Below are 57029 nucleotides of genomic sequence, written 5' to 3'. Positions count from 1 at the left end.
CCGCTCTGGCGCTGGAGGCCACGGCCCGGAACCCGGCCATCTCGAGACTCGCTGTGTGGGAGCCTCCGTACCACGTTGACGACAGCGCACCCAGTCTGTCGTACGACTTCGCATCGCGACTGGAAATCCTGGTCAGACAAGGCCGGCGCGCGGAAGCGGCCGAGCTGTTCATGGTCGAGGCTGCCGAGGTCCCCGTCGAGACGGTGACCGCGATGCGCGCCCACTCCTCCTGGTCAGGAGTGGAAGCGATCGCTCACACCCTGGCGTACGAGGCTGCTCTCATGGGGCCGGGCAACGCCCTGCCCACCGAACTTCTCACCTCGATAACGCAGCCCACGCTCGTGCTGATCGGCGAGAACAGCCCTGCGTGGATGACCAACGCGGGAAAGTCGGTCGCTGCGACCGTCCCCCGAGCGGTGCACAGAATCCTGGAGGACGAGACGCATAACGTGGCCCCTCAGTCCCTCGCCCCAGAACTGCTGGAATTCTTCATCGCCATCTGAGTCAGCCTGGATGCGGTTCCGAATCTCATGGCGTCATCATCGCGTGCCCCGAAAGACCGTGACTTGAGGTCCACACTTCCGAACGGCCGATACGAGGTCTTGGGTCCATCTTCTTCGCGAGGCATAGGGGTTGCACCATCTCAGCCGCACCCAGGGGTAAGGATCCGCTGTAGTCACTCAGCCAGTCACCTAGAAGATCAGAAAGGCCGGTCCCGCTGGGCGCAACCGGCCTCTGACGTTGGTGGAGCTATGGGGATTTGAACCCCAGACCCCTTCGATGCGAACGCTGGTCGAGCGTGCTGCAGAATCAGTGGGTGCCAACAGGTGCCGTCAGGTGTAGGGACTATGCCGACCAGTGACCTTCACGACGGTCCTGCGTCAGCCAATCTGCCGACTTTTCGCTGACTCCGGCTTCCCCAGCGGGCGGGTCATCTGTCCATGATCTCCGGTCCAGGGCCGGTGGTCCGTGACTGCCGAAGCAGCCTCAGGGCGGTGACTTCAGGAGTGGAGCTTCTTCTGCTCGGCCAGCATCGCTACATACTTCTCAATCCGTCGCACCCTGGTCTCGGGCTTCTTGACGTCCTGGACGCGGTACAGGATCGCGTAGCGGTTCTGGCTGTCCAGCGTCGCGAAGAACTCCGCCGCGGCCGGGTTCGCCGCGAGGGCCTCGGCCAGATCGTCCGGCACCGAGGCGCTCTTCGCTCCGTCGTAGGCGGCGTCCCAACGGCCATCCGCCCTGGCGCGCTCGACCTCGGCCAACCCGGGCGGCTGCATGCGCCCCTGTTCGATTAGGGCCGCGACCCTGTCGCGATTTACCTTCGACCACTTGCTCTTCGGCCTGCGTGGCGTGAACCGCTGCAGCCAGTTCCAGTCGTCGAACTTGCCCTTCTGCCCGTCGATCCAGCCGTAGCAAAGTGCCACATCGAGGGCCTGCGCGTAGTCCAGAGCCACGACGCCGCGAACCTTCTTCGTGAGCTTCAGCCAGATCCCGGGAGAGGAGGAGTAGTGCTCACTCAGCCAGGACTCGAATGCCTCGGCGGATTCGAACGAAACGATTTCTAAGTCGTCAGCCACCTCAGCAGTGAACCACGCACCAGCTGATCGTCACGCCACATTCGCACGGGCCTGGAGCGAGGCCCCCGGTCCGGGCAGAGGTCCTGCAACACGCTCCGGTTCTGCCGTGTAGGCGCCTTCGACTGCTGTCCCCCGCCCACCCCAGAAGAAGATCAGCCCGAGACTTCCTGAACAGCCCCTGAGCAGCAAAAAGGCCCGTCAGGCGTTCCCCTGGCGGGCCTTTCGTCATGGTGGAGCTATGGGGATTTGAACCCCAGACCCCTTCGATGCGAAGCCAACTCAACGTCATCCTTACGTCGTCATATGCGGTGTTGCCCCTGCTGGAACCGTCCGCCGTTGTTCGCTGGCGTCCCCTACTGTTCTTGGCGGTTGTCACTCGTTTAGTCACTCACTCTTGCTCGCGTGAGCTGCTGGGACTTCTAGCGCCAGCGGCAGCCCCGCCCGGCCCCGTGACGGACCGGGGTCGTCCTCGGCGGCGCGGTAGTTCACGGCCGGGGACGTGGCGCGCGTACCAGGCCGGTCTGGTAGGCGAGCACGACGAGCTGCGCGCGGTCGCGTGCGCCGAGCTTGGTCATGGCGTGGTTGGCGTGGGTCTTGACGGTGAGCGGGCTGAGCGTGAGCTGGCGGGCGATGTCCGTGTTGGACATCCCGTCGGCGACCAGGGCTACCACCTCGCGCTCGCGGTCGGTGAGGGTGGCAAGCAACGGCGAAGGGCGGACCGGCTCTCTGTCGTGCAGCGTGAGGAACCTGGCGATGAGGCCCCGGGTGGCGGACGGCGAAAGCAGCGCGTCGCCGCGGGCGACCGTGCGGATCGCGTCGATCAGGGCGTCCGGGCGCGCGCTCTTGCCGAGAAACCCGCTGGCCCCCGACCGCAGCGCCTCGAAGACGTACTCGTCGATCTCGAACGTCGTCAGGATCAGCACCCGTACCCCAGCGAGGCTGTCGTCAGCGGCGATCCGCCGGGTAGCGGCCAGCCCGTCAAGGCCCGGCATCCGGATGTCCATCAAGACGACGTCGGCACGTGCCTCGCGGGCGACCCGGACCGCGTCGTGGCCGTTGGCCGCCTCGCCCACTACCGTCAGCCCTGGCGCCCGGTCGATCACCAGCCGCAGGCCCGCGCGGATAAGTTCCTGGTCGTCGGCGAGGACCACGCGGGTCGGCGCCGTGGCGGCGGACGCCGGCGAGGCAGGCATGGTCCCGGTCACGAACCCTCGATCCCGGCCGCGCGCAGCGGAAGCTCGGCGAAGACGCGGTAGCCTCCCTCGGGCCTTGGCCCTGCCGACAGCCGTCCGCCCACGGCAGCCACCCGCTCTCGCATGCCCACGATGCCGTGCCCTTCAGGCATGCGCCGGCCGCCCTGGGTGACCGCCTTGCCCTCGTCCTCGACCGTCAGCCTGAGCGCCCCAGGCGCGTACCCGAGCCGCACCACCGCAGTATCGCAGTCCGCGTGCTTGCGGATGTTGGTCAGCGACTCCTGTATGACCCGGTAGGCGGTCAGCTCCACCGCCTCGGGCAACGGTCTGGCCTGGCCGGTCACCTCGCGGGTGACCTGCAGGCCCGCGCCGGCGAATGAGCAGAGCAGCTCCTCGAGCTGGTCAAGTCCCGGCACCGGCTCCGTCGGCTCCAGGCCGGGCTCGCGCAGCAACCCGACGGTCAGCCGCAGGTCCTCGAGGGCTTCTTCGCTGGCCCGCTGGATGTGCGCGACCGACTCCCTGGCCTGCGACCGGTCCTCGTCGTCGAGCAGGCAGGCCAGCGCGCCGGCCTGCACGTTGATCAGGGCGACATGATGCCCGACGGCGTCGTGCAGTTCCCGGGCGATCCGTAGCCGTTCCTCGGCAACGCGGCGCTTCGCCTCGTCCTCCCTGGCCTGCTCGGCGCGCCTGGCGCGCTCGTCGGCTTCGGCGACGTAGGCATGGTGGCTACGGGCGGCGAAGCCGGTGGTCACCGCCAAGGCCGCCCACAGCAGCACGACGAAGCCTGTGATGCCGGGATGGGTGATCAGCGAGGCGGTGACCAGGACCACCTTGACGGCGACGCCGACCGCGAGCGTCCGCACCTGACCGGAACCCAGCGCAATCGAGTACAGCGCGTAGAAGACCGCTGGCAAGGTCAGCGGGTAGGCCATACCGTCCGCCATCAGCACAACCGACCCGATGACGGCGACCGCCACGATGGCGATCGGGAACCGCCGGCACGCCACCAAGACCGCGTAGACCACGACGGACACCGCCCAGTTCAGCGGCTGGTGAGAACTCAGCGCATGCCGGACGTCGGCGGGGATCGTCACCACCGCGAACAGCACCATCGACATGATCGCCGAAAACAGGAGCAGCTGCTGCCTGGACATCAGCCTGCTCCACACACTCGCCCACATACCAGGACTGTAAGCAACCGCCCTCGCCATCCGCGACTGAACTACTGCCGATGCAGTAGGCGAAGCCGAAGGCCGCACCGGATGGCGCGGTAACGCCCTGCGTAGTCGCTGCGGCTGGCCGACGACTGGGGCGGCTGAGACCCCGACGATGGGGAGCCGAACCGAAAGGAACGGAGAATCATGCCAGCCCTTGCACAACCCCTTGCACAACCACACCCGAGACGTGCGGCAAAGCGCCGACGCCGCATCATCGCCTTCGCGGTCCTCCTCGCCATCATCGGGCTGCTTCTGGGGAACGCGGTAATGGTGGATGGGCAGGACGCCGACGCCACCGGGAACTCGACCCTGCCCGTTGACGGCGGCGACATCTACGTGAGCCAGGACGGACCCCGCGACGCCCCCGCCCTCGTACTGATCCACGGGCTCGGCAGCTCACTCCGCTCGTGGGATCCGGTGGTGCCGATGTTGGCCACGTCCTATCGCGTCATCCGGATCGACCTGCTCGGGCACGGCCGGTCCGCCAAACCGGCCGGCGACGTCTACACGATGGAACAGCAAGGACACCGGGTCGGCCAGGCACTAGACCAGCTCGGCGTCAAGCACGCCATCGTCGTCGGCCATTCCACCGGGGGCTACGTCGCCACCGCCCTCGCCGAGCAACGAGGCGGCCTGGTGACCGCGATAGCACTCATCGACACCGGACCCAGCTTGGACGCATTCGTCTCCTCCGGGGCCGTCGGCAATCTCGTCTTCGCCCCCGTGCTGGGGCAACTACTGTGGCGACTTCGGACCGACGGGATCGTTCGCCGGGGTATGAGCTCCGCGTTCGCGCCAGGTTTCACGAACATCCCGCAGGGGCTTGTCGACGATACGCGCGGCATGACCTACCACGCGCTCACCGCGACATCGCAGGCGTCCGACGACTATCTGAACCAGCGTCCGCTCCCGGATCGGCTCACCGGCCTCGGCAAACCACTGCTGGTGATCTTCGGCGAGCAGGACCAGAGGTTTCCATCCTCATCCGCCGACCAATACCGCGCCGTCGCGGGCGCGAGAGTCGAGTTGGTGCCGGACGCTGGACACACACCCATGATCGAGGATCCGCCGCGGACCGCCGCACTTCTGCTCAGCTTCACTAGTTCCGTACCCAGCGCTCAGTAACGACGTGGCGCAGCGCATCTGCTTCCCCATGTCCGGCATGCCCCAATGCCTGCCAGCGCAGACGTGAGACTCCTGGGTAGGCGGACCGTTCTAAGCGACGCAAGACCTGGTGGTCCGTTGACGAGGCTCGGCAATTCCTAGAGTCTGCCCGCGAGGACGGTGATCCGCTCTATGCGGCATACGTGCTGGTCCTGGTGCTGGGTCTCAGACGAGGTGAGGTCCTCGGGCTGACCTGGGCTGACGTGAACTACGACTCAGCAGAGATCGCCGTCACGTGGCAGTTGCAACGAGTCGGGGGCAAGCTGCACCATCGCGAGACTAAGACACCGGGGCAGCCGCGGTGCCCCCCTGCCGGAGATCTGCCTGACGGCGATCAAAGATCGTGCCGAACGACAGGCTGTCGACAGATCTCAAGCCGGGGATGCCTGGACAGACTGCGGTCTGGTGATCACCACAACGCATGGCACACCATACGAACCGCGCAATTTCAACCGGCACTTTGCAGCTCGATGCGCCCGGGCCGGTGTTCGCTATAGCAAGGTCCACGACACCCGGCGTACCTGCGCCTCGCTGCTTGTGGCGCTCGACGTTCATCCTCAGGTGGCAATGCAGATCCTCAGACACAGCCAGATCGCGGTGACCATGGAGGTCTACAGCGAGGTTCCCTCGGCCACGACTCGCGAAGCGCTTAAGCGGCTCGAGGTCAGCCTGGATGGCTAGCTACTGCTGCACCGGTTGCTGCACAGAGATCAGAAAGGCCAGTTCCGGTGATCGGAACTGGCCTCTGACGTTGGTGGAGCTATGGGGATTTGAACCCCAGACCCCTTCGATGCGAACGAAGTGCGCTACCGGACTGCGCTATAGCCCCAATGACTCGACTAGATTAGCAAACTCTTGGAGCTCTTCGCGCCACCCGGATCAGTCTCCGACCGCACGGCGGCCATCGGCGTACTGATCGAAGACCTGGCTGCGCCTGCGGGCCTCGAGTTGGATGATCTCCGCCTCGCGTGCCATCTCCTCCATGGCACGGTGGTGCTCCCGCAGCCTGCGCAGATGTTCCGCCCGGGCCCGCGCGGCCCTGTCCCGCTGCTCGGCGTCCGCCTTGACGGCGACCCGGAGCACGGCGAGGTAGCCCACGAGCAGCAGGCCCGAGGGCGCGACCCCCCACCAGGGCATCACTCGGACGGCCGCCGTCACCACGGACGCCAGCACGAGCAGCAGGCTCCACAGCAGGCGCCTGCGGCGCCGGGCGACGATGCTCGCGCGCCGCTGCCCCTCCGTACGGCGTTGCCGTACCGGAGCGGGAGCCTCGGCGGCGTCGGCCTCCACCGCATCACCGGAAGCCTCAGAAGACATGGAAGGCACGGACGGCGCGGACGTCTCGGAAACCGGAGCCGGCTCGTCATTGGAGCGGTCCTGATTCGGCGCCTCGACGATCGTGTCGGCTTCGGCCTGCGGGTCGTCGTAGATCTCGACGTGCCGGTCCCTGCGCAGCCACATGGGCAGCAGGACGCTGAGCCACATCACGACGATGGCGAGGTAGAGGAGGGCGCTACCCATCCGTCCACCTCCAGGCATGGCGAACACATCCGGGGACTCGAGTCGTCGGAGATGTGCTCACGTCACGCACCGTAAGACGGTGTGTCACTGATTGACGAGCATTCGGTCCGGTGTGTCGCGAGATCGTCAAAGCTGTTCATGTAATTCGATCCCGAGCGCACCTTCCCGGAGATCGTTTGAGCTAACCCGGGCTGGGCTCGCTCCGCCGGGCGTTGGATGCCTCCATCGTCCGGCGCCACTGGACCAGAAGGCCGCGTGGCGCGTCCTCCACCGTCAGTGCGTAGCAGATGTGATCGCGCCACGCACCGTCGATGTGGAGCTGGCGCTTGCGGACCCCCTCCTCCCGGAAGCCAAGTTTCTCCACCACCCTTCGGCTGGCGTGGTTCTCTGGCCGAATGTTTGCCTCCAGGCGATGCAACCCTGTGGTGAAGAAGCAGTGGTCCACGGCCATGGCCAGCGCGGTGGGGATGATGCCCCGGCCGGCGAGGGCGCCGTCGATCCAGTACCCCACCTGGGCCGAGCGGGCGGAGCCCCAGACGACCGCGCCGACGGTGAGTTGCCCGGCGAACTTGCCCTCGTAGGTGACCACCCACGGCAGCGCGAGGCCCTGGCGAGCCTCACGGCGAAGGGTCCCGACCATCGAGACGTACGGCCCAAGGCCCGTCCTGAACAGGGGCGTTTCGGGGTTGCTCGGCTCCCACGGGCGCAGCCAGTCGGCGTTGCGCAGCCGCGTCTCCCGCCAGTCTCTGACGTCACGCATACGCAACGGCCGGAGCTCGATGGGCCCCTCCGCCAGGATGGCCGGCCAGCCGCGAAGTCGATCCATTAGTCAATCATCCACCTGAGGACGGTCAACGCGCCAACGCGAGGCTCAGTCTCCCTCACGCCCCATGGTCACCGCCGTGAATCTGGTCGACGATGTGGCCGAGAATCGGGCCGAGGATCGCCATGCCGTCCCGGACTCCGCCCGTCGAGCCGGGAAGGTTGACGATCAACGTCGAGCCCGCCTGGCCGGCGAGCCCCCGGGAGAGGATCGAGGTCGGGACCTTCTCCCTGTTCGCCTGCCGTACGGCTTCGGCGATCCCGGGGATCTCCCGGTCGAGGACGGGGCGGGTGAACTCGGGAGTGAGGTCCTGCGGGGTGACGCCGGTTCCGCCCGTCGAGACGATCACGTCGTACCCCTCGGCGACGCCCGTCCGCAGCGCCGTTTCAACGAGTTCGCCGTCGGGCACGACGCGCGGCCCGTCGACGGGCTCGCATCCGGCCTCGGCGAGCAGGGCGGCCAGCAGGGTGCCGGAATTGTCCTGGTAGACCCCTGCGGCGACCCGGTTGGAAACTGTGATCACCAAAGCGCGCAAAGCCGTGTCCCTCTCACGTTCGGTCAGTCCCGGGTCCATACCCCGGTCTTGCCGCCGGTCTTCTCCTCGACCCGGACGTCGCTGATGACGGCCGCCGGATCGACCGCCTTGACCATGTCGACCAGCGCGAGCGCGGCGACCGTGACGGAGGTCAGCGCCTCCATCTCGACGCCGGTCCGGTCCGCCGTGCGGACACGAGCGGTGATCTCCACACCGGAGTCGACGACGGACAGCTCCACCTCGACACCGTGGAGGGCGATCGGGTGGCACAGCGGCACCAGGTCGGGCGTGCGCTTGGCGCCCATGATCCCCGCGATCCTGGCCACGCCCAGCGCGTCGCCCTTCGGGACGTTCCCCGAGCGCAGTGCGGACACCGCCTCGGGCGACAGGACGACCCGTCCGGTCGCGGTGGCCGTACGGACGCTGACGTCCTTGGCCGAGACGTCGACCATGCGGGCGGCGCCGGATTCGTCGATGTGCGTCAGACCGTTCACAGCGGGATCACCTCCACCTCGGCTCCCGCGGGGAGCTCCGTCACATCTTCGGGCACGACGACGAGCGCGTTCGCGGAGGCCAGCGCCGCCAACTGGTGCGAGCCCTGGCCGCGGACGGTGTCGACCGTCGTGCCGGACAACACGCCTCTCAGGTAGGACCGCCTGCCCGCCGGCGAGCGCAACGCGGCGGTGGTGGTCGCGCGCACGGTCTCCGGCGCGCCCGCGGGGAGCCCCTGCATCCTGCGCAGCGCGGGCCGCACGAACAGGATGAAGGACACGAACGACGAGACCGGGTTCCCGGGCAGCGCGAAGATCGGCACGTCGTCCGGCCCGATCACGCCGAAGCCCTGGGGCATGCCGGGCTGCATCGCCACCTTCTCGAACGCGACGGTCCCGAGCGGCGACAGAGCCTCCTTGACGGGCTCGTAGGCGCCCATCGAGACGCCGCCGCTGGTGATCACCGCGTCGGCGCGCACGAGCTGGGCGTCGAGCCTGTCGAGGAAGACCTGCGGGTCGTCGGTCACGGCGCCCGCCCGGAAGCCCTCCGCCCCGGCCTCTCGCACGGCCGCCGCCAGCATGAAGCTGTTGGATTCCCAGATCTGCCCGGGACCCAGCTGCGAGCCCGGCTCGGCCAGCTCTGTCCCGGTGGACAGCACGACGACGCGTGGCTGGGGCCGTACCATCACGCGCCGACGTCCGACGCCGGCCAGGATGCCCAGCTGGGCCGCGCCGATCCTGGTCCCCTCGCCGAGCACGAGGTCTCCGCCCTTCACGTCCTCGCCGGCGCGCCGGACCGCGTGGCCCGCGCCCGCCGGCTTGTGGATCGTGACCCGGGTGGTGCCCCCGTCGGTCCACTCCACCGGGACGACGGCGTCCGCGCCCGCGGGGAGCGGCGCGCCGGTCATGATCCTGGTGACCAGTCCCGGCCCGATGGCCCGCAGCTCGGCGTCGCCCGCCGGGATGTCCTCGATCACCGGAAGCGACACCGGCGCGGCGGCGACGTCCTCGGCCCGTACGGCGTAGCCGTCCATGGCGGAGTTGTCGAACGGCGGCAGCGGAACCGGCGAGGAGACGTCCTCGGCCAGCACGCAGCCGAGCGCCCGCTCCAGTTCGACCTCCAGCGGCACGAGAGGCCGGACGGTGGTGAGGATGTCGGCGAGGTGACGGTCGACGGGCTTCATGACTCTAGGATCCGGCCTGGTCGAGGAACTCCCGCAGCCAGGGCAGGAACTCGGGGGCAAGGTCGTCGCGGTTGGCGGCGAACTGGACGACGGTGCGGAGATAGTCGAGCTTGTTCCCCGTGTCGTAGCGGCGGCCGCGGAACAGAACGCCGTGGACGGGACCGCCCTCGCCGGACGGTCGGGAGGCCAGCGTCCGCAGGGCGTCGGTCAACTGGATCTCCCCGCCGCGCCCGGGCGGCGTGTTCTCGAGCACCTCGAACACCGCGGGGTCGATCACATAACGACCGATGATCGCCCAGTTGGACGGGGCCTCGTCCGCGGGCGGCTTCTCCACGAGGTCGGTGACGCGCACGACGTCGTCCTCGCCCGTCGGCACGATCGCGGCCGCGCCGTACAGGGAGACCTGCTCTCTCGGGACCTCCATGAGGGCGATGACGCTGCCGCCGTAGGTGGCCCGGACCTCGATCATCCGCCTCAGCAGCGGGTCGCGCGGGTCGATGAGGTCGTCGCCGAGGAGGCAGGCGAACGGCTCGTCGCCGACGTGCTGCTTGGCGCACAGGACGGCGTGGCCGAGCCCCTTCGGCTCGCCCTGCCGTACGTAGTGCATGGTTGCGAGGTCAACGGGCTCCTGAACCTGGGACAGCCGCTCCTCGTCGCCTTTGGCGCGCAGGGCGTCCTCAAGCTCGTACGCTACGTCGAAATGATCCTCGATGGAGCGCTTGTTGCGGCCGGTCACCATCAGGACGTCGAGCAGTCCGGCGGAGACGGCCTCCTCAACGACATATTGGATGGCCGGTTTGTCGACGATCGGAAGCATTTCCTTGGGGGTCGCCTTGGTCGCGGGGAGGAACCGGGTTCCGAGGCCCGCGGCCGGCACAACGGCTTTGGTCACAGGATCGAAGTCAGCCATGGGTGAACACTAACGGAGCAGGCTATGGACAAGGCGAACCTGCGTCAGCGGATCCTGCGCAGCCGGGCCGAACTCAGCGAGGAGACACTCAGAAAGTCGTCGGGCGCGGTGCGCGAAGTGCTGCTCGACCAGCCATGGGTGCAGATGGCGGGCCTTGTCGCCTGCTACTGGTCGTTCGGCAGCGAACCGTCGACACACGGATTGATCTTCGCGTTGTGGAAGCACGGCACGACGGTGATCCTTCCGGTGCAACGCGGGGACGGCGATCTCAACTGGGCGGTCTACGACGGACCGGACTCCCTCGCGCCGGGCCCTCTCGGAATCATGGAGCCGGTGGACACCCGCCGCGGAGTGGACACGATCCGCACGGCGGGTCTCGTGCTGGTGCCGGCACTGGCGGTGGACAGGACGACAGGGGTACGGCTCGGCAGGGGCCGGGGGTACTACGACCGCGCGCTCGCCCGCGTGGGACCCAACGTGCCGACGGTCGCCCTGCTCCACGACGGCGAACTGGTCGACGGCGTCCCGGCCGAACCGCACGACCAGCGTGTACGGTTCTGCGCCCTCCCCGCTGGAATCATTGAGTTGGTGCAAATGTGAAAAGATCGGCCTGACGGGAGGGAGGGGGGCGGGTGGGTCTGAACGTCTGGCTTCTCCTGTCCGCCACCGTCGTCATCGCGGCGATCGCGTCCGTCCGGCTCGCCCATCGCACCGGCCTGCCCAGCCTGCTCGTCTACCTCGGCCTCGGCCTGCTCCTCGGGGAGTCGGGCCTGGTCGGCGTCCGCTTCGAGAACGCCGAACTCGCCCAGCAGCTCGGTCTCATCGCGCTCGCCGTCATCCTCGCCGAGGGCGGCCTGACCACCAACTGGAACCACGTCCGCACTGCGGTCCCCCTGGCGCTGATCCTCGCGACGGTCGGCATCGCGGTCAGCATCGTCGCGCTGGCGGTGGCCGTCCACGCGCTGCTCGGCATGGACTGGCGGTTCGCGCTGTTGCTCGGCGCGGTCCTCGCCTCGACCGACGCGGCGGCGGTGTTCTCCGTGCTGCGGCGTCTGCCTCTGCCTCCTCGCCTGGCGGGCGTCCTCGAGGCGGAGTCGGGCTTCAACGACGCGCCCACGGTCATCGTCGTGATGATGCTGAGCATCGCATCCAGGCCGCTCCCGCAGCTGTCGTCCGTGCTGGTCGAAACCGCCTACGAGCTCGCGGTCGGAGCGGCGGTGGGGCTCCTGGTCGGGCCCGCAGCGGCCTACGCCCTGCGCCGGGTGGCGCTGCCCGCCTCGGGTCTGTATCCCATCGCCGTGCTCGCCCTGGCGTTCGTGGCCTACAGCGGGGCGACGCTGCTGCACGCCAGCGGATTCCTCGCCGTGTACGTGGCGACGCTGATCCTCGGCAACTCCCGGCTGCCTCACCGGGCGGCGACCAGGGGTTTCGCCGAGGGGGCGGCCTGGCTGGCACAGATCGGGCTGTTCGTCATGCTGGGAATCCTCGTCAGCCCGACGGAGCTTCCCGGCGTGGCCTTCCCCGCGATCGTCTCTGGACTGGTGCTCGTGCTGATCGCCCGGCCGGTGTCGGTCATGGTGTGCGCCGCGCTCGCCAGGCTGGTGGGGATCGGCGGCGTCTCCTGGCGCGAGCAGGTCTTCCTGTCGTGGGCGGGGCTCCGCGGCGCCGTGCCCATCGTGCTGGCCACGATCCCCTGGGCTGCGGGGATGCCCAATGCCAAGGGGTTGTTCAACGACGTCTTCGTCATCGTCGTCGTCTTCACGGTGCTCCAGGGCCCGACGTTGCCCCATCTCGCGCGCATCCTCGACCTGGCGGCCGAGGGCGAGGCCCGCGATCTCGACGTGGAGGCCGCGCCTCTTGAGGAGCTCAACGCCGATCTGCTCCAGGTCCGCGTCCCGCCGGGGTCGATGATGCACGGTGTGGAGATCTTCGAGCTCCGCCTGCCCGCGAACACGCTCGTGACCATGATCGTGCGGGGCGACCGGTCGTTCGTGCCCACGGAGACCACTCGGTTGCGGGCGGGAGACCAGCTCCTGGTGGTGACGACGGCCGTGCAGCGTGAGGCGGTCGAGCGCCGGCTGCGCGCGGTCAGCCGCCGCGGCAAGCTGGCCGGCTGGTACGGCGAACGCGGCGCCTAACCGTTCTTGGGTGTGGGTGTGCTGATCGGCTTCAGAGGGGCGATGCGGGGCGGTGGAGTGCCATGTGACGGTACGGTGCGATGTGCGCGGCTTGATGCCAACGCAATAAACCGGGCTTGAGTGGCGTTTCAGCTCGTTGACTGCTTACCATTAGCAGTCGAACGGGTCGAGTGCCAGTTTCAGGAGGAGTGCGTGCCCACCTACCAGTACGCCTGTACCGTCTGCGGTGAGCAGCTGGAGGCCGTCCAGAAGTTCACCGACGACCCGCTCACGGAGTGCCCCCAGTGTCAGGGCAAGCTGCGCAAGGTCTTCTCCCCGGTCGGCATCGTGTTCAAGGGTTCGGGTTTCTACCGCACCGACAGCCGGTCGTCGAGCTCGTCCACGTCGCCCGCGTCGACCTCCACGTCCTCGAGCGACTCGAAGAAGACCACCGCCGACACGAGCACCACGTCGAGCGACACGGCCAAGAAGGAGCCCGCGGCCGCCTCCGGTTCCGCGACCTCCTCCACGTCCACGTCGAGCTCCACCACCTCCGCCGCGTGACCCCGGGCCCGGCGCCGACCGGGCCCGCACGAGTTTTCCACAGCTCGTAAATCTCGGCCGATGCGAATTCGTTAAGGTCAGCCGCATGACGAATCGCGCGGAGATCGGGGTCATCGGCGGCTCGGGTTTCTACTCCCTGCTCGACGACGCCGAAGAGATCAGCGTGGCGACGCCGTACGGCCCGCCGAGCGACACGATCACGCTGGGCCGGATCGGAGAGCGGTCCGTGGCCTTCATCCCACGCCACGGACGAGGTCACACCTTTCCCCCGCATCGCATCCCTTATCGGGCGAACCTGTGGGCGCTGCGCTCTCTCGGCGTCCGTCAGGTGATCGGCCCCAGTGCCGTCGGATCTTTGCGTCCCGAGATCGGCCCGGGCGTCCTGGTCGTCCCCGACCAACTGGTGGATCGCACGACCAGCCGCGTGCAGACCTACTACGACGCCGGCGGCGCCGTCCACGTGTCGTTCGCCGATCCCTACTGCTCTTCGGGCCGGACTGTTGCCGTGGCGAAGGCGCGGGAGACGGAGTGGAACACCGTCGACGGCGGCACGCTCGTCGTAATCGAGGGTCCCCGGTTCTCCACCCGGGCGGAGTCGAGGTGGTACTCCGGTGCCGGTTGGTCGATCATCGGCATGACCGCTCACCCCGAGGCGGTGCTCGCCCGCGAACTGGCCCTCTGTTACACGTCCCTGTGCCTGGTGACCGACCACGACGCCGGCGTCGAAGCCGGTGAGGGGGTCACGCACGAGGAGGTTCTCGCCTTCTTCGCCGCCAACGTCGAGCGGATGCGCACGCTGGTCGGCGAGGTCGTCGAAGGCCTTCCCCTAGAGCGGTCATGCTCGTGCGGGAACGCTCTGGACGGCTTCACGCTCCCCTTCGACCTTCCGTAGCCGGCCATGCGTGCGATCTTCGGGGGCGATCCCTCATGCGCGGAATGAGACGCGTCCTCGCTCGGCGCCGTCGGCTGATCGCGGCGCTGCTCGCGGGTCTGGCGGTGGCGTGCGTGCTGATGGCCGTCCGGCAACCCCAGGGCGTGGCGGTCCTCGCCGCCGCCCGCGATCTGAGTGGCGGCCGCCTGACCGCCGCCGACGTCATTTCCGTACGGCTCCCGCCGTACGCGGTCCCCGATGGCGCGTTTCCGGCAGGGTCGCCCCTGACGGGGCGGGTCGTGGCGGGGCCGGTGCGCAAGGGCGAGCCGCTCACGGACGCCCGGTTGCTCGGCCAGGGCCTGCTGGCGGCGCGGGAGCCGGGGATGGTGGCCGCTCCGGTGCGGATCGCCGACCCGGACGCGGCGAGGTTGCTCTCCCCCGGCGACGTGATCGACGTGCTGGCCGCATTCGAGGGCGACGCCCAGCAGGCGCTCGCCGTGGCACACGAGGTGCGGGTGCTGGCCCGCCCGGTGGAGGCCGCAGCGAATGGGTCGGAGGCAGGAGCACTGCTCGTGCTGGCGACGAGCCCGGCGGAGGCTGCTCAGCTCGCCCAGGCACAGGCTCAGGCCCGGCTTTCAGTCACCATCCATCCGCGCTGAGCCGTACCGTCTGGGCTTCGTGATGTCCCTTGATACTTGATCATCGGAGTCACGCGTCGCCGCCGCGTCAGACGCCGGCGCCGAGCTTGGGGTCGTACTCCCAGTGCCAGGGCTCAAAGGGGTTGCTGTAGGCCCACGGCGGATGGATGAACCCGTAGCGCTTGCTGTTGGCCTCCAGCCAGTTGAACTGGGCCGACCCGGAGTTCTGCACGCCGCCACAGAGATCGACGGCCAGGCCGAGACCATGGTTGCTCCGGCCGGGCACGGCCGCGAAGCCGGGGCGCGAATAGTAGACGGCCTGCTGCGAGGCGAGGCTGCGATAGCTGTCCGTCACGCACATCTGCTTGCCGAAATTCTTCTGGTAGGCCAGGTTGAGATCAGCGAAGGCGATCGCCGCGTCGGCGCGCAGTTCCCTCCCCGCCTGGGGCAGAGGGCAGAGGCTGCTCTTGGGAAGCAGGCCGTTTGGGTACTGCGCTGCGGTGGAGATCCGCGTGGGGTCGCAGGCGCCCGCCCCACGATGGCCCTGGTTCACCTTGACGCCCATCTTGCTGAGCGTCTGCGTCAGTGACTTGACCAGGTCGGCGGACTTCGTCCGCAGAGTGTCGACCTGGTGGTCGAGCTGGGCTTCTTCGAGGAGATTGGCCGATCGCAGGTCCTGAGCCTCGTTGGCGAGCTTCTCCTTGTCCTTCAGCAAGCGCACCGCATCATCGAGGATCTTGTTCCGACCGACGGCCAGGTGGTCGACGTCGCTCATCGCCCGGAGCATCGAAGTGCCGTCACCCTGGGCGAGAAGCGGGCCGAGTCCGGTGGCCGAGGGGTTCTGGTAGACCGACTCGACCAAGTCCGAGAGCGGCTTGCGCATCGCGGACAACTCCTGGTTGGCCTTCGCGAGCTGCCTCAGCTTGGACGCCAGTTTCTTCTGCGAGGAGTCGAACTGCTTCTTCCTGGCGTCCAGTTGCTTGGAGGCGTCGCCGATCGCCTTGTACGCCTCCTGGGCCTGCCGGCGGAGCGTCGTCAAGCTGGGACCACCGGCCGCCTCAGTCTCGGCCTTCGTCAGAGATGCGGCGGTCTGCGGTGAGGTCGCGCGAGTGATGGCTGTCTCAGAAGCCACGGTGACGAAGTGGGACGCGCCGGGCGAGACGCCTGCGGGGGACCTGCCGGATGAGACCGCGGCGACAGAGGTCATCGCCATGACGGCCACGATCAGACCAGCCGACCGAGGAGACGGCACGATCAACTCCTCTTTACGAACTCGTGACTTCGGTCAGGCACGCACGTTACTACAGCCGCCTGAGTCCTCGGGCCCGGTCGTCCAATGCGATAGGTGCCTATCACGGTCCAATTTGGAGACTTGTCCCATCCGTCGCTAATGGTGGTTTACGACTTCCCGCCGCGTTCCTTGCAGAGGTCCCACAGCCAGGTGTCCTGCCAGTCGAGGGCGCAGGTCAGCTCGCCCTGATCCTTCTTCTCGACCGGCGTCGCCTTGGTCACCGCGGCCGGCTGCGCTGTGCCGGCGGCAGGCTGCGGACCCGCTTCGGGCGTGCGGATGATGATGAGCTGGCCGTACATACGGGAGGGCCCGGAAGGCGGCGGCACGGCCGTCGGCTGCATGACCTGCCGACCCGGCGCAACGCCCTTGGCTGCTGCTGAGCCTTTGGCGGCGTCGGCAGGCGCGACACCGTTCGACAGCGCGCCGTTATTTGCAGGCGCCGCAGCGGCTGGTTGAGCGGCATCTGGGGGGCTGGCGGCTTCCGGCCGTTGTGCGTGCCTGCCCTCCGCAAGGACGCCAGCCTTCTGGTCGCCCGCGTTGTGGAGGCCCTTCGCCTCAGCGTCGTCGGGGCCGACCACCAGCCGGCTGTGAGGATGGCCGGTGGCGATACCGGGCATGACGACGTTCTGGAACGACCCGCTCGCCATGTCATTGGCGGACATCGCGTTCTGGGGGTGTAGAGATCCCACCTTGCCGGCCGCCTGAATGGGGCCGGTGGCTCCCCGAGCCGTCGCCTCGTAGCCGGTGATCTCGGCCATCAACATGCCCGAAGCGAGGACCGCTGGCGCGATCAACCCTACGACGAGCACCACGGGACGCAGCCCGCGCAAGTATTTGCGTCGCAATCCGGTCACGAACAGTGACGGTAGCCAGGTCCGACGAGGAGGAACTCGCCCACTTGCCAGGGCTTTACCGCAGTTCAGCCACGCGATGACCGATCAGGTTGTCGCCACACCCCTTCTGAGGCGCGCGCTGTGCCAACTCTTCGCTAGGCTTACAGAGCACATCACGCCTCCGTAGCTCAGGGGATAGAGCACCGCTCTCCTAAAGCGGGTGCCGCAGGTTCGAATCCTGCCGGGGGCACTTTCTTGACCTTGGGATCCAGCTCCGACCTGGGGTTCTTCTCCGAGACATCTCACACCTCGATGCAGCCGTAGGTCACCGGAGGCAGCCCCATGTCAGCTGTCACGGGATAGCTGCGGGATGAAAATCCGATGCGTAGCCCGAGGCCAAGGCTCAAAACTCAGTAGGCCGGAGTCCCCCGACAGGAGCAGCCATGTGGAATGTTGATCACATTCTGTCCTGCCTGGCGACCATCGCTGCAGCCGACCCAGAGCACGAAAGATTCGGCGCCAAGCGACATCGCTACGCCCTGGGGCCTATCCTCGCCGAGGCCGAGATCGACCCGTTCGAAGCGGAGCACGGGGTAACCCTGCCTGAGGCCTATAGGGAGTTCCTCACCGTCGTCGGCGATGGAGGAGCCGGCCCGCACCCCGGGATGTTCACCTTGGCGGAGTCCGAGATAAGGAACACCGCGAAAGAGGACCGACAGATCACGGGCTTCCCGAAAAATGGCAACGCATCGGCGCCATTCTTGGTGTCGACATCAGCGGCGACCCTGATGAGCAAGTGAGCGGCTTCTCGGATAACGAGGTGGCCGCGCGAATCCCGGCCCGTTCTCCAAAGACATGTACGCCGCTGCTCAGCGTGCCGCCACGCCCGATTTCACCCGTTGGCAAGAGATGGTTCGCGCAACGGGCGGCTGCGCTCAACCCATCCGGCTTGTAGGTCATCGGGTCACCTTCGATTCCAGCCTGGACGTGCTGGACGTCTATCGGACCGCTGATGAGCCCACCGGGTTTCTACTGACGGCGTGCGGCAATCGGCGCGCGTCTCGGTGCCCGGCGTGCTCGGAGGTCTATCGCGATGACACGTAGCACCTGATTCTTTCTGGGCTGCGTGGCGGTAAGGGCGTCCCTGAAGACGTGAGCGCCCATCCCCGTGTGTTCGCCACCTTCATCGGGGCTGTCCATGCTCAGCGACAGAAGGAAGACAAGGTGCTGCCGTGCCGTCCTCGCCGCGACGACCCGGTGTGCGAGCACGGCAGGCCGCAAAGGTGCAGGGCGCGCCATGAGGACGGCGACACCCAGATAGGTCAGCCGATCTGCATGAACTGCTACGACTACCGGGGCGCGGTGCTTTGGAACGCCCATGCGGGCGAGTTGTGGCGTCGCTTCACTCAGGGCACTTCCGGCCGTCCTCGCTCGCCATCTGGGGATCACTCGGGCGGAGCTGCGCCGGCGATTGCGCCTGTCGTATGCCAAGGTCGCCGAATATCCGGCTCGCGGTCAGGTCCACTTCCATGCGGTGATCCGCCTCGACGGACCGGACGGTCCTGCGGACTGTCCGGCTGACTGGGCCACGGTCCCCGTCCTCCGGGCGGCGATACAGGAAGCTGCGGGAGGGGTGGGTGTTTCCGTCCCGGACGATCAACCGTCGTTCGTAGGACGGTGGGGTACGCAGCTCGATGTGGAACCCATCTGTGTGGCGACGTCCGTAGAAGGGATCGCCGATCAGCGGGTTGCGTCCTACGTGGCGAAGTACGCGACCAAGGGGGCCGAGTCAGCGCGGACCGTTGACCGGCCGATACGCGAGATGTTCGCTGTCGCGCACCTCGACGTCACCGAACATGCGCGACGCATGATCTATGCCTGCTTCGTCCTGGCGGGCACCGCCGAATACCGGCTGATCCCGCTGCGGCAATGGGCGCACATGCTCGGTTATCGGCGCCACTTCTCGACGAAGAGTCGCTACTACTCGACCACGCTAGGGGCGCTGCGTGGGCTCCGTGCTGCGTTTCGGGCCGAGCAGTCTCGTCAGCGACGGGGCTACCTGACCTCGGAGAGCACGAGGTGCTGACGGCGGGCGAATGGCGCTACGCCGGCAGCGCCTACAGGCACGGCGAACACTTCTGGGCCGAGATCATTCGACAACGAATTTCCACCACGCGACGGATTGCCAGTCATCAGGAACAGCGGGATCACGACTGAACAAGCAGCAATCGTACGGAACGGTCTAGCCCCATCACGACAATCCGAGACAAACGAGGGCAATTATGCCTACTTATCCGGATCGTCCCAATTGAGGCACATTACCCGTTGCTTCACAGTAACGGTGAACGCGATATCATCATCGACTACACTTGATCACCCTCATGGAAACCAATGCGAGCAACATATGCGACTAACCAAGATCACCTTTAACGGGTATCGGCGTCTTGCTCAAACCTCCTGCAACGTCGATGGGCGCTTGATCGCTTTCCTCGGACCAAATGAAGCCGGAAAGAGCAGCGTCCTAAAAGGCTTGGAATGGCTGACGGAAGGGCGCGATAAACTTTCAATCCAGGATATCAGCAGAAATGAAAATGCCACGTCTGACACACATGCTGTCGTGGCCAGATATATTCTCGACGACGAGGATCGAGCCGCTCTTAGCGACATCGATTCAGACACCAGCATTGTGCCTAATGAGTTTGTTCTGGCTAAAGATCGAAGCGGCGCGCTACGGACTGGCGCATATCCGGAGCTGAAACGAAATCCGCATATCTTCAAGAAGGCGCAGGCCGCTTTACTCTCGGTCGCTGGTATCGTTACCGATGATGACGATCCAGACAGTTGGGCGAAACTACTCGCTGCATTAATTGTACTGCTGGAACAGCCGATCGAAAGTTGGAAGGAATCCGATGCTCAACAAGTTAATCAGGCCATAGCTGGACTCGAGGCTGCAACCGATACCTCGGAGGACGATGCTAATACAATATCGGACTCCATAGATACACTTAGGTCTTTGGTAAGTTACATGGAGTCCGACCACCCGAACAAGATCGCGCGCGGCCGACTACGTAAACGCTGTCCGAAATTCTATCTCTTTGATCACACTGATCGGACTATCGGCAGCACGTACGATCTCTCCAGTGAGGCTCTTCGAAGGAACGTGCCAAGCGCGCTAAGCAATCTATTATCGATTGCTGGGACCGATCTTGACGCCTTGTGGCAAGCTCTATCTACACAAAATCTCGCGCGACTCAAGACATTGCTACGAAGAGCAAATGAGCGCCTCTATAAAACCTTAACTCCAGCATGGCGCCAAGCCAAGTTGGCTGTTCGACTCGACACGGATGGAAACAAACTTCAAGTTCTCGTCGAAGAACTCGATGAAGACGGCGCCACAACTGCCATCTCCGAACGAAGTGAGGGCCTAAGGGTTTTCGTAGCTCTGCTGTGCTTCGTGCTCATCAAGGACCCAGACGTCCCGCCGATCCTCTTAATTGACGAAGCAGAAACACATCTCCATTACGATGCGCAAGCCGACCTAGTGGATGTGCTGCTGAAACAAGACAAAGTAAAACAAATATTCTATACAACACATTCACCCGGCTGCCTGCCGCCCGACCTTGGCACCGGAGTCCGCTTCGTGGCTCCAAACGGAAGAGATTCAAGCGTCCTCAGCAATTCGTTCTGGAGTAGCAACCAACCGGGATTTTCGCCATTGCTATTCGCGATGGGAGCGGGCGCAGCGGCCTTCTCTGTATGCCGACGTGCAGTATTAGCGGAAGGCCCGTCTGACATGATCCTTTTGCCATCGCTTATACGGCTGGCGACAGGCTTGCAGAGCCTTGGCTATCAGGTGGCTCCCGGTCTTTCTGGACTCCACAATCCTGAGTTCGAGATCGATGCAGTCGCATCTCGCATCGCTTTCCTGGTTGACGGCGATAAGGCAGGGCTCAACTACAAGAAGCAACTGATCAGCCTAGGCATACCTGAAGACAGGGTAGCGAACCTGCCGACCGGACAGGCAATTGAGGATCTTCTTGACCGCGAATCATATATTTCCGCTGTGGAAACTTTGCTTCGAGATGCGGGATTTCCCGATATAACAATACCCGCCGACGACCTCGATACAAATGACACGGTAGCTCACGCCGTGGCTAAATACTGCAGGTCCGCAGACCTACCCGTTCCAGGAAAGACCGCCATTGCCAGTCACCTGGTACAAGACGTCAATAGAATTAAGCTCAATACAGATGGAGAGCGTTCACTCAAAAATCTTCACGAGGAGTTTTTGCGGATTCTCGGATAGTCGTAAGAATCACGCCTCCTCAGGCAGCATCCCTCGTGTACTAAGTTACCTCTCAGTGCTCGGCGGATACGAGACAAAGGCCGCTCTGATCCGCCTGCGCTCAGGCGAGATGATCAACAGAGTGCGGTCAGATCTCACGCTCGGCCCACTCGACATGGAAGCTATCGCAAGCGAACTGCGTATAAGCCACCCATGGATCGCCGCCATAGCCTTCGGTCCCGATGACGACTGGCCGGACTGCCCGGGTGTCTCTCCGCATGCTGCGGCGCCGCAGGCACGACGTGTTGAGCTCCTGTGGTGCGACGACTCTCCTGGCGATGGGCGATCTGTGAAACACACTGCATATGCGTGATGACGGTCTACGAGCTGATGTCATACGGCGGGATCTACAGGCTCAGACGTACGACTGAGCGGCGCGACGGCCACGCGGTGTCGTATGCCGGCGGATGGCGGCGGTTTATAGAGGCCGGCTACTCGGCTGGCCTCACCCCATAACGACCGGGCCGCTAGTGGCACGGCTAGGGTCTTGCACTGTTCCCTCCCCTGCCCACCGATAGCTGCCGAACACGTAGCCCGACCGAGATGTCAATGCCCTCTGCGCCCCAGCACCGGCCGCACACGACTTAACATTGCGCATCACGGAGTGGCCTTCCCCTGCAATTTCCACAAGAAATACATGTCGGCTAGTTCAATATCTCGTTTCTCCTCTAGGTACTTCATGTAGTGGGCGGAAGGCAATAGAGCGGACGCAACCCCCGCGGGCAGTAGAAGGGGAATTCCGGCGATGGCTCCGATCATCGTCGCCGCCACACCGACACCAACGCTGAGGGCCGACTTTTTGGTAAGCACCTTCTGAGCCTTGTTGAGCTTAAGCGCTATCTCGTTAAGAGAAGGAAGGACTATATCCCGGCTGATCTCATTGGCGACTTCTGTCGGCCCACCTTCAGTCGCCGATGTAACCTTTTCTTTGATTGCCTTACGAAGTGAAGTTCGAAACTTTTCAAACGAGAGATACTCGTCGTTTCTGATCTGGATTAGATCCTTGACTGGTACTCCGTTAAGGAAAGGGAGTCCGAGTTCTAGGGCGATGGAATGCTCATCCGCTGCAGGCACCCGATATAGCGTCTCGCGATGCAGTCCCACTACGGCGGCAAGCGGCGCCTTCACAATCCTCGATGTGCGAATGTCGGCAACCATGTGCGCCGAATACAGCTTGAAGACATCCATTGCGATGGCCCGGGCAAGATCCTCCCCGACTAATCCTGCTCCTACAGCGCCGGACTGCACATGCTCCAATAGAGGATGCTCGAAAGTATAGTGTAAATGGTCATCACAACGCCTATCGATCGTGTAATGACCTGCCAGAGCTAATTCGTCTACAAGTGGGGCAGCCGCATCGACAAGATGGCTTAAACCCGACTCTCGCAGGTGCTCTTCGAAATGCTGCCTGCACGCTGGGGTCTTCTGGCGAAATATGAGATTCGCCTCGGCTCCTATATCTCGAAGATACAGCAATAGTCGAAGCTGTGACGCGAGGACCAATTTCCTGAACTGGGAATCGTAGGAGCTGTCCAACATCTGGCAAAAGCGCGTGGGGGTCAAGCCGGTGACCACGATTTTGTCGAAGTAATGCCAGGTCCGAGAGAAGAGGACATCGACTTGCTTCTTCTGGCAGTTCCACGCGTAACAGTCTAATTCGCCAGTCAGATCCATTCCTCTGCCTGCAAGAGCATACGGCCCCTCGTGGCTCACTTCTTCTGTTGTATAAGGGATGACCTCGGCAATACGCTCGAGTTCGCCAAAGGTGGCTCGCCTCTTGACTACTCTATCAATGTCCTTCTCTGACTTAATGGCCTTCTCGTCGATCCAGTTGTACAACCAAAAGCGATCATTCATGTGCCTCGATACCCACGTTTCGGTTGAGAGGATACTGTTCCCCCTGAGGCTACCTCGATCGTAGATATTAGAGGCGGCGCTACAACAAACTGATACATTTGGGCCCTCGCGTACCAAATGCCGCACCGTGTCGGGCGGCGCGGGCCGGGGCCGGCCGGAGAGCCGCATGCCCGGCCCGCTGGCCGGCCGGAGCGCCGCGAACCGCCGTAGGCGGGTCGCCTTGACCTTGTAGAGAAGGTTCTCGCCGCAAACATCTCGAACTGCCGGGCGTCGGCCTCTGCCCGGACTCACTACCAGCGGCAGCGCGACGTAAATGTCCAGGTCGCACCATCGGGCTAACTCGTTCTGGCCCGTGGTTGTGCGGATAACGGATCCCACATATGTCAGCATCGACATATTGCATTAAGGCAAGTAGTTGGGTTGGTACATGCCGCACCAGATCTAGCGAACGATGGAGGCGACTCCACTACGTTCATAAACCGTTAGCAGTCGAGAACATCATTGATCTTGTTGTTGATGGCGTCCTGCTGACCGTCCATGCACTTGGCGTAGACCCGAAGGAGGACATCCACGCTGTGCCCTGCGCGCTTGGCGACTTCAGTAGGCGAGACGCCCGCATTCAGCCATAGCGACACCGCAGCATGTCGAAGGTCGTATGGCCGGGCGGCCAAAGGCGACGCAGACTGTGCCGGCGTGAGGGCGAGCTTCCGGGCTTCCTGCCAGACATAGGAATGCGCGGAGCTGGAGTGGGTCCCGCCAGTACTTGTCCGGAACAGTCTGCCGTCCTCCGCCGTGCCGTACTCCTCGACATGGGAGCGAAGGACGTCGACGAGGGAGGGCGGGATGGGAATCTCCCGAGTCTCCTTGTCAGCACGATGCTTCAGGCTTCTCGGCTCGTGGGTCTCCCCCGTGTTCGTCCATCGCTTGGTGCTTTGAGGACGCGCCTTCTCCAGGATGATCAATCCCCATCCCGCGCTTGGCAGCGTGCAGTTCTTCAGACGTAGGTCGCTCGCTTCCTCCGGGCGCAGGGCTGCGTAGTACATGCATGCGAAAAGGGCTTTGAGCCGTGGGCCGCGTTTGCGGCCGACCATGGATACGGCGTCCAGCAATTTCCGCGCCTGCGCAGGGTTGACGACTGTACGTGGGTCGACAGCGGTGACGGCCTTGGGAGGTGTCCACTTGATCTCATCGAGCGGGTTACTCACGAAGAGCTTCTGCTCTACTGCCTGCTCAAGGAGATGGTGGAAGACAGCTCGCTTGCGCCTGACTGTGTTCGCCCCGGCTTCTTTGCCGGCGAAGGTCTCTGCGATGGCGTCGAGGGCGATGCGGAGCAAGCGAGCTTCCCTTAGATCCGACATCGGGAGTGACGCCTTCTCCAGCCAGCGGAGCGTGACAGCCTGCCTGTTGGTGAGGTCGGCCCTCCTCCCCTCCGGTAGGAGCGCGTGGCTGCGGAGAACACCGCGTATCTCCGAATCACTTGGCCGGCTCGGCAGGTCCGCCACAAGAGCGGGAACCAGCGACAGCATGGCGTAGGCGTCTGTCTCACGAGTCCTCGCGGCCGAACTGCGCCAACGGCTCATGAGGTACGACTGCACGAACTCCAGGAAGGTAGGACCAGACGGCTTCGAGTTGTCTGCTGCGAGCATCGACAGCGGAAGACCAGTGACGACGTCGAATGCCTCCCCCAGCTTGGCCGCTTGCCGCAGGTCAGACACGAAGTTGTCGGCAAGCGCCTTGGTACGAAACGTCTTCGACTTCGCCTTGCCGCCGACCTTCCACCGGGCTTCGTACGACGGCTTCTTGCTGGAGGCGTTACGCCGTGTATCCCAGAAGCGGACGTCATAGCTGGTCGTCACGACGCCTCCCTACGTGCGTCGAGCCAAGCGTTTAGATCGCTCCGCCGTACCCTCAGCTTGTTGTTCGGATACCGGGTGCAGACGGGAGCCTTGCCGAGTTCGCGCCACCGATAGAAGGTGCGCAGAGAGACACCATTCAGTTCGGCCAGCACCTGAGGCAGCGTCAGCATGTCGTCGGTCGACATCACACACCACCCCCGTCACCTGACGACGAGACACTGCCTTTGGTCATGGAGGCCGCTAGGAGCGCGTCACCAGGCGTGAAGCCTCGTCCGGCGTAGTGCCAGTCGCTGACGACAAGGGCGGTGTCCTCGTCGAAGAGAAGTAGGCGTCCGGTCGAGACGGCCTCGGTTCGGGCATGTTCAGCGCGGTCGGCGCGGATGTCGCCGAGGGTGATGGAGAAGCGGCGACTCCGGGTGGAGAAGTGGCCCCCGAAGCCGAGCATGTGCGCCCAGTGGATGAGCCGCAGGCCGGCCAGCCCGCTGAAGGCGCCCAGGCGGAGGCATTCGGCGATGAGACAACGCGCATGGTCGCGGACAGGCAGCAGCGCCAAATCTTCGGTGGGGACGATGCGCCGGTCGAGGGTGCCGACGCATTCGGCCGCTTTGGTGGCGTACTTGGCGATGTAGCCGGCCACAGCCTGTTCCGTCAGGTCACCCCGCAGGGTGATGGGCCGGACGTCGATCTCGCGTCCCCACTGCAGAACTCGCGCTGAAGTACCAGCAGCCGCAGGGGTGGTCGCGGTGACGGCACCTGCGGCGTGCTGGACGGCTTGCGCCAGGACGTCAGCCGTGGCCCAGCCGGGAGGGTCGAGGCCGGGACCGCTGGGACCGTCGAGGCGGATGACGGCGTGGAAGTGGACGACGCCGCGGCGTTGGTATTCGGCGACTTTGGCGAACGCGACAGTGAGCTGTTCACGCATGTCGCGCAAGGTGAGGTCACCGCTTTTCGCTATGTGGCGGCGCAGAGCGTTGGTGAAGCGTTTCCACAGCAAGGGCGCGAGGGCGTTGAACAGGACGGAGCCGGTGTAGTCGTAGCAGCCGGGGCAGAGTGGTTCGCCGAGGCTTTCGGCATTCGGCTGGTGCCGCACCATACACGACGGCATGATCCCGTGCGGGCACACCTGGGCGTCCCGGCGGGGGTGACAGGGCAGCATCTTGCCGTTTCGCTCCCTGCGGGTGTGGACAGCGCCGAAGGGCGGCGCGGTAAGGGTGACGAACAGGCACGGATGTGCCGTCACCGACTCCGGGACGCCTTTGCCACCGACGAGGCCGGCACGGATGAGGTGGTAGGTGTCGGCGCGGTAGACCTCTGCGCACGACGGGCAGCGCGAGGCGCGCCGGGTCTTGCAGGGGACGCGTAGGACGCCGTCCGGTTCGAGGCGGGTGCTATAGCGGTGGAGCAGGGTGCCGGTGGCGGTGTCCCAGTGTTCGACTTTGCCGCGGAGGTGGATCGGCTGTCGGCAGCCGCCTGAGCGCCGGATCTGGGATGCCCAGCGAGTGTAGTGGGGGTCTTTCAGGCGGCTGATGGCGCCGTGGATTGCGTGCGCGTTAGTGGTGGATGCGGGCAAGATGGTGTCCTCCTTTCACTCGTTGCGGGTGGAGGGATGGCCCTCGACCTGGCGTGTGTCTTGGCGGATGTGCGGCCAGGCCGGGGGCGCTCACGGGGTCAGCACAGGCCGAGCCCGTTGCAGTGGCGGCAGGTCTCGCCGTAGGAGTCCAGGCCGGTCCCGCCGCAGTGGCAGCACTGCCACCGCAGAGGTGCGGCCGACTCGGTTTCCGGGTTAGGGGACTGCTCGGTGTCGTCCACGGTGATTCACCTCCTTTCGCGTGGTGTGGTGGTGACGAAGACCCGCGAGCGGTGCTTCTTGGCGCGGTCGGGGTAGGTGCGGGAGACGCCCGAGACGGTGAAGGTCTGGCGCAACCGGAACAGTGCGTCGATGATTTCGGCCGGGGTGCCGTCGAGGCGGATTCTCACGGTCAGGGCTCCTTTCGTCAGGTGGGCTCCGAGGCGGCGGCGCGTACGGTGTGAAGCAGGTCGGAGGCGAGTTGGTTGGACACACCCAGACGCGAGCGGAGCAAGTCGCGGGTGATGGGTTTCCCGTGCTTGGCGTGGTGGTCGTCGGCGACGCGGCGGGCGTAGTCGACCAGCGTCGAGGACGGTCCCATCGGTTCCGTCCTGCCGTCCTGAGCCGTCAGGACGGCGACGGGCACAGAGGACGGCGCGCCTACCGATGAGGACGAGCTGGGGACGAATGCGGACGGCTGCGCAGTGACCGGGGACGATGCCGGGACGGCTACGGCCGCGGGTGGTTCGAGGCGGGGCGCGGTTGCGCGGCGTTCAAGCATGGAGACCGCGATGAGGAAGGCGCCAGCGGGGACGGCGGCGGTGAGGCGTCCCCAGATGGTGGGTTCAGCTTGCTGGAGGTTGGCGGCCAGGGACAGGACGATCCCTGCGATCAGGACGAGGGTCGGCCAGGACGTAAGGCCGGTCCGCCTTCGTCCGGTCTTCTTGTCACGTTGCCGTTCGCGGGCGGCCATGACGCAGGTGAGGTCGACGCACACGGCGACCGCCCAGGACATCCAGCCGGTTTGCCCGTGATCGGTGGCGGTGTCGCGGATGTGGGTGAACGATCCAGCCCCCGCGATAGCGGCCAGGATGAGGACCGGCCCGGTGTCGAGCAGCCATGAGGCGAGGCGTCGCATCGTTCCCTCCCTTCTGTCGGTCAGGCGGTGAGGAGTTCGGACAGGTCGGTCTCGGTCACCTCGGAGGACCGTCCGGGACGGGTGATCTCGTCCCAGGACGGATTACAGTCCGCGTAGGTGGTGGCGGCGTGTTCGGCGGCCTGCTCGGAGACATAGAAGGACCGGCCGCGGTACCACTGGCCGTCCTGACTCGCGACGATCGCGACGCCAGGGGTTTCGGCCGGGATGGCCCGGGCGGAGGCCAGGGCGTCGGGATCGAGGTCGCCGAGGGTCATGGTCGCGGTTTCGGGGTCGTTGACCCGGTGGCAGATCCGTCCCGAGCACTGGGCGCGGAGTGCGGTGACGCCGGGTCCGAGGTCGGAGCCGATCCGTTGGCCGGAGCAGAACAGGTAGATGCCGAACGCCCGCCCAAGCTGCGCCACCCGCAACAACGCAGTCGAGGTTTTAGCGATCTCGTCCTTCTCGGACTTGTCAGCCATCAGGTACAGCTCGGCCAGCTCGTCGACCAGCACCACTACCGGGACCGGGCGGACCGCGTCGGGGAGTTGCCAGATGTTGCGTGCGCCCGCTGCACGGCACAGGCCCATCCGGGCGACCATCAGCGCGACCAGGTCATCCAGCAGGCCGACCGATTCGGCGCGGGTGGTGGCTAGTGCGGACAGGCGCGGAGCGTAGGGGGTGAACTCGACTCCGCCTTTGAGGTCGAACCCGACCAGCGCCACTGGCTGCGGAGCCAGGCCGACGATTAGCGCGTTGGCCAAGTTGGACTTGCCGGATTGGGTGGCGCCGGCGTTGAGCCAGTGCGGGATCGTGCGGAAGTCGATGGTCCACGGGCCGCCGGTCTCCAGTTTGCCGATGGTGACGTTGAGCAGTTCGCCCGAGGACGGGATGTGGTCGAGGCGGATGAGGGGGTCACGCATGGTCGCGGCCAGGACGATGCGGCCGGGACGGGGTGAGGAGACACGGACGGCGTGGACGCCCCAGGAGTGCGCGAGTCGTTCGGCGACGTTGGCGTAGTCGGCGGGGATCTGCCCTTCCAGGGTGTGGAGGGTGACGCGCCAGCCGTGCCGGGTCGGGCGTGGCAGCCACATGAAGGGTTTGGTGTCGACGACAACCCGTTGGAAGCGCCGCCGAACCTTCACGAGGCCGGTCGAGGCGATCAGGCGGGGAACGGTGGTGAACCAGAAGCGTTGCCGCTTCTTGGTCAGGCCGCAGCCGAGGGCGACGGTGCGCCAGGTGGAGCGGATGGTGATGGCCATCAGCGGGAAGCCGATGACCAGCCAGAACGACGGGTAGTGGTAGCGACGCCAGGCCCAGAGCCCGGCCGCCAGGGCGGCCAGGGCTCCGAGAGTCGTCCACAGGGTGTCAGGCAAGGGCGTTCATCCCCGCGGGGACGATCGAGGCGGCCCGGTAGCTGATCCCCCACCGGGTGTCGCCGCCGCGGGAGATCTCCCAGGCGTAGCCGACGAGGCTGACCGGGGTGACGTCCTGGCCGGCGGCGACCTGGGGTTCGCCCGAGGTGCCGACCTTGACGAGTTCGATCCGGCCGAGCTCGTCTTCGACGGACAGGACGATCTCGTAGACGGTCTGGCCGTTCTTGTCGGTCTTGATCTCGCCGGTGTCCTGATTGAGGATCCGCGGCCGGGGTGCGCGGACGCAGACGAACTGCAGCTTGGTGACGTCGACCGGGATCGGGATGGTGCGCATGTGGTGACCTCCTTAAGCTCGCGACCAACATAGTTGACCTAGTTGGCCTGGTTGTCAATGGCCTTGGTTGGCTTGGTTGCTTGTCCGTGGTGAGATAGGGGCGCCAGCAGCGGAAGAGGGTGCATGGTCAAGAAGTCGGGACGGCCCGCCTATCTCCAGATCGCCGACGATCTGCGCGAGCAGGTCCGCGGCGGATCTCTCGCGCCCGGGGCGCCGTTGCCGTCGACCGCGCAGCTTGCCGAGCAGTACGACGCATCGCTGAGCGTGGTGAAGATGGCGGTCGGGATCCTCCGGAACGAAGGCCTGCTCATCGGCCAGCAAGGCAAGGGCGTCTTCGTCCGGGACGAAGAGTCCAGCGAGTCGGGGCAGGGGACGGCGGTGGATCTGGTCAACGAGGTCATCGAACTGCGCACCGCCGTACGGGACTTGTCGGAACGGCTCGCCCAGGTCGAGTCGACGCTTTCGGAGCGATCCGACCGGTAGGCCCGCCCCCCCGGATGTGCAACCCGGTGACGTGCCGGGCGAGCCGGGCCGACTGACCGTCCGGGGCGGATGTGAGGCTCATCGCCTTGTCCTCGCGCTTGATGCCGACGAGGACCGCGATGTAGCCGACGAGCACGCCGCCGGCCAACACAAGGGCGATGATCAAAGGAAGCGTGCTCATGCCCAGCTCACTCCCCTCGCGGCTGCGGTGTGGGGGTCACGCGGAGGGCGCCGGGTCGCGCCGCGCCGGCGCTGGGCCCGCAGCCGGGCGGCCTGACGGCGGGCCCAGCGGTCACGGGCGAGGCATTTGCGGCAGTGAGTCTGCCCGTCGTCGAGGAGAGCGCCGCACTCGCAATCGGGGGTCTCATCGGGCGGGGTAACGGTCGTGTCTGTCATGATCACCTGTCCTTTCGTCGCAGTCGGTGTGGGGTGTGACACCGAGAGTGCGGCCAGAGGGCAGGACGAGATCACTACAGGACGGGACATGTTCAAGACGTCCCGTCTAGGATGGCCACGTCCCTGGACGTCCCCGAACGTGGCAGGTGAGATGGCCAACGAGCGACTGCGCGCGGTTCTGCTGGAGCGCGGAGTGAGCATCGCGGAGCTGGCGGATGCGATCCAGGTGGACCCCAAGACGGTCGAGCGGTGGATCACCAAAGGCCGTGCACCGTACCGAAAGCACAGGTACGCCGTCGCCGCCCACCTGGGGACGGACGAGAGTTATCTGTGGCCGGAGGCGTTGACGCGGGAGCAGGTCGCGTCCGCATCCGAGAGCGAGATCGTCACCGTCTACCCGCACCGCTGGGCCGTCCCGAGGGACGCATGGGGACGTCTGTTCGCTCAGGCCGACGAGGAGATCGGGATTCTCGTCTACAGCGGCCTGTTCCTTGCCGACGACGCGGGCATCGTGCGGATGCTCGGCGAGAAAGCTGACGCAGGGGTTCGGGTACGGATCCTGCTCGGCGACCCGGACAGTTCCGAGGTGGCCCAGCGCGGCGCGGACGAGGGCATTGACGACGGCATGGCCGCCAAGATCCGTAACGTCCTCGTCCTCTACAAGCCCATCCGGGGACGCGAGAACGTCGAGGTCCGGCTCCACCGGACTGTGCTGTACAACTCGATCTACCGCGGGGACGATCAGGTTCTGGTCAACACCCACGTGTACGGCACGCCCGCCGGCAACGCGCCCGTGTTGCATTTGCGGAGAGTTGTGGGTGGCGACATGGTCACCACCTACGTCGACAGCTTCGAAAAGGTGTGGGAGCAGGCCACAGCGGTAGAGTTGTGATCATGGCACGCCGGATCGACTTCTACGACGACCCCAAAGCCCCCGTTCCGAACAGCCTGGTTCCGTCCGTCAACGTCGTAGTCACCAACGACGCCGGGGACCTGCTGATGATCCGCCGCAGCGACAACGACAACTGGGCCGTCCCCGGCGGCGCGATCGACCTCGGCGAGTCCCTCCCCGCGGCAGCCGTCCGCGAGACCCTCGAAGAGACCGGAATCCTCTGCGAGATCACCGGAATCGTCGGCACCTACACCGACCCCAAGCACGTGATCCTCTACACGAGCAACGGCGAAGCCCGGCAGGAGTTCTCCATCGCGCTCACCGCCCGAGCGCTAAGCGGTGAGCCCACCCCGAGCAGCGAGTCGGCCGAGGTGCGATGGGTGCCCCGCGGCCAAGCCGAGGCCATGTCGATGGACCGGTCAATGGCCTTGAGGATCGGTCACTACCTCACCGGCACGGTTGTGCCGTACATCGGTTAAGCACTTGCAGAGCACGAAGGCGACCCAATGACCTTGCTTGTGCACCTCACCGCAGCCAAGAACATCCGCTCCGTGCGACGCGTTGGGATTCGCGCGGAAAGTCACGGGCGTGGCGGGGGGACAGGCGTTTACTGCGTGCCGGTGTTGCCCTCCTACCAGATGACCTACCAGTGGGGACGTGAGCTGCGGCGCGGCGGTCAGCGCACCTTCGTCGCCGTGCACTTCCGCATCCCGGACGACGAGATGGTGTGGGTCGGGCACTACAACTCCGCTCCGGTTCGACTTGCCAGCGCAGAGGCCGCCGCTCTCGTGGCGGAGCAGGCCGATGCCCGCGGATACGAGTTGTTCGTCCCCCGGCCTATCCAGATCAGGGAGATCCACCGGGTTCGGCGAGTAAACCAGGTGACCGGATGGCGCTACATGCCCAACGCACACGGCAAACCGCCCTGCGGATGCCCGGTGTGCGTTCCTCCGGGACAGTACGGCGGTGCCAAGATCCGCAAAGCCTACGAGGACTCATTCAACAGCTAAGCCTTCATTGAAGGCCTGGTTGGTCGCAGCGACTGTGACGATGTCACGGGAGCCGGCTGTGGGTCGGCTACCGCCTTCGTCCGGAGACTCCCCGTCATGCATGGTGACGGGTGATCACACGCTGATGGTCTCCGCGAAGGCGCACAGCCGGTCCATCTCTTCCTTCAGTTCGGCCGGATCCCGATCGCGCATTGCAGATCTGGCCCATAGGCCCTCCGGCGCGAGGAAATGGGACGCATGTTCGGTGCTCAGCCGCTCGTCCAGGTGGAGCAGCGCGCCCATCGCCCAATGCTGGTCGTAGTAGTAGTCCGGGTCGGGCAGGTAGCGATCCAGGTAAGCGACGAGAGCGGCGGTGGCGAACTCGTCGGCAAAGCGGGCGAACGCGAAGCAGTACCCCTGGCCTGAGTACACAAGTTCGCTGTTCAGCAGCATCTCGGCCAGACGGTCGCGGAATTGGGTGCGACGACCGATGCCGATCAGCCACGCGGCCGTGAGCCGGGAGCGCCACTCGCTGTCGAGGAGCAGCGCGAGCTCCTCGTCGCTGATCTGCCGAGCGGCGGTGGCCAAGTCCCGTCCGAACTGGGAGCGCTCTTGTCCCGGTAGTTCCAGAAAGTTGCCGTGAAGCAAGTTCAGGTACCGTCGCGAAGCCCCTTCACCCGGTACGACGTAGTGTTCGACGGCCGCCACCATTTCGGGGTCATTGGGCGTGGGGAATCGCATCCCCTCATCATGCCAACCTCGATCATTTGGACATATCCCCAACTGAGGCGAGCGTGCTTTCGACTGCCCGCACTGCCGCCAGGATGCATGGGGTCGAGGCGGTGATTGAGCGGCTGACGAGGTGTTCAGGGCCGTAGCGGGAATGGATCTCAGCCAATCGCTCCGTGACCTGGAGATGCGTCCCATCCGGGCCGGTAGTCATGTCGCAGTAGGTCAGCGCCTCCACGAGTTCGGGGCGTTCCTCGTCGAACTCAGCAGTGAGCGCGTCGTACAGGTGGCGCTCGGCGGCCTCGTTCACGGCGCAGGAGTGGTGGGCCACCAGGCGGCAGAGTGTGTCATCGGCATTCGCCACGTCGCGCAGGTAGCGTGCGCCGTCCAGGGGATGGAATCCGGTGTCGACCAGCTCGGGCGAGTACCCGACGTCATGCAGGTAGGCCGCAGCAGTGAGCTTGTCCGTCTCATCGCCGAGGATCGGAGCCAGCGCCATGGCACGGGCGGCGACTCCTTGCGTGTGTGCCCACCGCCGCGGAAGCGGCTCCGCCAGGAGTTGTTTGGCCAGGTCGTGCGCCCACTCAGCTTGCCCCACGCCATAGACAATAGGCACCCACGCCGTGAACCGACCTAGAGCACACGAAAGGACGTCCCAGGACGTCTCACTCCCGTGAGCAGACGAACCGCCGCTTGCCTGGCCTCGACATGATCAGTCCCTCCTGTTGTAACTCACCGAGCGCTTGCCGGACGGTGTTGCGGGAGGTGTCGTACAGCCAGCGCAGTTCAGCCACGCTGGGCACCGCGTCTCCGGGCGCGAGGTCGCCTCTCTCGATCTGCCGGCGGAGATCGTCCGCGATGACCTGGTACCGGTAGACGGCCGTGACCTCTTGTCCCTCAGGTTTCACGATCCGCCCCTTGGATGGTGCCGTCACGATGAGTCCGTCCTCCTCCAGAGTGCGCAGGGCACGGCGCACGGTATTGCGAGCTACCCGAAACTCCGCCGACAGGGCAGCTTCCGAAGGCAAGGAGGCCCCAGCGGCATACAGGCCTGTGAGAATGCGTTCCCGAACACGGTCGGCGATCTGCGTATAGACGCGCCACCCTGTCAGGTGTCCCCCGCGCACGTTACGAGCGGTGCGCATCAGGGATTTTGGTCAGGTCGATGCCGATTTCGCCCTGTTCTCCTTCGCGCCAGCCCTCACCTGCGGCGGCCTCGATCCGATCAGCCGCGGCCAGCAGTCGCAGACACGACACACGCTCGTCGCGCTCGTCGCCCCAGTAGAACCACAAGAACGCGAGATGGACGAAGACGCGACGCATCCGGCACCGGCTGTCCATGACCTCCAGCGCCGGCCGCCCGTACTGATCAGCGATCAGGACCGTCGTGATCTCGCGCGACCGGAGCATGTCCTGTAGGTCCGTCAGCAGATCCTGTTGATAGGCCCGCTGCTGTTCACGAATGGTGTCCACCAGGGATGCTCCTTCGGCTCGATGAGCAGGGCGTTTCTGTTGACCCGCCCGCTTGAGCCTCTGATGCGGAGCGGAACCTCTACACCACAACTTAGGGACGTCTAGGGACGTCTTGTGCTAGCGTCGCCAACAGAGCCGACGCCCCCCGGGAGGCCCCGTGAGCGAGAACCTCCGGCACGCCCTTGCAACAGCCCGACTCCAAGCCGTCGACATCGCCGCAGCCCTCGCCGTCGACCCCAAGACCGTGAACCGTTGGCTGAAAGGCCGCATCCCATACCCGCGGCATCGCTGGGCCATCGCCGACCTCCTCCAGGTCGACGAAGCAGACCTCTGGCCCGAGATCCCCCAGCACCGCCGCGCCATTTCCAAGGATGTGCAAGCTGTGTACGCCCATCGCTGGGGCGTCCCATACAACGTCTGGCGCCGACTGTTCGAGGGCGCAACCAAGGAGATCGGCATCCTCACCTACAGCGGCCTGTTCCTCGCCGAAGACACCGGGATAATCCGCCTCTTGGCCAGCCGTGCCCGTGCTGGCGTGAAGGTTCGCATCCTTCTCGGCGATTCGGACAGTCCTGAGGTGGCAGCCCGAGGCACCGAGGAGGGCATTGGCCCGGACATCATGGCGGCGCGGATCAGAAACGCGCTCGCTCTCTACCGCCCGCTCCTGGACGTCGAGGGCATCGAGATACGCCTACATCGAACCGTGCTCTACAACTCGCTCTACCGCTCAGACGACGACCTTCTCGTCAACGTCCACGCGTACGGCGCACCAGCAGCTCAAGCGCCAGTCATGCACCTACGCGCCGATGAGGAAGGTGCCGCAGGTACCTATCTAGCCAGCTTCGAACGCGTCTGGACCGGGGCTGATGGAGCGATCAGTCCCACCACATGACGACGGCCCATCTTCGTCGAGCGGCCTGATCGTAGAACTCGAGTAACGCGGTGAGGTGAAGGATCAGGTAGCCGCGAGGGTCATCGAGGCCTTGCGGGGCTTTGTCGAAGGCATTCCAAGCTGCGTGGCCTGCTGGCGGCACGAGGACGGACGCGGCGTCGGGGAGACTCCCGAGCACCGCGGCAACCCCGCCAACGGTGTCGGCGTCGAGGGCTGTGACGGGATGTTCCCAGATGGTGTTGGGATGGTCTCGGTAGGCGGGGCTGACTTCGGAGTCACCGCGGAGCGCGCGCCGCAGGGCCGCCACGGGGTGAGGGTCCATCCCTGAGAGTTCAGCGATCTGGATTAGTCCAGCAGGTGCCCAGTCAAGATCAAGGTGATCGCTGGTCGGCGCCAGCTTGAAAGAGCACAACCGGTCCAACTCGTGAACCGAGTGACGGCAGGTCATCAGCACCGCTTGCGGCACTCGGACGAGCTGCTGCGTTATCGCCACGCCAGGAGTCTGGCAGAGCCTGTTCCGTGATCGAAAGCAACTTATCTTCTCGTAATTAAAGCGGCCCGCCTACGGCGGCCCGCGTCGCGCGCAAGTCGGCCAGCCGGCCGGGCTGCGGCTCTTCGGCCGGTCCCGGCCGGCGCCGCCGTGCGCGCCGCCAGCCACGAGGCCCATGCCTACTGTAGGTGGCTTCGTCTCGAAGTGGTCGAGGCCGTGACGATCGCCGACTTCGGTCCCGGCCTCTCGGGCTGGGGCGATCGCTGCCGCAGATCGACTTCGTCGATCTTTGCCACCGGTCTGCTGGGTTCATATCTATACAAGTAGGTATAGGAGACGCGCCTCAATACTCAGCACGTTCCCAGTGGCCACGGCGACGCCCCCAGGACGACTGGCAGGGGGAGTGCGATCATGATGACGCAACGCCGCTGAACGGGGCACAATGGCGTAAATGTCCCTTTCGAGGTGCATTGACCGCACAGGGAGGAGGCAAGAGTGCCTGCGGACGCGCAGGGCGGGAACGCGAAGGTCGTCGACGTCGCCGGCCGGCTCTTGGCGATGCTCGAAGAGGTCGAGGCCGCCATCGGGCAAGAGGATGACACGGTTCGCGATGCCTCGCTGAAGCTGAGGATCGCGCGGGCACGGGAGATCATCGAAGGCCTCTTGGCCGAGCTGGTCCGGGTGCGCGGCGATGCTGCGCGGGTGGTGTGCATCGGTCGTACGAAGGCGGGGAAGTCGACGCTTCGCTTCGTGCTGACGGGCGAGGGCGCCGACGGCATCGGAAAGGGCGGGCAACGCACGACAAGTATCCCGATCACGTACCGGTGGCGGGACATTGACGTTGTCGATACGCCCGGCGTCGGCGCCTACCAGGGAGCCGTCGACGATGCGTCCGCCTTGACGGCCGCGAAAGATGCTGACCTCGTTGTGTGGGTGGCGGGGTCCGACAGCCAGCAGCCGGCGACAGTGACCCGCGTGCTGCAAGCCATCGCTCCCGGCATCCCCGTCTTCGTCCTTGTCAATCACAAGCAGATGTTCACAGCCGAGGAACTCGCCGGCGATCTGTCGCCCGCAGTGATCTTCTCCGACATCATTGGTCAAGAAGCACGGATTCGCCGTGTGCTGGCACAAGTTGATGTCAGCGACCCGACGATCGCGCACGTCAACTTGTGGCTTGCGCAGCGCGGTCTCGAGGGCGAAGACCAGCAGCTCTTGAGCCAGTCTGGCGTGCCCGCCGCAGAGGCGGCGCTAGCGGTTGCCGCGGCGGAAGCACACGCACGTCGCCCCGCAACCGCCGCTGCGGTGCTCCGCGCACGCGCTGCTGATGCAGCGGAGGCAACTCATGTCGTCGCAGCGACGCTTCGGGCCCATAAGAGGGAACTCGTCGCCGAAAGAAAAGAACTGCGCGCTGACACCGAGGCCGCTGCGGACGAATACGGGGATGAGGTCAGGCAAGCAGCTGCGAACGCGTTCGCATCGGCCACCACGCAGGTCGTGGCAGCTGCGCGCTACGCGGAGAAGGAGCCGCACCGGGGGAAGGCGCAGGAGCACATGCGGTCCGAGGCGGTCGCAGCGAGCAAGCAGGCACACGCGAGTCTCGCGCAGGCCGCAGAGGGTGCCGCCGAGAAGTGCCTGCAGCAGCTCGTCGACGGCCACGGTCTCGACCCGCCGACCCTGCAGATGCAGGTCGAGGCGCCGCAACTGCCTGAAGCGTCACTCGAGGGCGACCCACTCAACGCGCGCGCTGCCAACTGGGTAGCTCGCGGGGTGAAGGGAGCCGCTGCCGTGGCCGCCATCGCGCTTACCAACCGACGGGTCGCCTCATTGCTGATTGGCCTTGTGGACGAACGAACCGTCGACAACATCCGAAAAGACCTTGCGCCGACGGTCAAGCGTGAGCTGGCCAAACGGAAAGCCTCAGTGGACACGGCCCAGGCCGCTTACATGACCGCGCTGGCGCAGGCCCGTACCTGCGCCGAAGACGCTGTGCGCGCAAGCTGGGAGCCAATCCGCTGGAGCATTGATACAGTCCTCAACGAGAGGGCTCTGCGCATCGAGACGTACGCGATGTGGTCCGCTCAGCTCGCGCGCCTGGTCAGGGAACTTACAAGTGAAGCTGAATCACGGACGGACTGAGACATGACTGATCGCCAAATCAGCCATGCAGGCGCCGACCTGCTCGCGCTTGCCGGCATAGTCAGCGCGACACACGACGCCCGCGACCGACTTGTCGCAGTCCTCACCAACGCGGCGCACGACGAGCTCCGCGCGCTCGCCACTGATGTGCCGACCGCCGATGCGGCGGACGCGGTCACGGTCGTGTTCGTCGGTCAATACTCAGCGGGCAAGTCGTCGCTCATCAAATGCCTCACCGGTCTCGACATTGAGATCGGCGCGGACATCGCGACGACGCAAGCGACGCCATACCCGTGGCAAGGCCATCTCATCGTCGACACACCAGGAGTAAGGACTGGGGAACACGAAGCGCATGACCGGATTACCGAGGAGGCGCTGCGCGGCGCCGACGCAGTGGTTTTCGTCGCCACAGCAGAAGGATTCGATGACGTCGCCGCGGACTACTTCACACTCCTGCGGCAGCGGCTACGGACTCTCAGTCAACTGCTCTTGGTCGTCAATAAGAGCGCCGCAGAAGGGTCAGACCCGGCACAGGTTGAGGGTCACCTACGAGAAGTACTCGGTGAGGTCTTCGACCTGATACCGGTGGTGCGGACGGACGCACGTAGTTGGCTGCAGGCAGAGGACTTCCCGCAGCCAGAGCAGCGGCGGCGGATGTCACGCATACGCGAACTGGCCGACTCTCTTGACGAGACAGTTCGCGCACGCGGAGCACACCTGCGGCTTGCAACACCACTGCGAGAGCTCACCGCCTACTGCGGTGACGCGATCGACACGATGTCCGTCACAGCCGGCGGCGGCCCGCTCCTCAGCCAACTCGACGAGGTCGCTGGCGCCTTCGCTGAACAGCGGCAACAGATGAACGAATCTGTCACCCGCGCCGCGGAGGAGGCGACGGCGTTCGTGGCGTCGAAGCTCGTGGAACTGGGCCCCGACATCGACGAGGACCAGTTGAGCGCGGTCGCCGCCGAGGCGCAGAAGCAGTTCGACAGTGTCCTGGACGCCGACGCGGAGCGGACGAGCGAGAACGTGGGGAGCGCTCTGGAACGGTATGTGCCGAAGCCCAGAAGCGAAGAGCTCGCTGTCCCCGAGCAACCTTCCGCCGTTCCCGTATGGCCGGTCATCCGACAACAGATCCTGCGCGGTCTGCAGTCGATCGCCCGTGACTTCGGCGGTGCCGGCGCCCGGCCTGGCGGCGTCGGCAACACAGTCGTCAAGCAGATCTGGCACGGCGTCAATGGCAAGTTCAAGCCGTGGGGAGCGGTCAAAGCAGCCGAGGGCACCGCGAAGACAGCCCGCGCGCTCGGACCCGCCCTCGTAATCGGCGAAACAGCCTTCGGGTTCTGGCAGGAGTACCGAGGCGCACAGCGAGCTCGGCAGCAAGCCGACCGCAGTCGCGGCTGGCGTCCGAAGGCGCTGGAGATCGCTGAGGAGATGGTTGGTCCGTGGGCGGCATCAGCGCGCGCCGCTGTCACGGAGCGCTGCGACCAGCAGGACGCCGTCATCGCGCGGCAGCGACTGGGTGTGTTGGCGAAGCAAGCAGCTGGCGACCGTGACGTCGCTGACCTGATCGCTGTGCACGACAGGCTGCTGGAGTTGCTGATGCAGTTGGAGCAATGATCTTGGTGGCTTGGCCGGGCCGTGTCTGATCAGCATCGCCGGGTCCCGAAGGTCCACCTACATCCCAGTCAGGGTACGGCTCAAAGTGTCGGTCCGCAGACGTAGCCTCTCCCTGGCCTCGACTCTGCGGACAGCCTCGTCACCGGCCGCCTTCTCGCGATGCAGATCAAGGGCGGCCCGTCTCGGTTCGCGGAACCGCACGCAGACGGCTGGACCTTCCGGGACAGCAGCGACCGCCTTGCCTGCTGGCTCGGACACTCGCTGCCGGTAATCGTCGTCATAGTGGATGCAGACGGAAACGCGTTCTGCATCCACAGCTGACACCAACGGAGGGCCGTGGGTACCGCACTCCACCAGCCGACACCATACGGATCTGCGGATAGCCGACGTTCTGTTAGCCTCGCCCTGACCGGGCGGGCGAGGCGAACGCCTCCACGTTCGCGTGCGTGTCCCGGTCCGGCAGGTCGAAGGTGGTGCCGTCGATCGCGGTCAGCCGCCAGTCGCGGTAGAACGCGCCCTGCGTGCCTGGTGTGGCCAGCGAAACGGCATACCGCGGTGAACAGTTCCTTCACCGGTGCACGTACACGCGCCGACTATCAGCGGCAGCTTCGGTCAAGCCGAAGAAGCCCGTCGTCGGCCCAACCGGCTCAGTCGGGAGCCTCGAAAACGCACGCCTGTCACCATTCCGTCTTGACGTCGTACTGGAGGTACTCCCAAGGGTCGTTATTGCGGAGTCCGGGCGGGATGATCTCCATCAGCTCCAGGGAGACCTCCTGGCAGATGAACTGGGTGATGCCCAAGACCGTCAGGTGGATCTCGTACCAGGTACGCACCTGGGCAGCATTGTCCTCAAACGTCGAGTTGGAGTTCTCGCCGGGCTTGACGTGCGTGAGGATGTTCCGTCGCGCGACCCAATTCAACCAGTTGACGCGGAGCCGATCCCACACATTAAGCGGGGCCTGCGGCCTCGCCTCCCTCATGAGCAGGTCGATGGAGTACTGAAGCCCGCGTTTCCGCTCACCTGCTGCCGGTTCGGGAGCGGGCCGCAGAGCCTCTGCGAGGCCACCCGTTCGCACGTACAGTGCGGTGCCCGCCAGCTCCGGCCAGGGCTCGGTCACGTCCTGGAGGTGTAGTACCTGCTCGACGAGGCCCTTGTAGGCCGCGGAGATGTGCGGGTCGGCCGGATGCCAAGCCAGCACTACCGGCAGTGTCGGATCGAGCGTGCCGGCCACCAAGCCTAGCGTCCAGCCGCGAATAGCCGGCGACAGCGACTGGGGGCGAGCCCCCAGCTGGGGCGCGTCCGCGTCCATGCGCCGCTGGACCGCGTCGATGAGATCCGAGGAGATCTCATCGGAGACGCCGGTGTTTCGAAGGCCGGCGAGCAACCATGTGGCGAGTACCGAGTGCTCCACAGGCAAGGCGTAGTCATCGACGGTCGCCGGCTCGAGCGAGGGCGCATCGAAGCACCACTTGGCGTCGTAGTCCTCTGCTCGCGCTTCCAGCCACTCGAGGTCGCATCCGATCTCACCAAGCCGCTCGGTGAGCTCGTCGCGCAAGTCGCCGCTCCCGAGCAGCAGCCGGTAGAGCTCGGCGAACACCAGCGGCGAGAGCTGGCAGGTCAGCTCTCCCACAGAACCTGCTCCAGACGCTGGGCCAGCGGAAGTTCGGCAGCGTGCGCATCGGCCTGCTCCAGAGCCGCCGCGGGCACCGGGATGCGTCCAATGTCGGTGGCGGAGATCGACGGGATCGTCGCCCCAACGGTGAGCATCTGTCGCACCCGATAGGCGTCCTGCCCGTTGAGGTAGTGCGCCAGCGCGGGGCCGAGCGAGGGGTTTCGCAGGCGGAGTATCAGGACGTGGGTGTCCGCGGCCACGGGAGCATCGGCAACGCGGGCGTGTGGCAGGTTCCCGAGGGCGGCTACCAGCAGGTCACCTGGATACGCGACCGTCGGGTTCCCCTCGTCCTGAGGCACCCAGCGACGGGGAGGCTTACCGCCAAGCATCGAGACGTCGGCGACCGGCAGGTAGCCCGGCGCCTCCTCCTCAATGGCGAGCCTGCGCGTGCTCCTACCCCGAGCGATCTCACCGCAGAAGTTAGCCAGCGGCGCGCCCGCGGTCAGGAGCGATGGGTCTGGCGTCGCGAGCGCAATTCGCCACTCGGTAGCACGAAGGTCGGTCGTCTGCCACCATGTTTCGACCGCCTCCTCCTCGTCGACGTGGGTCGAGTCCTCGATGGCGCGAAGGGGCCCGGTCACCCGGCGCATCCGCTCGAGCGGCGGGACCGGAACAGTGGCATCAAGAAGCACTGACGCCTCGACGGCAGCTACGGCCGCTCCTTGCGAGAGATTGGCCCGAAGACGACGCCCACTCTCGCTACTCAATACACCCCAGAGCCACAAGCCGAGCTCCGGCTCAAGCGGGCGCAGTGCCGAGAATCGGGCGGCGACCAGTGCGCCGCGAAGATGGTCGGAGACGAGCAGGGCCGGGCCGACGCCGAGACGCGGCACCAACACATCTCCTGAACGTAGCTCGGAACCAACCTGAAAGACCGCGCCCTGGTATTTCTTGTTCCGTCGCCGGACGCCTCCACTCTGAGAGTCGACGCTCGCCGGAGTAACCACCGGCGAACCAGCGTCCGCGAAGGAGCGCGGGGCGAGATGGGTTGCGAGCTCGCGGAGCGGAAGCTCGGGATCCGATGTGGGCCAGCGGAACGCTTCAGCAGTCAGACGACCGGGCTCCCAATTCCGCTCGAGCCGCAGATCGAGAATCGCACTGGTGAACATGGCGACCTACTCGCCGTCCAGGTGCTCAAGCGCCGCGCTCATGGCCGCGCCGGTCTCAGAGAGCTGAGCCACCCAGTCCGCGCCAAGCTGGGCGACGAAAGTCTCCCCCGGCTCGGCGCGGTCGATGACGAGCAGGACAGCGCGGACAGCGGTGCCCTCGAGCGCATCAGCCGGAAGCCCGATGAGGGCGCCGACGCGGTACTCGCTCGCCAGGTATCGGCGGTACGCCTCGAGCGTCTGCTTGAAGGTGATGTTGTTTGGCAGCAGGAATACAGCACGACCACCGCGACGCAGCTTGCGCAGGCAGAGGTCGATCGCGGCGACCTCAAACTCGCGTGCGGGCGCCCCAGTGAGCAGGACCCACGGCTGCTGAAGGCGGCCGAACGGCGGGGCCGTCACGATGACGTCGGCATCGGGAAGTTCAGCGGTGAACGAGTCACCGGTCGTGATCGTGGCCAGCATCGGCCCAGTCCGAGCAATCTGCTCGGCGAGCTCGGCCAGCTGCGTGTTGATCTCCTGCCCCACGAACTCGACCGGCCCGTCCAGCTCCCGCGCGCGATCCATTACGGCCCACAGGAAATTGCCCGTGCCGCAGAACGGGTCAAGGACCGTGTCGACGAGCTTGTTGCCGATGAGGCGCGCGACCGCGTCGGCGAGCACCGGAGCGGTGGTGTGCTCCACGGCGTATGGCGCCCGCAGCACGAACGACGCGAGCGCTCGACGCCGGGCCTGCCAAAGCACGTCATGGCGTACAGGAACGAACTCGCCGCTGGCGGTCTCGATGCCGGGGATGGCGGTCTCTGCCAGCAGGTCGGCCGGCGGGAAGAAGAAGTCGGCACGATGTCCCTTGCCCCGGGCCTTCTCGGCCTCAAACCAGAGACGCTCAGTGAAGAGCGAGGTGGCCAGCGCGGGATCTGTCAGGAATCCGGAGTCACCGTAGGCGGGAGCCACCGGACCATCGACCGGCTCCATCGAGCGCATGCTGCGGTTGGCGCGGAACCACTGACCGTTGATAACTGCGTAATGCTCGACCGTGCCAAGCAGTTCGCGCCATTTGAGCAGCTGCGTGAGCGTCACTTCCGGCTTGATGTTCGCGCCGTTCTTCGCCTCTACGACAAGCCACGGGACGAGGTCGCCGCTAGCGTTCGCGGCGTACGCGAGCGCGTCAATGCGGCGGTTGAAATGGGCGTCGATCTTGGGATCGAGCTGGACCAGCCGATAGCCGGCAGCCTGCAGCTTGGCGCGGATTTCCGCCCGACCTTCCCATTCCTTAGGCATCAGATTTCCCTCCTCCCGGTTCAAGCAAGCCCGTGAACGTATCACGGCCAAACTTGGGCCGCAAACTCAGTGCAGCCATCACAATTCGGTCGTCTTCGGGCGCCTCATCAGGGCGCTTGTGTAGTCGGTCAACGGCACCCTGAGCCCGCGCCACCACCCAACTCCACCGCGATGCCTACCGAGCCGGGTTCGCCCTCCCATGACCAGTGCCTGCCGCCCAAGGCCCCGATCGGCGGGTCACGTTCGACGAGTTCACTGGGGTCTGGAGGCCAGCGCTATCCGGCGATGGAAACAGCCTTGGGCGGAGTCAGACCAAGTCGCGGGACACATTCGTTGGCGTGGCTCCACGGCTGTTGGCCGGTATGGAAGAGCTGACTTGCTCGATCGTTTCCAGTGACGCCGCGTCGGCGGGCGGACCGGCCCACACCTCGCAGATGTGACCAGTCAGTTCGGGCCCGCGCCTCGATATCACCAGCGCTCCAGGCATGAGGATGTTCCTTGATCAAGTCCTTCGACAGCACCAGCAGGCTGTACTTCTCCAGTGGACTGCGCTTGCCCAAGCCAACCTCACCGCCGGAAGTCATGCCCGCAGCCTCTGTGTCAGTCCACGGCCGATTCGACAGAGCACCGTTGAGGCTCTTTGCAACCAGGGTGAGGTTGCCAAGGGTCTGGATGCGTCGGGTCACGGTCCGCCGCCTGCACGGGCGTGAGCCGCGGCTCAGGGTTCCAGTGGGTCTGCCACGACTGCGGCATGACGTGTTCGATCTCGAGCTTGGCCGGAAGCTCAACGTCCTCGTGGAACTTGGTGCGAAGCTTCTTCTCGATCGCCTCCAGCACGACGCGGAGACGCGTTTGGCGGATGTATCCGTAGAGCTTGAGCGAGGGAAGCTCGGCCTTCATCGTTGCGTCCGTAGGCCACAAATGCGCATCTGCCCGCTGAGCCGCGAGGAAGTTCCGCACTGTCTGTCGCCCACCGTATCGACCGGGGATCGATCGAGGAGCTTAAGGATGGAGATCATGGTCTTGTTGACGTCCTTCATGGTCATCCGAAGCAGAGTCCGGCGCATGACCCAGCTCTCCAGCGTCCTGCGTCTGACGCCGGCGTGGAAGCTCAGCGTGGACGCGGCCTGTTGGGCTCTCCGAGGGAACGACGTCCGGTCGGACTCACCTTACGGCGACGACGGCTGGGAGTGGCCGGCTCCAACCAGGTGCGCATTACGGTGTCCGACGACATGCCGACGCCGTCGTCGAGAACGGTGAGGGAAGCGGGGCCCTCTGGCGTGCCATCCCTCAGAGAAATAACGACCGTGCTCGCATCCGCGTCATAGCTGTTCTTCACAAGCTCGGACAGAGCCACGGCCTCGCTGCTGATCAGCTCCAAGCCGAGTGTCAGCATCAGTCGGGCGCGGGGGCGCAATGGTTGATGACGTCCGGCCGTCGTGCCAACCTCAGGCACATTCACCCCCGGCTGTAGCTACTTGCCGACTCGAGCCGACTACCCCACCGGCACCCGCGGGGCAGTGCGCAGTCCATGTCTGTTCCGCCCTGCCCGCCGCGCAGCGTAGACACGAGATCACGCCGCCATGCTACCGGCGTCGCGGTTTTGGGGCACATAAAGTGCACTATAGAACGCACCTTCTGTACCGAACTGTCAGCTTCAGAAAGGTATCCACATGGCGGCCCGTATGTAAACCAGACTGCGGGAACGGGAGTCGAACAACGTAGGGCATCCTCGAGGCCTATCGACAGTTTGCGCCAATAAGGTCGATGACGCACGAAATCTGGATCTGGGCAATTTCCGTAGAAGGGATCGGAACGGAAGATGACGTCAGCAGAGCCAGACGAGGAGCTGCTCGACCCCTTCCCCGAAGATCTGATCGAGTCGTTGCGTGCGTTCGGCTACGACCTGCCGACCGCGCTCGCGGACCTCGTCGACAACAGCATCGCCGCGGGGGCGCGGACCGTCCGGGTGGCATACTCCTCCGATCGGGATTCTGCCTGGGTTGCCGTCATGGACGACGGCCGCGGTATGAGCGAGGAGGCCCTCCGGGCGGCCATGCGCTTCGCCCGCAATCCCAATGCCGAGCGGGCGGCTGGCGATCTGGGACGGTTCGGTCTTGGGCTGAAGACGGCTTCGCTCTCCCAGGCCAGGAAGCTCACGGTTCTCTCCAAAGATGCGAGCGGCAACCTCTCGGTCCGCAGCTGGGACATCGATCATGTGATCATGCGCCGCCAGTGGCTGGTCATCACCCAACTCGATGACCAGGCACGGAAGATCGCCGACCAGTTGGAGTTCACTGATCAGGGGACCCTGGTCCTGTGGAGGAACACCGACAAGCTTGGGCACGGTCCCTCGCTCTCCCGCCGCATCAACGAAGCCGGCAGAGAGCTGTCGCTCCTGTTTCACCGGTTCATCGAACGTGGCCGACTCGAACTCCACGTCGGCGGCCACCAGTTGACTGCAATGGATCCATATCTTCGGAAACATCCCGCCACCCAAGACCGCGGCGTAGAAACCCTCGAGCACAAGGGCCACACAGTCCGACTCAATCCCGTCGTGCTCCCCCACCCTTCCCGTCTCACCAGGCAGGATGCAGCCTTGGCCTCGGGCCCCGGAGGAATGCTGGCCCGTCAGGGGTTCTACGTGTACCGAGGGGACCGCCTAGTGGTGGCAGGCGGCTGGCTCGGGCTGTCGGGCATGCACAACTCCCAGCCCACCAGGCTGGCCAGACTGTCGGTGGAGATCCCTCCGGGTGCTGACCTCTCGTGGGAGGTGGACGTCAGAAAGTCCACCGTTCGCCCGCCGTCCGTTCTGGAAGCTCGGATCGTCGAGATCGCGAAAGATCTCCGCGCACGTTCCGAACGGGTCTTCACCCATCGCGGGACGCCGACGCCAGGTACACGCGACAGGCGGGAGCTTCAGGTGGTCTGGCAGCAGGTCCGCCGGCTCGGCACCTCGGAGTACACCGTGAACCGGAGTCATCCCCTGGTGGCCGCCGTGATCTCAGGCCCCGGAGGGGACGCCATCGACGGTCTTCTCCGGATGATCGAGACCGCGATCCCCGTGAATCTCATCGCTCAGGAGATCGCAACGTCTGCCGACGCTGCGGACAACACGGCCGAATCAGCACCGGATGTCGAGGAGATTCTGGCCCTGTTCCGCTCGATGCTAACCGGGTTACCCGAGGCCCCCGAAGGAAGACGCGCCCTGATGCAGGCACTCGCAAAGGCCGAGCCCTTCAGCAGGTATCCCGGTCTCGTCCAAGAGATCATCGAGTCCGAGACCTCCAAGGAGAACTAATCGTGTTGGACCCTACGGACCTTGCGCTGACCATGGCCAAGCAGATCGTGCTTGGCCTGGACAAGCAGGACAGAACCCCGGAACGACTCCGGGAGATCGCCAAACAGGCGAGCGAAATGTTGAACGCTTCGGTTGGTCCCGTCTCGGTCGACACGGTCGCACGGCATCTTGAGTCCGAATTCGAGGTGTGGGTGCCACAGGCCATCGTGGTCAGCGATCCCGGTGACCACGAGCCATGGCTGGACAAACGGCGGCGGGACATCGAGTTTGCCTATTGGAGCCGCTATAGCACCCTGCTCCAAAAGGGGTGGAAGTCCAGCGCAGTGGAGGCATTGGATCAGACGACGGACCAGATCCTCGACTTGATGGAGAATCCCAACCGGTCGGGTTCATGGAAGACCTACGGCATGGTCTACGGCCAGGTCCAGTCCGGCAAGACCGCCAACTACACAGGCCTCATCTGCAAGGCGGTGGACGCCGGGTACCAGGTCGTCGTGGTCCTCACCAGCCAGCACGAGAGCCTGCGTCACCAGACCCAGGAACGTCTTGACAGGGAATTCCTGGGTTTCAACACCAAGTTCACCCGGGACCCTGACGCCGAGAGTTCCAAGAAGATCGGAGTCGGCGCACTGGGGCTCAAGTCTCCTGCGGCGACGTGCCAGGCCGTAACCACTCGCGACAGCGACTTCACCGCCGCCCAGTTCCAGGGATCGGCCGTGAACGTGCCCGAGACGCGCATCCTCGTGGTCGCCAAAAAGAACGCCCGCATCCTGAACAACCTGAAGGCCTGGCTGGGGAACTTCGCAGAGCTGCAGTCGGACGGCTCCCGCTTGATCATCAACACCCCGCTGCTGCTCATCGACGACGAAGCCGACTATGCCTCGGTGGACACCAAACGGCCGACCAACGGACGGACCCAGAGCGACCCGGACCACGACCCCACAGCGATCAACAAGGCGATCCGCGGGTTGTTAGAGCTGTTCGAGAAGCGGGTGTACCTCGCCTACACCGCGACGCCGTTCGCCAACATCTTCATTTCGAACAGCACCAATCATCCAGAACTGGGGGAGGACCTCTTCCCGCGCAGCTTCATGGTTGCGTTGGAACCCCCTTCGAACTATTGCGGCCCGGAGGTTGTGTTCGGCTTGGAGGACCCTGCTGCCGCAGAGATTCGGGAGCCCCTGCCGATCATCCGCGAGGTGGACGACTACAACGTCTGGCTGCCGGACGCGCATCCCAAGAGCTTCAAGCCGCAGGTCCCGCTGCCTTCCTCTCTGGTGGAAGCGCTGGACGCGTTCGTGCTGTCAACCGCTGTCCGGCGTGTCCGAGGCCGCGACCATGACACCGCGGGTGGGCACAGCACCATGCTGGTCCACGTCACCCGGTACACCGAGGTGCAGGCCGCTGTCGCCCGGCAGATCGAACAGCACCTCCAGGAGATGGCTGACTCATGGGGCGACTACGGACAGTCCGGCGTCGCAACGCGGGAACGCCTGAAAAACCTCTGGGAAACAGACTTCACGCCCACCTACAGCACACTCGCCAGCCGCGACGACGTGAGCGCGATGGTGGGGCCACCTGTCTCATGGGCGAGCGTCCAGCAGGCCATTCCGCAGGTACTCGAAGATGCCGCCGCTGGTGTGCGCCGCATCAACGGCAGCGCAGCGGACGTGCTCGACTACCAGTCGACCACCCCCATCACGGTGGTTGCAGTGGGCGGAGACAAGTTGTCGCGAGGACTGACGCTGGAGGGGCTCTCGGTCTCCTACTACCTACGGGCATCGCGGATGTACGACACCCTCCTGCAGATGGGTCGGTGGTTCGGCTACAGGCCGGGCTATCTGGACGCCACGCGGCTCTACACGACGCAGGACCTGGTCAGCTACTACGTCCATATCACCCGGGCGAATCGGGAACTAATGGACCTGACCAGCGCTGTCGCCAAGGCAGGAGACAAGCCGAAGCATGTAGGAATGCGGGTCCTAGACGGCGTTGGGAACCTGCGTGTCACGGCGGCAGCCAAAATGCGGTCCACCGCCAGCATGTCCGTCAGTTTCTCCGCCACCCGAGCCGAGACCCTGGTCATCCGGACCGACAAACGCGCCCTGACCAGGAACAACGCGCGCCTTGAAGAGCTACTGGAGCAGATTTCCTCCATGCCCGCGGTCCCCGACCAACAGGTCAATGGCGCTGGACGAGGCTTCTTTCGGCAGAGTGTCCCCGCCCAGGTCGTGCTGAACTTTCTTGAAGGGTTCGACGTCTCCCCAAGAGTTCTCACGGCGAACCCCGAGAACCTGGTCGCCTACATCCGTGCCCAGATGAGTAAGGACGAGCTGCTCCGCTGGACGGTCGCGGTCACGGCAGGCAGCTCAGCCACCCGTCTCACCTCGCACAGTGTCGACATTCCGCTGGTCCAACGCAAACCGATCAGCTCCCGCGTAAGGGACGGAGAATTCGAGGTCGGCGTCCTCGTCAGCCCCGCTCACGAGGAACTCGGCCTGTCCCCGGACACCGTGCAGCGGGCCTTAGAGCGGACTGCCGAGGAGTTCAAGAAGAGCGGCAAGGGGAAGGCACCCGCGCGTGCAAGTGGAGAGTCTCTCCGAATGCTGAGAGATCCCACCGAAGGGCTGCTGTTGATCTACCCCATCGACCCCGTTGCCTCTGGGGTCGAAGTACCGAAAGAAGGCATCCCCGCCATCGGTTACGCAGTCGTTTTTCCCCATTCGACGCAGGCCGAGAAAGTCCGTTACCGCGTCAACGAAGTCTTCCTCGAAGGCCTGCTGAAGGCCGTGGAAGAAGATGAGGATGAGGAGCAGTGACGAGCTCCCCGGAACAACTCGAAGAGTCGTTCCGTACCACGGAGGCGGCCGGCGGCCCCGCTCACGGGGCTGTGCGAAGGCGACTTCTGCCAGGATCCAACCTGGATGTGTTCACGGAAGTAAGATTTCCCGGCCGCGACTGGGTGCTCCTGGTGCAGAGCGAAGAGACGGTCGAGGACCGCGACCTCCTTCTTGCGACCGGCCTCACCTGCCGCGCCAGGGGCGGCACAGTGGAGATCGTCGCCAGTCCCGAGACCGACCGACGGCTGTTCTGCACGCTCCTGGCCGACCTGCTAAACCAGCTGAATCTACCTACGAACACGCCGGCGACGGCACTGATCCGGCGCCTCCACGCCTGGCGGCGCATGCTCGGCCGCGGCCTGCCGACCGGGCTGTCCCCCGAGGCCCGAATGGGCCTGTACGGTGAGCTGCTGGTACTCCGGGAGGTGTTGTTACCGTCCCTCGGATCAGCCGCGGTCCCCACATGGCTGGGGCCCTCCGGAGGAGCCCAGGACTTCCTACACGGCAACACGGCACTCGAGGTCAAAACCGTGTCACGGCGTGATCCTCAACGTTGCCGCATCAGTAACGAGCACCAGCTCGACTCAACAGACCTGGAGCATCTGTTCCTTGTCCATCAGGTCGTTGGCACCTCCCAGGACGGCACCTCCCTAGAGGGCATCATCGACGATCTCCGCGTGGACCCACAGATCAAGCCAGAACTCTCCTGCTTCGAGAACTGCCTCCTAGAGGCGGGTTGGCTGGACGCTCACCGAGACCAGTACGTCAACGATCGCTACGTCCTCATCAGGAGGCAGTCGTTTGTCGTAGACGCGGCGTTTCCGCGGATGATCTCAGCTGACCTGCCGACAGGAGTGTCCGGTGTGTCATATCTTGTCGATCTATCCACATGCGGTTCTCACGCGGTGGACGAAGGAGCCGTACGCGAGTCGGTGAAATCCGGCGGAACAACAGAGGAGCAGCCGTGAAAGGGGAAACCGCCGAGGAATTCGCCATTCAGCTTGAACAGGCCGTCGAAGAGCGGCTGGGGCATGATTCCGGCTGGCTCAGGCGCGACGTCTTCGTCCAGGTAGTCCAGGAGTACCTCGTAGAGGATGGGGCTCTGGAGGACCTGCGGATCTGCTACTTCGTTGCCCCATTGGGCAGAAGTCGCATGGAGGTCGCCGGCTACTACATCAGCGACGATGGGCGCGTCTTGGACCTCGTCGTTGCGAACTACGGCAACTCCGGGCAGACCCTCCCCCGCGACCAGGTGCTCAAGCGGTTGAAATGGGCACTGAACTTCGCGGCAAGCTGCTCGGACGGCTACCACCTCCAGATGGAGGAGTCCACTCCCGAGTTCGACATGGCACAGACCATCCACGCAAACTGGCCCGAGTTCGGCAAGATCAGAATCTTCCTCTTCACCGACGGGCGCACGACTCTGACCGGCCTTCCCGAGGAGAGCCTCGGCGACATCCCCGTGGTCCAGCATGTCTGGGACATTGAGCGGCTCCGCAAGCTGGCCACCTCAGGACGGCACGAAGAGCCGATCACCATCGACTTCGATGCACTGGGTGGTCCCCTTCCATGCCTCCCTGCCACCGGCACCGACAATGATCACCGCTGCTTCCTGGCGATCATTCCCGGCCAACTGCTTGCCGACATGTACGAAGAACACGGCGCCAAGCTTCTGCAGCGGAACATCCGCGCCTTCCTCCAAGCCCGCGGCAAGGTCAACAAGGGCCTCAACGACACCATCAAAACGGCCCCAGGTCGCTTCCTGGCCTACAACAACGGGATTTCGGTGACCGCCACCGGCGCCACGCTCACCCAGTCAGGTGACGCCCTCACGCAACTTCACGACGTCCAGATCGTCAACGGTGGACAGACGACGGCCTCGCTCCACCACGCGGCCAGGCGTGACGATGCCGACCTGAGCATGATCCAGGTTCCCGCAAAGATCACGGTGGTTGAGCCTGAACTGCTCGACGAGCTGGTGCCCAAGATCTCCCTCTACGCCAACTCCCAGAACACCATCAACGAGGCGGATTTCGAGTCCAACAGCCCGTTCCACGTGGAGCTGGAGCGTCTTTCCCGCAGACTGTGGGCACCCGCAAGCGACGGAGCCCAGCATGAGAGTCACTGGTTCTACGAGCGGGTGCGTGGACAGTACCAGGTCGATCGTGCGCGACTGCCGCGGGCACAGCAGAAGGCCTTCGACAAGGAAAACCCTCGGCTCCAGAAGTTCACAAAGACCGATGCCGCGAAGTACGACATGACGTTCCAGCAGGAGCCGCACACCGTCAGCCTCGGCGCTCAAAAGTGCTTTCACGAGTGGACGATGAATGTCATCGCCGGGCGGGACGGCCTCCCCGACGACCAGTACTTCCGCGAGCTCGTGGCGAAGGCAATCTTCTTCTCTCAGGCGCGGAAGGAAATTATGCGCCTTAACCCGGGTGCAGGCTATCTCGCCAACGTCACCACCTACACCATTGCGCGCCTAGTCCAAGAGATCAACGTGGAGGCCACTCTGAGCGGCATCTGGCGGGCACAGGGACTGGCTCCGGAGACGCTCCGGTCGGTCGCCACCCTCAGCGGACTGGTGCGCAACGTTCTGCTCGACGCCCCTGGATCCGGCAACGTCACCGAGTGGTGCAAGAAGGTCGACTGCTGGAAGGCGGTCCAAGACATCAACTGGGTGGGAGTCTGAGTCTCGCCGTCACCCCCATGGCGGTTCGCGAGCATCACGATCTTCCATGGGGCGCAAGTGCTGCAGGTGCGCAAGAATACTTGCCGCGGCCGGGGGTCTGTGTTCTCCTGGTGGTCTTCGGGGAGTACAGCACAAGGAGGTTAGGTGTCCTTCTACGGGGTGAAGCTGCATCGCAGCGATGTCCTGTCCCTCCCCGACCCGCCAGACGCCTGCTCGGAGGAACAGTTTCCCGAGTGGTGTAACGAGAGGCTCGCGCGTGGCGACCGACTGGCCGTCGATCTTTTCTCGGGTGCCGGCGGACTGAGCTTGGGACTGGAACAGGCGGGTTGGACCGTGGTCGCCGCGGTCGACCACGATCAGCGCGCCGTCGAAACCCACAAGGCGAACTTTCCGGGGCTCTCCCTCAAAATCGATCTCTCCGACATCGAGGCACGGGCGACGCTCATACGGCTCCTCAAACAGACGAAGATTGATCTCGTGGCTGGTGGGCCTCCATGCCAACCGTTCAGCCGAGCCGGGCGTAGCAAGATCCGCAGTCTTATCGAACACGCCGGGCGTGACCCGCACGATGCGCGCAAGGAGCTCTGGCGTGCCTTCCTCGAGGTCGTCTTGGCAGTCAAGCCACGTGCGGTACTGATGGAGAACGTGCCCGACATGGCCTTGGGCGACGACTTCCGGGTTGTGCGCGAAATAGTCGAGAACCTCGAAAACGTGGGCTACCACACGGACGTCCGGCTGGTCGACGCGTGGACATACGGCATCCCGCAGCACCGGAAGCGTCTCATCGTTCTTGCTCGCAACGACCACCACGAGTTTCCCTGGCCGGAAACCCAGAAGAAGATCACTGTTCGTGACGCGATCGGAGATCTTCCGGTCCTGCCCGAAGACGATCCCGTCGGAGGCAGGAGCCTGCCGTACCGTGGGGAAGCCTCCGCCTCCGAGTTCGCCAAGCGGATGCGCAAGCGCGCGGACCCAAGCACGGTTGTCGACCACATGACACGCCCGGTCCGGCCCGATGACCTTGAAGTATTCAAGCTGATGGACCACAAGACCCTGTACTCGGACATCCCCGAGGATCTGCGACGCTACAGCGCGGAAACCTTCGACGACAAGTACAAGCGTCTCGATTGGAACGACCTCAGCCGCTCCATCACCGCTCACATCGCCAAGGACGGCTACTGGTACATCCATCCTGAGCAGAACAGAACGATCACCGTTCGTGAGGCCGCCCGGATCCAAACCTTCCCCGATCATTTCCGCTTCGCCGGCACCCGGAGCGACGCCTTCCGCCAGATCGGCAATGCCGTACCGCCGGAACTGGGTCGATTTGCAGCTCAAGCCATCAACCCAGACAACGCTCACCAGGAGGAGCTCTTCTCCTCCCCGAACCGATGGGCGCTCATCCACAAGCAACTGTCAGAGTGGGCCGCCGAACAAAGGGAGGGAGTGAACTGGTTCAGCTTCCCTGGACCTGACATGACTGCCGCCGTGGCCGCCGTCGTCACCAGGCTCAGCCTCGGCGGCCGGCTCGACATCCGCCACATGGCTCAGGCTCTGCACCCCCTCAAGGGGTTGGGGAAACTCACACAGAAGGAGTACCGCACCCTCGTCGAGGCACTCGATGATCCAAAGGCCGCGCAGCGTTTGGAGCCGCTCTCGGACCTGACTACGAAGCAGAACGTGTGGAAGGACCCGGCCGACCTGGCGGAGAAACTCAATTTACAGCCCGCAGAAGAAGCCCTGCTCACACTCCTGAGCGACCAAGACCTCATGCTCACGTCCCAGTTGTCCCTCCGGGTGGCCGCCAGGGTCTCAGGCAGCGATTCGGACAAAACCAACCGGCTCACCGACGGCCGCGTGGATCTCGCACGACTGATCGGTGGTGGCAAGGCGGCGCCGCTTCGGATGGCTGGGCTCCGCATGCTAGGCCTGACCACGTGCCTTCCGAAAGAACCGCTCTGCGGCACCTGCCCTCTGTCCACATCATGCAAATATGCCCTGCAGGAGCGACCCGGCGCCGCCACCCTCTGGTAGCGAGACATCCCGGCAAGAGGAGCCCTCGACTTCTCTGGCTTCTCGACCCACGCGCACGGCGGCGAGACGCATCGTGGTTGATCGCATTCCCGGACGCGAAGCGCGCGCCACCCAGTCGACTCCAAAGAGGGAGTCCGTGGATCGCTCCCGGAGCCGATTCATGTCGATCCTCCTGGCGCCACCGGTCGACTTTCGGGCCCTTGAATGCGGGCTGGCGAAGAATCAGGACACGACCGTCGGCCAATACGGCAACGCCATCGCCGGAGACACGAAGTAGGGAAGCGCAGCGGGGACGGTACGCGACTGGAGACGAAACCTGATCCTCCGCAAATTCCGGATCTGGCATGGCATCATGAGCCGATGTTCAGAGCATGGAGTCTCCTGAGTGTCGAGGAAGCCGACCGGCAATTCGGAGGCAACCTCGGCTATGAAGACGTCTTGGGCGAGAAGTACATCTGGAACAGCACCGTCGCCCACAGTCGGGACGTCCAAGAAGGCGATCTAATCATCCTTAAGGACGGAGGGTGGGTTCTCGGGCTTGCCTGGATGGACGAGATCGTTTCAGGTCCGGGCAGAAAGGAGCGCCGGCGTTGTCCGCAATGCGGATCGACCGGCTTCAAACCACGCAAGAGGCATGATGTTCGCTTCAAGTGCTCACCATGCGGGGAAGAGTTCAACACCCCGACATCAGAGACCATCGACGTCACCGTATTCGAGGGTCACTACGGTCGCACTTGGCGCCCCTTAGACACACCGATGCCGGAGAAGACCCTCCGTAACCTGTATGGAAACCGGTCAGGACAACAGTCCATCCGCCCGATTGAACCAGATGGCCTGCGTGAACACTTCCGCACCGCTGCCGGCCTTGGCCCTAGGTGGTGGAGGGAAGACGGCGGTGTACGCCCTCCCATCAACGGTGGCCACAGACAGGTCCTTCAGAAAGCACGAGTGGGGCAGGCGAAGTTCCGGAGCCACCTCCTAGAGCGCTACGGCGCCTGCTGCGCCATCACGGGAGCCCAACCGGCCGAGTGCCTCGAAGCCGCCCACCTCTACCGCTACGCGGACACTCCCAACCACGACCTCAATGGCGGCCTACTACTCCGCCGCGATCTCCACACACTGTTCGATCGCGGACTCTTGGTCATCGACACCAGAACCTGGACACTGCGCATCGCACCCAGCCTGCACGACTATCCCCACTTGGCGGTGCTCGACAATGCGCCGATCCAGGTCGCACCACAGCTCCGCCCGACTCCCACCTACCTCGAACAACACCTAGCGCTTGCAACGGACGGCTGGGACGAGAGACGCCTGAGCGAGTAGACCGTTAACCCGCTCCACCCCTGCATGCGATCAGACAGCCAGCCACATAGTGATTAACAGAGCCGAAGGTCACGACCGACCGCTGAAGAAGACTGCAAAGCCGCGGGTCGCAGGCGATAGATGTGGGCGGCTGCTCGTCATTCTTCGTTATTGAAGTGATCTAGCGGTGCCGCTTCCACAGGACCACAACCGACGGCATGATCACCCCCTGTCTTGTGAAATCCTGGTCCTCAAGATGACCGTCGGAGGGTGGACATATGGCGTCGCGCAGCTGGTTCGAGGTTCCACCGTCAGCCGCCCGGCTGACCGGTTCCCTGCGGGACATCGGTTACGACTTCCCGACAGCAATTGCCGACATCGTCGACAACAGCGTCTCAGCCGGGGCCAAGCGGGTGGACGTCCTCATCGAGTTCGACGGACTGGCCTCGCGCGTATTCATCGTAGATGACGGTGCCGGGATGAAGCCTGGCGCACTGAACGAGGCCCTACGCTTTGGCAGCCGCCGCGACTACCGGCGGGGAGACCTCGGGCGTTATGGGCTCGGGCTGAAGACCGCGTCGTTGTCGCAGTGCCGTTCGGTCACGGTGGCAACGCGCGCCTCGGCGGCGAGCCGTGTGCATGCCAGACAGCTCGATCTCGATCTCATCGAAGACTGGGACCAGTGGGTCGTCGCCGACCCTGCTCGGGACGAGGTTCTCGACCGGTGCCACGCGTGGTTGGCGGAGTCGGCCGGCACGGTCGTGGTATGGCGCAACCTCGACCGTGTGTTACCGGAGAAGCGACCGGAGGGCGGATGGGCACGACGGCGGCTCGAGTCCCTCGCGGCGAAGACGGCCGAACATCTCGGTGCTGTATTTCACCGCCATCTCGAAGGGACCACTGGGCATCAACTGGTCATCACCGTTAACGGGGAGAAGGTGCAGGCGTGGAACCCGTTCGCCCCACAAGAGCAACATCGGCAGGACCTTCCCGCGCTTCGGTTCGAGGTGCAAATCGGTGACCTGTCCGGGCATGTAACGCTGCGCCGGTACGTGCTGCCGTCACGGGAGCAGTTCTCCGCTCTCGCGGAATTTGAACGTCTCTCCGGCCCACTGAACTGGAACCGGCAGCAGGGCCTGTATGTGTACCGCGCGGACCGGCTGGTGCAGTGGGGCGGCTGGGCCGGTATCCGCGGAATCGATGAGCACACGAAGCTGGCACGCGCGTCGGTTGACTTCGACACCGATCTCGACAATGCGTTCAACATCGACGTGGCGAAGATGCGGGTGACCCTGCCCCCG

Annotated in this window: 56 protein-coding genes, 2 tRNA genes and 2 pseudogenes (2 of these 60 cut by a window edge); 28 read left to right on the top strand and 32 right to left on the bottom strand. The window is 65.0% G+C overall.

The genetic code is table 11. The features are described from left to right. A protein-coding gene (locus Pph01_RS10390) for an alpha/beta fold hydrolase (protein WP_239116570.1) crosses the window boundary here: on the top strand, positions 1–503 show its 3' portion. 304 nt of this gene lie to the left of the window's left edge; 503 of the gene's 807 nt are visible here — the last part of the coding sequence; its start codon lies off the left edge, out of view; its stop codon occupies positions 501–503. A 498-nt stretch (positions 504–1001) separates the two neighbouring features. Here Pph01_RS10390 and Pph01_RS10385 read toward each other — a convergent pair whose 3' ends face one another. The 3 genes from Pph01_RS10385 to Pph01_RS10375 all read right to left on the bottom strand — a co-directional run bounded on the left by Pph01_RS10385 (position 1002) and on the right by Pph01_RS10375 (position 3924). Beyond that, positions 1002–1577, bottom strand: coding sequence for a YdeI/OmpD-associated family protein (locus tag Pph01_RS10385; RefSeq protein WP_204072810.1), 576 nt, complete (start codon positions 1575–1577; stop codon positions 1002–1004). A gap of 485 nt (positions 1578–2062) precedes the next feature. Further along, positions 2063–2770: a response regulator gene (locus Pph01_RS10380; RefSeq protein WP_204073079.1), complete on the bottom strand. Its 708-nt coding sequence runs from the start codon at positions 2768–2770 to the stop codon at positions 2063–2065. Between the two features lie 8 nt (positions 2771–2778). Next, complete coding sequence (locus tag Pph01_RS10375) at positions 2779–3924, bottom strand: sensor histidine kinase (protein WP_204072809.1); 1146 nt, start codon at positions 3922–3924, stop codon at positions 2779–2781. A gap of 330 nt (positions 3925–4254) precedes the next feature. Between Pph01_RS10375 and Pph01_RS10370 the strand changes: the two genes are divergently transcribed. Together Pph01_RS10370 and Pph01_RS10365 are read left to right on the top strand one after the other, a co-directional pair. Beyond that, entirely contained in the window at positions 4255–5112 is an 858-nt protein-coding gene (locus Pph01_RS10370) for an alpha/beta fold hydrolase (protein WP_239116569.1), read from the top strand. Between the two features lie 309 nt (positions 5113–5421). Then, positions 5422–5832 carry a tyrosine-type recombinase/integrase gene (locus tag Pph01_RS10365; RefSeq protein ID WP_204073078.1) on the top strand — a complete coding sequence of 137 codons (411 nt, stop codon included), beginning with the start codon at positions 5422–5424 and terminating at the stop codon, positions 5830–5832. 71 nt (positions 5833–5903) lie between these two features. Here Pph01_RS10365 and Pph01_RS10360 read toward each other — a convergent pair. From Pph01_RS10360 to galU, 7 genes are all read right to left on the bottom strand, one after another. Beyond that, a tRNA-Ala gene (locus Pph01_RS10360) sits at positions 5904–5980 on the bottom strand. A 50-nt stretch (positions 5981–6030) separates the two neighbouring features. Next, positions 6031–6672: a divisome protein SepX/GlpR gene (gene sepX / locus Pph01_RS10355; RefSeq protein ID WP_204072807.1), complete on the bottom strand. Its 642-nt coding sequence runs from the start codon at positions 6670–6672 to the stop codon at positions 6031–6033. A 181-nt stretch (positions 6673–6853) separates the two neighbouring features. Further along, positions 6854–7498 (bottom strand): GNAT family N-acetyltransferase, encoded by a 645-nt coding sequence (locus Pph01_RS10350; protein ID WP_204072806.1) that lies wholly within the window; start codon positions 7496–7498, stop codon positions 6854–6856. A gap of 55 nt (positions 7499–7553) precedes the next feature. Then, on the bottom strand, positions 7554–8069 hold the full coding sequence (locus tag Pph01_RS10345; protein ID WP_204072805.1) for a MogA/MoaB family molybdenum cofactor biosynthesis protein: 516 nt from the start codon (positions 8067–8069) through the stop codon (positions 7554–7556). Next, a complete protein-coding gene (gene moaC, locus Pph01_RS10340) occupies positions 8054–8524 on the bottom strand; it encodes a cyclic pyranopterin monophosphate synthase MoaC (protein ID WP_204072804.1) in 471 nt (156 codons plus the stop codon). The genes Pph01_RS10345 and moaC overlap by 16 nt, the downstream gene beginning before the upstream one ends. After that, positions 8521–9705, bottom strand: coding sequence for a molybdotransferase-like divisome protein Glp (glp, locus tag Pph01_RS10335; RefSeq protein ID WP_204072803.1), 1185 nt, complete (start codon positions 9703–9705; stop codon positions 8521–8523). The genes moaC and glp overlap by 4 nt, the downstream gene beginning before the upstream one ends. Before the next feature lie 4 nt (positions 9706–9709). Beyond that, positions 9710–10615 carry a UTP--glucose-1-phosphate uridylyltransferase GalU gene (galU, locus tag Pph01_RS10330; protein WP_204072802.1) on the bottom strand — a complete coding sequence of 302 codons (906 nt, stop codon included), beginning with the start codon at positions 10613–10615 and terminating at the stop codon, positions 9710–9712. Between the two features lie 24 nt (positions 10616–10639). On the opposite strand from galU, the gene Pph01_RS10325 reads away from it, so the two are divergent. The 5 genes from Pph01_RS10325 (at position 10640) to cpaB (ending at position 14826) form a co-directional block, all read left to right on the top strand. Next, entirely contained in the window at positions 10640–11215 is a 576-nt protein-coding gene (locus tag Pph01_RS10325; RefSeq protein WP_204072801.1) for a 5-formyltetrahydrofolate cyclo-ligase, read from the top strand. A 32-nt stretch (positions 11216–11247) separates the two neighbouring features. Next, entirely contained in the window at positions 11248–12753 is a 1506-nt protein-coding gene (locus Pph01_RS10320; RefSeq protein WP_204072800.1) for a potassium/proton antiporter, read from the top strand. A 192-nt stretch (positions 12754–12945) separates the two neighbouring features. After that, positions 12946–13296 (top strand): FmdB family zinc ribbon protein, encoded by a 351-nt coding sequence (locus Pph01_RS10315; protein ID WP_204072799.1) that lies wholly within the window; start codon positions 12946–12948, stop codon positions 13294–13296. A gap of 85 nt (positions 13297–13381) precedes the next feature. Next, positions 13382–14188, top strand: a complete 807-nt coding sequence (locus Pph01_RS10310; protein WP_204072798.1) for an S-methyl-5'-thioadenosine phosphorylase — start codon at positions 13382–13384, stop codon at positions 14186–14188. A 44-nt stretch (positions 14189–14232) separates the two neighbouring features. After that, positions 14233–14826: a Flp pilus assembly protein CpaB gene (cpaB, locus tag Pph01_RS10305; protein ID WP_239116568.1), complete on the top strand. Its 594-nt coding sequence runs from the start codon at positions 14233–14235 to the stop codon at positions 14824–14826. 67 nt (positions 14827–14893) lie between these two features. On the opposite strand, the gene Pph01_RS10300 is transcribed toward cpaB, so the two are convergent. Both Pph01_RS10300 and Pph01_RS10295 read right to left on the bottom strand, forming a co-directional pair. Further along, on the bottom strand, positions 14894–16018 hold the full coding sequence (locus tag Pph01_RS10300) for a D-alanyl-D-alanine carboxypeptidase family protein (protein ID WP_204072796.1): 1125 nt from the start codon (positions 16016–16018) through the stop codon (positions 14894–14896). A 185-nt stretch (positions 16019–16203) separates the two neighbouring features. Then, on the bottom strand, positions 16204–16950 hold the full coding sequence (locus tag Pph01_RS10295) for a hypothetical protein (protein ID WP_204072795.1): 747 nt from the start codon (positions 16948–16950) through the stop codon (positions 16204–16206). Positions 16951–17106: 156 nt separating this feature from the next. On the opposite strand from Pph01_RS10295, the gene Pph01_RS10290 reads away from it, so the two are divergent. From Pph01_RS10290 to Pph01_RS10275, 5 genes and pseudogenes are all read left to right on the top strand, one after another. Further along, positions 17107–17179, top strand: a tRNA-Arg gene (locus Pph01_RS10290). 193 nt (positions 17180–17372) lie between these two features. Continuing rightward, a complete protein-coding gene (locus tag Pph01_RS10285) occupies positions 17373–17729 on the top strand; it encodes an SMI1/KNR4 family protein (RefSeq protein WP_204072794.1) in 357 nt (118 codons plus the stop codon). 55 nt (positions 17730–17784) lie between these two features. Next, positions 17785–18510 (top strand): annotated as a pseudogene (locus Pph01_RS43670) (replication initiator). Then, positions 18401–19015 (top strand): replication initiator, encoded by a 615-nt coding sequence (locus Pph01_RS10280; protein WP_204072793.1) that lies wholly within the window; start codon positions 18401–18403, stop codon positions 19013–19015. The pseudogene Pph01_RS43670 and the gene Pph01_RS10280 overlap by 110 nt, the downstream one beginning before the upstream one ends. Before the next feature lie 318 nt (positions 19016–19333). Beyond that, entirely contained in the window at positions 19334–21235 is a 1902-nt protein-coding gene (locus Pph01_RS10275; RefSeq protein ID WP_204072792.1) for an AAA family ATPase, read from the top strand. 636 nt (positions 21236–21871) lie between these two features. Here Pph01_RS10275 and Pph01_RS10270 read toward each other — a convergent pair. From Pph01_RS10270 to Pph01_RS10230, 9 genes are all read right to left on the bottom strand, one after another. Next, a complete protein-coding gene (locus Pph01_RS10270; RefSeq protein WP_204072791.1) occupies positions 21872–23113 on the bottom strand; it encodes a hypothetical protein in 1242 nt (413 codons plus the stop codon). 500 nt (positions 23114–23613) lie between these two features. Beyond that, positions 23614–24987, bottom strand: a complete 1374-nt coding sequence (locus Pph01_RS10265) for a tyrosine-type recombinase/integrase (RefSeq protein ID WP_204072790.1) — start codon at positions 24985–24987, stop codon at positions 23614–23616. Next, positions 24984–25172 (bottom strand): helix-turn-helix transcriptional regulator, encoded by a 189-nt coding sequence (locus Pph01_RS10260; protein WP_308441888.1) that lies wholly within the window; start codon positions 25170–25172, stop codon positions 24984–24986. Before Pph01_RS10260 ends, Pph01_RS10265 begins: the two co-directional genes overlap by 4 nt. Next, positions 25172–26557 carry a replication initiator gene (locus Pph01_RS10255; protein ID WP_239116567.1) on the bottom strand — a complete coding sequence of 462 codons (1386 nt, stop codon included), beginning with the start codon at positions 26555–26557 and terminating at the stop codon, positions 25172–25174. Before Pph01_RS10255 ends, Pph01_RS10260 begins: the two co-directional genes overlap by 1 nt. Before the next feature lie 98 nt (positions 26558–26655). Then, complete coding sequence (locus tag Pph01_RS10250) at positions 26656–26796, bottom strand: hypothetical protein (protein WP_204072788.1); 141 nt, start codon at positions 26794–26796, stop codon at positions 26656–26658. Positions 26797–26802: 6 nt separating this feature from the next. Beyond that, positions 26803–26964: a hypothetical protein gene (locus Pph01_RS10245; RefSeq protein WP_204072787.1), complete on the bottom strand. Its 162-nt coding sequence runs from the start codon at positions 26962–26964 to the stop codon at positions 26803–26805. A gap of 17 nt (positions 26965–26981) precedes the next feature. Next, positions 26982–27692, bottom strand: a complete 711-nt coding sequence (locus Pph01_RS10240) for a DUF2637 domain-containing protein (RefSeq protein WP_204072786.1) — start codon at positions 27690–27692, stop codon at positions 26982–26984. 20 nt (positions 27693–27712) lie between these two features. Beyond that, complete coding sequence (locus tag Pph01_RS10235; protein WP_204072785.1) at positions 27713–29065, bottom strand: FtsK/SpoIIIE domain-containing protein; 1353 nt, start codon at positions 29063–29065, stop codon at positions 27713–27715. Continuing rightward, a complete protein-coding gene (locus tag Pph01_RS10230) occupies positions 29058–29399 on the bottom strand; it encodes an SCO3933 family regulatory protein (protein WP_204072784.1) in 342 nt (113 codons plus the stop codon). The genes Pph01_RS10235 and Pph01_RS10230 overlap by 8 nt, the downstream gene beginning before the upstream one ends. A 123-nt stretch (positions 29400–29522) precedes the next feature. Here Pph01_RS10230 and Pph01_RS10225 point away from each other — a divergent pair, with 123 nt between their 5' ends. Continuing rightward, a complete protein-coding gene (locus Pph01_RS10225; RefSeq protein ID WP_204072783.1) occupies positions 29523–29882 on the top strand; it encodes a GntR family transcriptional regulator in 360 nt (119 codons plus the stop codon). 177 nt (positions 29883–30059) lie between these two features. Here the strand turns inward: Pph01_RS10225 and Pph01_RS10220 are convergent, their stop codons facing one another. After that, the gene (locus Pph01_RS10220; RefSeq protein WP_204072782.1) at positions 30060–30278 is read right to left on the bottom strand and encodes a hypothetical protein; all 219 of its coding nucleotides are present in this window, start codon (positions 30276–30278) and stop codon (positions 30060–30062) included. Positions 30279–30429: 151 nt separating this feature from the next. Between Pph01_RS10220 and Pph01_RS10215 the strand changes: the two genes are divergently transcribed. The 3 genes from Pph01_RS10215 to Pph01_RS10205 all read left to right on the top strand — a co-directional run bounded on the left by Pph01_RS10215 (position 30430) and on the right by Pph01_RS10205 (position 32180). Next, a complete protein-coding gene (locus tag Pph01_RS10215; RefSeq protein WP_204072781.1) occupies positions 30430–31170 on the top strand; it encodes a DUF5919 domain-containing protein in 741 nt (246 codons plus the stop codon). Positions 31171–31172: 2 nt separating this feature from the next. Continuing rightward, entirely contained in the window at positions 31173–31649 is a 477-nt protein-coding gene (locus Pph01_RS10210) for an NUDIX hydrolase (RefSeq protein WP_204072780.1), read from the top strand. A 135-nt stretch (positions 31650–31784) separates the two neighbouring features. Next, positions 31785–32180, top strand: a complete 396-nt coding sequence (locus Pph01_RS10205; protein WP_204072779.1) for a hypothetical protein — start codon at positions 31785–31787, stop codon at positions 32178–32180. Between the two features lie 114 nt (positions 32181–32294). On the opposite strand, the gene Pph01_RS10200 is transcribed toward Pph01_RS10205, so the two are convergent. The 4 genes from Pph01_RS10200 to Pph01_RS10185 all read right to left on the bottom strand — a co-directional run bounded on the left by Pph01_RS10200 (position 32295) and on the right by Pph01_RS10185 (position 34361). Then, positions 32295–32900 carry a DUF6000 family protein gene (locus Pph01_RS10200; protein ID WP_204072778.1) on the bottom strand — a complete coding sequence of 202 codons (606 nt, stop codon included), beginning with the start codon at positions 32898–32900 and terminating at the stop codon, positions 32295–32297. 22 nt (positions 32901–32922) lie between these two features. Continuing rightward, positions 32923–33486 carry an HD domain-containing protein gene (locus Pph01_RS10195; protein ID WP_275412817.1) on the bottom strand — a complete coding sequence of 188 codons (564 nt, stop codon included), beginning with the start codon at positions 33484–33486 and terminating at the stop codon, positions 32923–32925. 67 nt (positions 33487–33553) lie between these two features. Continuing rightward, positions 33554–34033, bottom strand: coding sequence for a GntR family transcriptional regulator (locus tag Pph01_RS43880; protein WP_204072777.1), 480 nt, complete (start codon positions 34031–34033; stop codon positions 33554–33556). Further along, positions 34017–34361 carry a hypothetical protein gene (locus Pph01_RS10185; RefSeq protein ID WP_204072776.1) on the bottom strand — a complete coding sequence of 115 codons (345 nt, stop codon included), beginning with the start codon at positions 34359–34361 and terminating at the stop codon, positions 34017–34019. The genes Pph01_RS43880 and Pph01_RS10185 overlap by 17 nt, the downstream gene beginning before the upstream one ends. Before the next feature lie 157 nt (positions 34362–34518). On the opposite strand from Pph01_RS10185, the gene Pph01_RS10180 reads away from it, so the two are divergent. Beyond that, the gene (locus Pph01_RS10180) at positions 34519–35253 is read left to right on the top strand and encodes a phospholipase D-like domain-containing protein (RefSeq protein ID WP_204072775.1); all 735 of its coding nucleotides are present in this window, start codon (positions 34519–34521) and stop codon (positions 35251–35253) included. On the opposite strand, the gene Pph01_RS10175 is transcribed toward Pph01_RS10180, so the two are convergent. Further along, positions 35237–35746 carry a hypothetical protein gene (locus tag Pph01_RS10175; RefSeq protein WP_204072774.1) on the bottom strand — a complete coding sequence of 170 codons (510 nt, stop codon included), beginning with the start codon at positions 35744–35746 and terminating at the stop codon, positions 35237–35239. The two genes, Pph01_RS10180 and Pph01_RS10175, sit on opposite strands and share 17 nt — an antisense overlap. Positions 35747–36238: 492 nt before the next feature. Here Pph01_RS10175 and Pph01_RS10170 point away from each other — a divergent pair, with 492 nt between their 5' ends. The 3 genes and pseudogenes from Pph01_RS10170 to Pph01_RS43665 form a co-directional block, all read left to right on the top strand. Continuing rightward, on the top strand, positions 36239–37879 hold the full coding sequence (locus tag Pph01_RS10170) for a GTPase (RefSeq protein ID WP_204072773.1): 1641 nt from the start codon (positions 36239–36241) through the stop codon (positions 37877–37879). A 3-nt stretch (positions 37880–37882) separates the two neighbouring features. Beyond that, complete coding sequence (locus tag Pph01_RS10165; RefSeq protein WP_204072772.1) at positions 37883–39499, top strand: GTPase; 1617 nt, start codon at positions 37883–37885, stop codon at positions 39497–39499. 141 nt (positions 39500–39640) lie between these two features. After that, a pseudogene (locus Pph01_RS43665) lies at positions 39641–39820 on the top strand (DUF4365 domain-containing protein); the annotation flags it as partial. 356 nt (positions 39821–40176) lie between these two features. Here Pph01_RS43665 and Pph01_RS10155 read toward each other — a convergent pair. The 5 genes from Pph01_RS10155 to Pph01_RS43655 form a co-directional block, all read right to left on the bottom strand. Then, complete coding sequence (locus tag Pph01_RS10155; RefSeq protein ID WP_204072770.1) at positions 40177–41130, bottom strand: hypothetical protein; 954 nt, start codon at positions 41128–41130, stop codon at positions 40177–40179. Continuing rightward, positions 41118–42281: a restriction endonuclease subunit S domain-containing protein gene (locus Pph01_RS10150; RefSeq protein ID WP_204072769.1), complete on the bottom strand. Its 1164-nt coding sequence runs from the start codon at positions 42279–42281 to the stop codon at positions 41118–41120. The genes Pph01_RS10155 and Pph01_RS10150 overlap by 13 nt, the downstream gene beginning before the upstream one ends. Positions 42282–42287: 6 nt before the next feature. Continuing rightward, positions 42288–43559, bottom strand: coding sequence for an HsdM family class I SAM-dependent methyltransferase (locus Pph01_RS10145; RefSeq protein WP_204072768.1), 1272 nt, complete (start codon positions 43557–43559; stop codon positions 42288–42290). A gap of 600 nt (positions 43560–44159) precedes the next feature. Then, positions 44160–44519 (bottom strand): GmrSD restriction endonuclease domain-containing protein, encoded by a 360-nt coding sequence (locus tag Pph01_RS10135; protein WP_275412816.1) that lies wholly within the window; start codon positions 44517–44519, stop codon positions 44160–44162. A 151-nt stretch (positions 44520–44670) separates the two neighbouring features. After that, on the bottom strand, positions 44671–44955 hold the full coding sequence (locus tag Pph01_RS43655) for an ATP-binding protein (protein ID WP_373315648.1): 285 nt from the start codon (positions 44953–44955) through the stop codon (positions 44671–44673). 426 nt (positions 44956–45381) lie between these two features. Between Pph01_RS43655 and Pph01_RS10125 the strand changes: the two genes are divergently transcribed. The 7 genes from Pph01_RS10125 to Pph01_RS10095 all read left to right on the top strand — a co-directional run. After that, a complete protein-coding gene (locus tag Pph01_RS10125; protein ID WP_204072764.1) occupies positions 45382–46860 on the top strand; it encodes an ATP-binding protein in 1479 nt (492 codons plus the stop codon). A 2-nt stretch (positions 46861–46862) separates the two neighbouring features. Continuing rightward, positions 46863–49679: a Z1 domain-containing protein gene (locus tag Pph01_RS10120; RefSeq protein ID WP_204072763.1), complete on the top strand. Its 2817-nt coding sequence runs from the start codon at positions 46863–46865 to the stop codon at positions 49677–49679. Then, on the top strand, positions 49676–50668 hold the full coding sequence (locus Pph01_RS10115; RefSeq protein WP_204072762.1) for a PD-(D/E)XK motif protein: 993 nt from the start codon (positions 49676–49678) through the stop codon (positions 50666–50668). Before Pph01_RS10120 ends, Pph01_RS10115 begins: the two co-directional genes overlap by 4 nt. Then, positions 50665–52392, top strand: a complete 1728-nt coding sequence (locus Pph01_RS10110) for an AIPR family protein (protein ID WP_204072761.1) — start codon at positions 50665–50667, stop codon at positions 52390–52392. The genes Pph01_RS10115 and Pph01_RS10110 overlap by 4 nt, the downstream gene beginning before the upstream one ends. 144 nt (positions 52393–52536) lie before the next feature. After that, entirely contained in the window at positions 52537–54426 is a 1890-nt protein-coding gene (locus tag Pph01_RS10105; protein ID WP_204072760.1) for a DNA cytosine methyltransferase, read from the top strand. A gap of 360 nt (positions 54427–54786) precedes the next feature. Continuing rightward, positions 54787–55749 carry an HNH endonuclease gene (locus Pph01_RS10100; protein ID WP_204072759.1) on the top strand — a complete coding sequence of 321 codons (963 nt, stop codon included), beginning with the start codon at positions 54787–54789 and terminating at the stop codon, positions 55747–55749. Between the two features lie 257 nt (positions 55750–56006). Next, positions 56007–57029 carry the 5' portion of an ATP-binding protein gene (locus Pph01_RS10095; RefSeq protein ID WP_204072758.1) on the top strand. 276 nt of this gene lie beyond the right edge of the window, so only the first 1023 of its 1299 coding nucleotides appear in the window; the start codon lies at positions 56007–56009; its stop codon lies beyond the right edge, outside the window.

It is taken from the genome of Planotetraspora phitsanulokensis (genome assembly GCF_016863295.1).
GTDB lineage: Bacteria > Actinomycetota > Actinomycetes > Streptosporangiales > Streptosporangiaceae > Planotetraspora > Planotetraspora phitsanulokensis.
Note: the sequence above shows the minus strand (reverse complement) of the source record. Positions and strands in the feature narration are given on the sequence as shown.

Excerpts from the sequence above, each read along its gene's own strand:
- Pph01_RS10150 (WP_204072769.1), bottom strand. The coding sequence starts at position 42,281 with ATGTTCACCAGTGCGATTCTCGATCTGCGGCTCGAGCGGAATTGGGAG.
- Pph01_RS43655 (WP_373315648.1), bottom strand. The coding sequence starts at position 44,955 with ATGCTGACACTCGGCTTGGAGCTGATCAGCAGCGAGGCCGTGGCTCTG.
- Pph01_RS10350 (WP_204072806.1), bottom strand. The coding sequence starts at position 7,498 with ATGGATCGACTTCGCGGCTGGCCGGCCATCCTGGCGGAGGGGCCCATC.
- Pph01_RS10345 (WP_204072805.1), bottom strand. The coding sequence starts at position 8,069 with ATGGACCCGGGACTGACCGAACGTGAGAGGGACACGGCTTTGCGCGCT.
- Pph01_RS10370 (WP_239116569.1), top strand. The coding sequence starts at position 4,255 with ATGGTGGATGGGCAGGACGCCGACGCCACCGGGAACTCGACCCTGCCC.
- Pph01_RS10210 (WP_204072780.1), top strand. The coding sequence starts at position 31,173 with ATGGCACGCCGGATCGACTTCTACGACGACCCCAAAGCCCCCGTTCCG.
- cpaB (WP_239116568.1), top strand. The coding sequence starts at position 14,233 with ATGAGACGCGTCCTCGCTCGGCGCCGTCGGCTGATCGCGGCGCTGCTC.
- Pph01_RS10285 (WP_204072794.1), top strand. The coding sequence starts at position 17,373 with ATGTGGAATGTTGATCACATTCTGTCCTGCCTGGCGACCATCGCTGCA.
- Pph01_RS10125 (WP_204072764.1), top strand. The coding sequence starts at position 45,382 with ATGACGTCAGCAGAGCCAGACGAGGAGCTGCTCGACCCCTTCCCCGAA.
- sepX (WP_204072807.1), bottom strand. The coding sequence starts at position 6,672 with ATGGGTAGCGCCCTCCTCTACCTCGCCATCGTCGTGATGTGGCTCAGC.
- galU (WP_204072802.1), bottom strand. The coding sequence starts at position 10,615 with ATGGCTGACTTCGATCCTGTGACCAAAGCCGTTGTGCCGGCCGCGGGC.
- Pph01_RS10260 (WP_308441888.1), bottom strand. The coding sequence starts at position 25,172 with ATGTCGACCGACGACATGCTGACGCTGCCTCAGGTGCTGGCCGAACTG.
- Pph01_RS10145 (WP_204072768.1), bottom strand. The coding sequence starts at position 43,559 with ATGCCTAAGGAATGGGAAGGTCGGGCGGAAATCCGCGCCAAGCTGCAG.
- Pph01_RS10215 (WP_204072781.1), top strand. The coding sequence starts at position 30,430 with ATGGCCAACGAGCGACTGCGCGCGGTTCTGCTGGAGCGCGGAGTGAGC.
- Pph01_RS43880 (WP_204072777.1), bottom strand. The coding sequence starts at position 34,033 with ATGCGCACCGCTCGTAACGTGCGCGGGGGACACCTGACAGGGTGGCGC.
- Pph01_RS10300 (WP_204072796.1), bottom strand. The coding sequence starts at position 16,018 with ATGGCGATGACCTCTGTCGCCGCGGTCTCATCCGGCAGGTCCCCCGCA.
- Pph01_RS10325 (WP_204072801.1), top strand. The coding sequence starts at position 10,640 with ATGGACAAGGCGAACCTGCGTCAGCGGATCCTGCGCAGCCGGGCCGAA.
- Pph01_RS10100 (WP_204072759.1), top strand. The coding sequence starts at position 54,787 with ATGTTCAGAGCATGGAGTCTCCTGAGTGTCGAGGAAGCCGACCGGCAA.
- Pph01_RS10375 (WP_204072809.1), bottom strand. The coding sequence starts at position 3,924 with ATGTCCAGGCAGCAGCTGCTCCTGTTTTCGGCGATCATGTCGATGGTG.
- Pph01_RS10200 (WP_204072778.1), bottom strand. The coding sequence starts at position 32,900 with ATGCGATTCCCCACGCCCAATGACCCCGAAATGGTGGCGGCCGTCGAA.
- Pph01_RS10240 (WP_204072786.1), bottom strand. The coding sequence starts at position 27,692 with ATGCGACGCCTCGCCTCATGGCTGCTCGACACCGGGCCGGTCCTCATC.
- Pph01_RS10310 (WP_204072798.1), top strand. The coding sequence starts at position 13,382 with ATGACGAATCGCGCGGAGATCGGGGTCATCGGCGGCTCGGGTTTCTAC.
- Pph01_RS10275 (WP_204072792.1), top strand. The coding sequence starts at position 19,334 with ATGCGACTAACCAAGATCACCTTTAACGGGTATCGGCGTCTTGCTCAA.
- glp (WP_204072803.1), bottom strand. The coding sequence starts at position 9,705 with ATGAAGCCCGTCGACCGTCACCTCGCCGACATCCTCACCACCGTCCGG.
- Pph01_RS10230 (WP_204072784.1), bottom strand. The coding sequence starts at position 29,399 with ATGCGCACCATCCCGATCCCGGTCGACGTCACCAAGCTGCAGTTCGTC.
- Pph01_RS10380 (WP_204073079.1), bottom strand. The coding sequence starts at position 2,770 with ATGCCTGCCTCGCCGGCGTCCGCCGCCACGGCGCCGACCCGCGTGGTC.
- Pph01_RS10165 (WP_204072772.1), top strand. The coding sequence starts at position 37,883 with ATGACTGATCGCCAAATCAGCCATGCAGGCGCCGACCTGCTCGCGCTT.
- Pph01_RS10225 (WP_204072783.1), top strand. The coding sequence starts at position 29,523 with ATGGTCAAGAAGTCGGGACGGCCCGCCTATCTCCAGATCGCCGACGAT.
- Pph01_RS10220 (WP_204072782.1), bottom strand. The coding sequence starts at position 30,278 with ATGACAGACACGACCGTTACCCCGCCCGATGAGACCCCCGATTGCGAG.